64 protein-coding genes and 1 pseudogene (2 of these 65 cut by a window edge) are annotated in these 57,671 nt (G+C 37.8%); 52 read left to right on the forward strand and 13 right to left on the reverse strand.

All coding sequences use genetic code 11. The annotated features are described in order from the left end of the window. Positions 1 to 122: the start of a LysR family transcriptional regulator gene (locus FG383_RS03460; protein WP_142605457.1), read on the reverse strand. 745 nt of this gene lie to the left of the window's left edge; the window shows 122 of its 867 coding nt (coding positions 1–122); it begins with the start codon at positions 120 to 122; its stop codon lies beyond the left edge, outside the window. Between the two features lie 250 nt (positions 123 to 372). Between FG383_RS03460 and FG383_RS03465 the strand changes: the two genes are divergently transcribed. From FG383_RS03465 to FG383_RS03520, 12 genes are all read left to right on the forward strand, one after another. Continuing rightward, positions 373 to 1,890 carry an aldehyde dehydrogenase family protein gene (locus FG383_RS03465; RefSeq protein ID WP_142605458.1) on the forward strand — a complete coding sequence of 506 codons (1,518 nt, stop codon included), beginning with the start codon at positions 373 to 375 and terminating at the stop codon, positions 1,888 to 1,890. Between the two features lie 28 nt (positions 1,891 to 1,918). Continuing rightward, the gene (locus FG383_RS03470) at positions 1,919 to 3,103 is read left to right on the forward strand and encodes an NAD(P)/FAD-dependent oxidoreductase (RefSeq protein ID WP_142605459.1); all 1,185 of its coding nucleotides are present in this window, start codon (positions 1,919 to 1,921) and stop codon (positions 3,101 to 3,103) included. A gap of 36 nt (positions 3,104 to 3,139) precedes the next feature. Further along, entirely contained in the window at positions 3,140 to 4,039 is a 900-nt protein-coding gene (gene dapA, locus FG383_RS03475) for a 4-hydroxy-tetrahydrodipicolinate synthase (RefSeq protein ID WP_142605460.1), read from the forward strand. A gap of 71 nt (positions 4,040 to 4,110) precedes the next feature. Beyond that, complete coding sequence (locus FG383_RS03480) at positions 4,111 to 4,899, forward strand: aspartate/glutamate racemase family protein (protein WP_142605461.1); 789 nt, start codon at positions 4,111 to 4,113, stop codon at positions 4,897 to 4,899. Between the two features lie 12 nt (positions 4,900 to 4,911). Continuing rightward, positions 4,912 to 5,199, forward strand: coding sequence for a (2Fe-2S)-binding protein (locus FG383_RS03485; RefSeq protein ID WP_142605462.1), 288 nt, complete (start codon positions 4,912 to 4,914; stop codon positions 5,197 to 5,199). Then, a complete protein-coding gene (locus tag FG383_RS03490) occupies positions 5,180 to 5,506 on the forward strand; it encodes a (2Fe-2S)-binding protein (RefSeq protein WP_142605463.1) in 327 nt (108 codons plus the stop codon). The genes FG383_RS03485 and FG383_RS03490 overlap by 20 nt, the downstream gene beginning before the upstream one ends. Next, the gene (locus FG383_RS03495; RefSeq protein WP_142605464.1) at positions 5,500 to 6,732 is read left to right on the forward strand and encodes an NAD(P)/FAD-dependent oxidoreductase; all 1,233 of its coding nucleotides are present in this window, start codon (positions 5,500 to 5,502) and stop codon (positions 6,730 to 6,732) included. The genes FG383_RS03490 and FG383_RS03495 overlap by 7 nt, the downstream gene beginning before the upstream one ends. Positions 6,733 to 6,756: 24 nt before the next feature. Next, positions 6,757 to 7,356 carry a short chain dehydrogenase gene (locus FG383_RS03500; RefSeq protein WP_142605465.1) on the forward strand — a complete coding sequence of 200 codons (600 nt, stop codon included), beginning with the start codon at positions 6,757 to 6,759 and terminating at the stop codon, positions 7,354 to 7,356. A 43-nt stretch (positions 7,357 to 7,399) separates the two neighbouring features. Then, the gene (locus tag FG383_RS03505; protein WP_142605466.1) at positions 7,400 to 8,092 is read left to right on the forward strand and encodes an SDR family oxidoreductase; all 693 of its coding nucleotides are present in this window, start codon (positions 7,400 to 7,402) and stop codon (positions 8,090 to 8,092) included. A gap of 64 nt (positions 8,093 to 8,156) precedes the next feature. Next, positions 8,157 to 9,701 carry an alanine/glycine:cation symporter family protein gene (locus tag FG383_RS03510; protein WP_142605467.1) on the forward strand — a complete coding sequence of 515 codons (1,545 nt, stop codon included), beginning with the start codon at positions 8,157 to 8,159 and terminating at the stop codon, positions 9,699 to 9,701. Positions 9,702 to 9,713: 12 nt separating this feature from the next. After that, positions 9,714 to 10,466 carry an SDR family NAD(P)-dependent oxidoreductase gene (locus tag FG383_RS03515; protein WP_142605468.1) on the forward strand — a complete coding sequence of 251 codons (753 nt, stop codon included), beginning with the start codon at positions 9,714 to 9,716 and terminating at the stop codon, positions 10,464 to 10,466. Between the two features lie 262 nt (positions 10,467 to 10,728). Continuing rightward, positions 10,729 to 11,313 carry a C45 family autoproteolytic acyltransferase/hydrolase gene (locus tag FG383_RS03520; RefSeq protein WP_281285269.1) on the forward strand — a complete coding sequence of 195 codons (585 nt, stop codon included), beginning with the start codon at positions 10,729 to 10,731 and terminating at the stop codon, positions 11,311 to 11,313. A 32-nt stretch (positions 11,314 to 11,345) separates the two neighbouring features. On the opposite strand, the gene FG383_RS03525 is transcribed toward FG383_RS03520, so the two are convergent. After that, positions 11,346 to 13,001, reverse strand: coding sequence for a PucR family transcriptional regulator (locus tag FG383_RS03525; RefSeq protein ID WP_142605470.1), 1,656 nt, complete (start codon positions 12,999 to 13,001; stop codon positions 11,346 to 11,348). 150 nt (positions 13,002 to 13,151) lie between these two features. Here FG383_RS03525 and FG383_RS03530 point away from each other — a divergent pair, with 150 nt between their 5' ends. The 6 genes from FG383_RS03530 to FG383_RS03560 all read left to right on the forward strand — a co-directional run bounded on the left by FG383_RS03530 (position 13,152) and on the right by FG383_RS03560 (position 19,792). Next, a complete protein-coding gene (locus FG383_RS03530) occupies positions 13,152 to 14,615 on the forward strand; it encodes a CoA-acylating methylmalonate-semialdehyde dehydrogenase (RefSeq protein ID WP_142605471.1) in 1,464 nt (487 codons plus the stop codon). A gap of 81 nt (positions 14,616 to 14,696) precedes the next feature. Continuing rightward, positions 14,697 to 16,067, forward strand: a complete 1,371-nt coding sequence (locus FG383_RS03535; RefSeq protein WP_142605472.1) for an aspartate aminotransferase family protein — start codon at positions 14,697 to 14,699, stop codon at positions 16,065 to 16,067. Positions 16,068 to 16,121: 54 nt separating this feature from the next. Next, positions 16,122 to 17,255, forward strand: coding sequence for an alanine dehydrogenase (ald, locus tag FG383_RS03540; protein ID WP_142605473.1), 1,134 nt, complete (start codon positions 16,122 to 16,124; stop codon positions 17,253 to 17,255). 171 nt (positions 17,256 to 17,426) lie between these two features. Then, on the forward strand, positions 17,427 to 18,137 hold the full coding sequence (locus FG383_RS03545) for a class I SAM-dependent methyltransferase (RefSeq protein ID WP_142605527.1): 711 nt from the start codon (positions 17,427 to 17,429) through the stop codon (positions 18,135 to 18,137). 328 nt (positions 18,138 to 18,465) lie between these two features. Beyond that, positions 18,466 to 18,900: a hypothetical protein gene (locus FG383_RS03555; RefSeq protein ID WP_142605475.1), complete on the forward strand. Its 435-nt coding sequence runs from the start codon at positions 18,466 to 18,468 to the stop codon at positions 18,898 to 18,900. 31 nt (positions 18,901 to 18,931) lie between these two features. Continuing rightward, a complete protein-coding gene (locus tag FG383_RS03560; RefSeq protein WP_142605476.1) occupies positions 18,932 to 19,792 on the forward strand; it encodes an aminoglycoside 6-adenylyltransferase in 861 nt (286 codons plus the stop codon). A 277-nt stretch (positions 19,793 to 20,069) separates the two neighbouring features. On the opposite strand, the gene FG383_RS03565 is transcribed toward FG383_RS03560, so the two are convergent. Continuing rightward, positions 20,070 to 20,543, reverse strand: coding sequence for a ribosomal maturation YjgA family protein (locus FG383_RS03565; protein ID WP_246096835.1), 474 nt, complete (start codon positions 20,541 to 20,543; stop codon positions 20,070 to 20,072). Positions 20,544 to 20,831: 288 nt separating this feature from the next. Here FG383_RS03565 and FG383_RS03570 point away from each other — a divergent pair, with 288 nt between their 5' ends. The 3 genes from FG383_RS03570 to FG383_RS03580 all read left to right on the forward strand — a co-directional run bounded on the left by FG383_RS03570 (position 20,832) and on the right by FG383_RS03580 (position 22,767). Next, positions 20,832 to 21,641: a TrmB family transcriptional regulator gene (locus FG383_RS03570; protein ID WP_142605477.1), complete on the forward strand. Its 810-nt coding sequence runs from the start codon at positions 20,832 to 20,834 to the stop codon at positions 21,639 to 21,641. Between the two features lie 74 nt (positions 21,642 to 21,715). Then, positions 21,716 to 22,450 carry an AzlC family ABC transporter permease gene (locus FG383_RS03575; protein ID WP_142605478.1) on the forward strand — a complete coding sequence of 245 codons (735 nt, stop codon included), beginning with the start codon at positions 21,716 to 21,718 and terminating at the stop codon, positions 22,448 to 22,450. Beyond that, on the forward strand, positions 22,441 to 22,767 hold the full coding sequence (locus tag FG383_RS03580) for an AzlD domain-containing protein (protein WP_142605479.1): 327 nt from the start codon (positions 22,441 to 22,443) through the stop codon (positions 22,765 to 22,767). The genes FG383_RS03575 and FG383_RS03580 overlap by 10 nt, the downstream gene beginning before the upstream one ends. Positions 22,768 to 22,886: 119 nt before the next feature. Here the strand turns inward: FG383_RS03580 and FG383_RS03585 are convergent. Next, positions 22,887 to 23,726, reverse strand: a pseudogene (locus FG383_RS03585) (cupin domain-containing protein); the annotation flags it as partial. Between the two features lie 227 nt (positions 23,727 to 23,953). Here FG383_RS03585 and FG383_RS03590 point away from each other — a divergent pair. The 11 genes from FG383_RS03590 (at position 23,954) to FG383_RS21090 (ending at position 30,065) form a co-directional block, all read left to right on the forward strand. Beyond that, positions 23,954 to 24,505, forward strand: coding sequence for a GNAT family N-acetyltransferase (locus FG383_RS03590; protein WP_142605480.1), 552 nt, complete (start codon positions 23,954 to 23,956; stop codon positions 24,503 to 24,505). Between the two features lie 258 nt (positions 24,506 to 24,763). Then, complete coding sequence (locus FG383_RS03595) at positions 24,764 to 25,489, forward strand: DUF1835 domain-containing protein (RefSeq protein ID WP_142605481.1); 726 nt, start codon at positions 24,764 to 24,766, stop codon at positions 25,487 to 25,489. A gap of 20 nt (positions 25,490 to 25,509) precedes the next feature. After that, positions 25,510 to 25,638 carry a hypothetical protein gene (locus tag FG383_RS21600; protein ID WP_425467619.1) on the forward strand — a complete coding sequence of 43 codons (129 nt, stop codon included), beginning with the start codon at positions 25,510 to 25,512 and terminating at the stop codon, positions 25,636 to 25,638. 169 nt (positions 25,639 to 25,807) lie between these two features. Beyond that, the gene (locus FG383_RS03605) at positions 25,808 to 26,032 is read left to right on the forward strand and encodes a helix-turn-helix transcriptional regulator (RefSeq protein ID WP_142605482.1); all 225 of its coding nucleotides are present in this window, start codon (positions 25,808 to 25,810) and stop codon (positions 26,030 to 26,032) included. Continuing rightward, positions 26,029 to 26,511: a hypothetical protein gene (locus FG383_RS03610; RefSeq protein ID WP_142605483.1), complete on the forward strand. Its 483-nt coding sequence runs from the start codon at positions 26,029 to 26,031 to the stop codon at positions 26,509 to 26,511. Before FG383_RS03605 ends, FG383_RS03610 begins: the two co-directional genes overlap by 4 nt. Positions 26,512 to 26,526: 15 nt before the next feature. Then, positions 26,527 to 27,024, forward strand: a complete 498-nt coding sequence (locus tag FG383_RS03615) for a hypothetical protein (RefSeq protein ID WP_142605484.1) — start codon at positions 26,527 to 26,529, stop codon at positions 27,022 to 27,024. Between the two features lie 17 nt (positions 27,025 to 27,041). Next, positions 27,042 to 27,458 (forward strand): GNAT family N-acetyltransferase, encoded by a 417-nt coding sequence (locus tag FG383_RS03620; protein ID WP_246096837.1) that lies wholly within the window; start codon positions 27,042 to 27,044, stop codon positions 27,456 to 27,458. A gap of 30 nt (positions 27,459 to 27,488) precedes the next feature. After that, positions 27,489 to 27,854 (forward strand): YybH family protein, encoded by a 366-nt coding sequence (locus FG383_RS03625; protein ID WP_142605485.1) that lies wholly within the window; start codon positions 27,489 to 27,491, stop codon positions 27,852 to 27,854. 73 nt (positions 27,855 to 27,927) lie between these two features. Then, positions 27,928 to 29,223 (forward strand): arsenic transporter, encoded by a 1,296-nt coding sequence (locus FG383_RS03630; RefSeq protein WP_142605486.1) that lies wholly within the window; start codon positions 27,928 to 27,930, stop codon positions 29,221 to 29,223. A 14-nt stretch (positions 29,224 to 29,237) separates the two neighbouring features. Next, entirely contained in the window at positions 29,238 to 29,654 is a 417-nt protein-coding gene (arsC, locus tag FG383_RS03635) for an arsenate reductase (thioredoxin) (RefSeq protein ID WP_142605487.1), read from the forward strand. Between the two features lie 312 nt (positions 29,655 to 29,966). Further along, the gene (locus tag FG383_RS21090; protein WP_221887501.1) at positions 29,967 to 30,065 is read left to right on the forward strand and encodes a putative holin-like toxin; all 99 of its coding nucleotides are present in this window, start codon (positions 29,967 to 29,969) and stop codon (positions 30,063 to 30,065) included. A gap of 312 nt (positions 30,066 to 30,377) precedes the next feature. Here the strand turns inward: FG383_RS21090 and FG383_RS21450 are convergent, their stop codons facing one another. Then, positions 30,378 to 30,503, reverse strand: a complete 126-nt coding sequence (locus FG383_RS21450) for a hypothetical protein (protein WP_281285267.1) — start codon at positions 30,501 to 30,503, stop codon at positions 30,378 to 30,380. A 212-nt stretch (positions 30,504 to 30,715) separates the two neighbouring features. Between FG383_RS21450 and FG383_RS03640 the strand changes: the two genes are divergently transcribed. After that, entirely contained in the window at positions 30,716 to 30,919 is a 204-nt protein-coding gene (locus FG383_RS03640) for a hypothetical protein (RefSeq protein WP_142605488.1), read from the forward strand. Positions 30,920 to 31,002: 83 nt separating this feature from the next. Continuing rightward, positions 31,003 to 32,706 carry a methyl-accepting chemotaxis protein gene (locus FG383_RS03645; RefSeq protein WP_142605489.1) on the forward strand — a complete coding sequence of 568 codons (1,704 nt, stop codon included), beginning with the start codon at positions 31,003 to 31,005 and terminating at the stop codon, positions 32,704 to 32,706. A gap of 178 nt (positions 32,707 to 32,884) precedes the next feature. Here FG383_RS03645 and FG383_RS03650 read toward each other — a convergent pair whose 3' ends face one another. After that, entirely contained in the window at positions 32,885 to 33,769 is an 885-nt protein-coding gene (locus FG383_RS03650; protein ID WP_142605490.1) for a LysR family transcriptional regulator, read from the reverse strand. Between the two features lie 103 nt (positions 33,770 to 33,872). On the opposite strand from FG383_RS03650, the gene FG383_RS03655 reads away from it, so the two are divergent. After that, positions 33,873 to 34,949 carry a citrate/2-methylcitrate synthase gene (locus tag FG383_RS03655; RefSeq protein WP_142605491.1) on the forward strand — a complete coding sequence of 359 codons (1,077 nt, stop codon included), beginning with the start codon at positions 33,873 to 33,875 and terminating at the stop codon, positions 34,947 to 34,949. Between the two features lie 88 nt (positions 34,950 to 35,037). Here FG383_RS03655 and serC read toward each other — a convergent pair whose 3' ends face one another. Then, on the reverse strand, positions 35,038 to 36,126 hold the full coding sequence (gene serC, locus FG383_RS03660) for a 3-phosphoserine/phosphohydroxythreonine transaminase (protein ID WP_142605492.1): 1,089 nt from the start codon (positions 36,124 to 36,126) through the stop codon (positions 35,038 to 35,040). 469 nt (positions 36,127 to 36,595) lie between these two features. On the opposite strand from serC, the gene FG383_RS03665 reads away from it, so the two are divergent. The 5 genes from FG383_RS03665 (at position 36,596) to FG383_RS03685 (ending at position 41,853) form a co-directional block, all read left to right on the forward strand. Next, a complete protein-coding gene (locus tag FG383_RS03665) occupies positions 36,596 to 38,350 on the forward strand; it encodes an ABC transporter transmembrane domain-containing protein (protein WP_142605493.1) in 1,755 nt (584 codons plus the stop codon). Further along, positions 38,350 to 40,134: an ABC transporter ATP-binding protein gene (locus FG383_RS03670; RefSeq protein WP_142605494.1), complete on the forward strand. Its 1,785-nt coding sequence runs from the start codon at positions 38,350 to 38,352 to the stop codon at positions 40,132 to 40,134. The genes FG383_RS03665 and FG383_RS03670 overlap by 1 nt, the downstream gene beginning before the upstream one ends. A 90-nt stretch (positions 40,135 to 40,224) precedes the next feature. Next, positions 40,225 to 40,935, forward strand: a complete 711-nt coding sequence (locus FG383_RS03675; protein ID WP_142605495.1) for a cytochrome c biogenesis CcdA family protein — start codon at positions 40,225 to 40,227, stop codon at positions 40,933 to 40,935. Positions 40,936 to 40,963: 28 nt separating this feature from the next. Further along, positions 40,964 to 41,326: a response regulator gene (locus FG383_RS03680; protein WP_142605496.1), complete on the forward strand. Its 363-nt coding sequence runs from the start codon at positions 40,964 to 40,966 to the stop codon at positions 41,324 to 41,326. 35 nt (positions 41,327 to 41,361) lie between these two features. Continuing rightward, positions 41,362 to 41,853, forward strand: coding sequence for a CcdC family protein (locus FG383_RS03685; RefSeq protein ID WP_246096841.1), 492 nt, complete (start codon positions 41,362 to 41,364; stop codon positions 41,851 to 41,853). A gap of 42 nt (positions 41,854 to 41,895) precedes the next feature. Here the strand turns inward: FG383_RS03685 and FG383_RS03690 are convergent, their stop codons facing one another. Continuing rightward, positions 41,896 to 42,351, reverse strand: a complete 456-nt coding sequence (locus FG383_RS03690) for a DUF2621 domain-containing protein (protein ID WP_142605532.1) — start codon at positions 42,349 to 42,351, stop codon at positions 41,896 to 41,898. A 116-nt stretch (positions 42,352 to 42,467) separates the two neighbouring features. Between FG383_RS03690 and FG383_RS03695 the strand changes: the two genes are divergently transcribed. The 4 genes from FG383_RS03695 to FG383_RS03710 all read left to right on the forward strand — a co-directional run bounded on the left by FG383_RS03695 (position 42,468) and on the right by FG383_RS03710 (position 43,793). Continuing rightward, positions 42,468 to 42,683: a DUF1659 domain-containing protein gene (locus FG383_RS03695; RefSeq protein ID WP_142605497.1), complete on the forward strand. Its 216-nt coding sequence runs from the start codon at positions 42,468 to 42,470 to the stop codon at positions 42,681 to 42,683. A 21-nt stretch (positions 42,684 to 42,704) separates the two neighbouring features. Beyond that, positions 42,705 to 42,917 carry a DUF2922 domain-containing protein gene (locus tag FG383_RS03700; protein WP_142605498.1) on the forward strand — a complete coding sequence of 71 codons (213 nt, stop codon included), beginning with the start codon at positions 42,705 to 42,707 and terminating at the stop codon, positions 42,915 to 42,917. A gap of 57 nt (positions 42,918 to 42,974) precedes the next feature. After that, the gene (locus FG383_RS03705; protein WP_142605499.1) at positions 42,975 to 43,097 is read left to right on the forward strand and encodes a YvrJ family protein; all 123 of its coding nucleotides are present in this window, start codon (positions 42,975 to 42,977) and stop codon (positions 43,095 to 43,097) included. 105 nt (positions 43,098 to 43,202) lie between these two features. After that, positions 43,203 to 43,793 carry an SCO family protein gene (locus tag FG383_RS03710; protein WP_142605500.1) on the forward strand — a complete coding sequence of 197 codons (591 nt, stop codon included), beginning with the start codon at positions 43,203 to 43,205 and terminating at the stop codon, positions 43,791 to 43,793. A 25-nt stretch (positions 43,794 to 43,818) separates the two neighbouring features. Here FG383_RS03710 and mscL read toward each other — a convergent pair whose 3' ends face one another. Beyond that, positions 43,819 to 44,208, reverse strand: a complete 390-nt coding sequence (gene mscL / locus FG383_RS03715) for a large conductance mechanosensitive channel protein MscL (RefSeq protein ID WP_142605501.1) — start codon at positions 44,206 to 44,208, stop codon at positions 43,819 to 43,821. A 175-nt stretch (positions 44,209 to 44,383) separates the two neighbouring features. Here mscL and FG383_RS03720 point away from each other — a divergent pair, with 175 nt between their 5' ends. Further along, on the forward strand, positions 44,384 to 45,073 hold the full coding sequence (locus FG383_RS03720; RefSeq protein WP_142605502.1) for a lytic transglycosylase domain-containing protein: 690 nt from the start codon (positions 44,384 to 44,386) through the stop codon (positions 45,071 to 45,073). 21 nt (positions 45,074 to 45,094) lie between these two features. Here the strand turns inward: FG383_RS03720 and FG383_RS03725 are convergent, their stop codons facing one another. From FG383_RS03725 to yfkAB, 3 genes are all read right to left on the reverse strand, one after another. Further along, a complete protein-coding gene (locus FG383_RS03725) occupies positions 45,095 to 45,343 on the reverse strand; it encodes a GlsB/YeaQ/YmgE family stress response membrane protein (RefSeq protein ID WP_142605503.1) in 249 nt (82 codons plus the stop codon). Positions 45,344 to 45,429: 86 nt separating this feature from the next. Next, positions 45,430 to 45,975, reverse strand: a complete 546-nt coding sequence (locus FG383_RS03730) for a cysteine hydrolase family protein (RefSeq protein WP_142605504.1) — start codon at positions 45,973 to 45,975, stop codon at positions 45,430 to 45,432. Between the two features lie 306 nt (positions 45,976 to 46,281). Continuing rightward, positions 46,282 to 47,391: a radical SAM/CxCxxxxC motif protein YfkAB gene (yfkAB, locus tag FG383_RS03735; protein ID WP_142605505.1), complete on the reverse strand. Its 1,110-nt coding sequence runs from the start codon at positions 47,389 to 47,391 to the stop codon at positions 46,282 to 46,284. Positions 47,392 to 47,520: 129 nt separating this feature from the next. Between yfkAB and FG383_RS03740 the strand changes: the two genes are divergently transcribed. The 3 genes from FG383_RS03740 to FG383_RS03750 all read left to right on the forward strand — a co-directional run bounded on the left by FG383_RS03740 (position 47,521) and on the right by FG383_RS03750 (position 51,366). Next, entirely contained in the window at positions 47,521 to 48,021 is a 501-nt protein-coding gene (locus FG383_RS03740; RefSeq protein WP_142605506.1) for a DinB family protein, read from the forward strand. A gap of 119 nt (positions 48,022 to 48,140) precedes the next feature. Further along, a complete protein-coding gene (acnA, locus tag FG383_RS03745) occupies positions 48,141 to 50,849 on the forward strand; it encodes an aconitate hydratase AcnA (protein WP_142605507.1) in 2,709 nt (902 codons plus the stop codon). Positions 50,850 to 50,949: 100 nt separating this feature from the next. Next, positions 50,950 to 51,366, forward strand: a complete 417-nt coding sequence (locus FG383_RS03750; RefSeq protein WP_142605508.1) for a hypothetical protein — start codon at positions 50,950 to 50,952, stop codon at positions 51,364 to 51,366. A gap of 31 nt (positions 51,367 to 51,397) precedes the next feature. On the opposite strand, the gene FG383_RS03755 is transcribed toward FG383_RS03750, so the two are convergent. Next, positions 51,398 to 51,946 (reverse strand): GNAT family N-acetyltransferase, encoded by a 549-nt coding sequence (locus FG383_RS03755; RefSeq protein ID WP_142605509.1) that lies wholly within the window; start codon positions 51,944 to 51,946, stop codon positions 51,398 to 51,400. 133 nt (positions 51,947 to 52,079) lie between these two features. Between FG383_RS03755 and FG383_RS03760 the strand changes: the two genes are divergently transcribed. From FG383_RS03760 to FG383_RS03775, 4 genes are all read left to right on the forward strand, one after another. After that, positions 52,080 to 55,289 (forward strand): AfsR/SARP family transcriptional regulator, encoded by a 3,210-nt coding sequence (locus tag FG383_RS03760; protein WP_185907837.1) that lies wholly within the window; start codon positions 52,080 to 52,082, stop codon positions 55,287 to 55,289. A gap of 156 nt (positions 55,290 to 55,445) precedes the next feature. Then, a complete protein-coding gene (locus tag FG383_RS03765) occupies positions 55,446 to 56,702 on the forward strand; it encodes a substrate-binding domain-containing protein (protein WP_142605511.1) in 1,257 nt (418 codons plus the stop codon). A 98-nt stretch (positions 56,703 to 56,800) separates the two neighbouring features. Next, positions 56,801 to 57,568 carry an ABC transporter ATP-binding protein gene (locus FG383_RS03770; protein WP_142605512.1) on the forward strand — a complete coding sequence of 256 codons (768 nt, stop codon included), beginning with the start codon at positions 56,801 to 56,803 and terminating at the stop codon, positions 57,566 to 57,568. Further along, a protein-coding gene (locus tag FG383_RS03775) for an ABC transporter ATP-binding protein (protein ID WP_142605513.1) crosses the window boundary here: on the forward strand, positions 57,552 to 57,671 show its start. 588 nt of this gene lie beyond the right edge of the window; only the first 120 of its 708 coding nucleotides appear in the window; it begins with the start codon at positions 57,552 to 57,554; its stop codon lies beyond the right edge, outside the window. Before FG383_RS03770 ends, FG383_RS03775 begins: the two co-directional genes overlap by 17 nt.

Consider the following 57,671-nt stretch of genomic DNA (forward strand, 5'->3'; position numbering starts at 1 on the left):
TCTTCTAGACTTTTAATCGCATGACTCACCGCAGATTGCGTGAGGTTTAATTCGATACCTGCCTTAGTGATGCTCTGTAATTGAACAACTTTATTAAAAACTTCATACCTTTGAATGGTCACTACACCCAGCCTCCTTGAACATGAATAAAATTAATATAAAGTATTACAAACATTCGTTTCACTAATTACAATAATCAGACTATACTGAAAACAAGTCAAGGAAAACTAGTAACCTTGAATGGAAAATTGTTATATTCGCTACCTAGTAGGAGGCTGATATATGGCAATATTACTTAGACTGAAAAATATGAAAGCGTTATCTGATTGAAAACCAAGTAGAACATTCTAGTTAGAAGGGAGAAAAGTGAGTATGACAATAACGATTGAGAAATTTGAAACGGTCCTTAGGGAAAAAACAGCAATTCAAAGAATGTATTTGAATGGAAGCTGGACTACAAGTGTTTCAAATAAGACGAGGGAAATCATAAACCCTGCAAATAATGAAGTCATAGCGATAGTAACAGAAGGAGTAGCTGAAGAAGTAGATATAGCTGTAAAAGCTGCCAAAGACGCTTTTTATAAAAATGGTTGGAAAACAGTTTATGCCCGAACACGAGCAGACCTACTCTTGAAAGTTGCAAGTAAATTAGAAGAACGCAAAGAAGAGTTTGCCATGCTAGAGACATTAAACAATGGGAAAGTATATGAGGATTCTCTAGGAGATGTTGAAGACGCCATCAATCAGTTTAAATATTATGCAGGTCTTGCTACAAAACCACATGGTCAAACCTATGAGGTACCAGATGAGATGCAAGCGATGGTTGTTCGTGAACCGATAGGCGTTGTTGCACAAATCGTTCCTTGGAATTATCCGCTCGTCATGGCTGCCCAGAAAATGTCGGCAGCGTTAGCAGCAGGCTGTACAGTTGTCATAAAGCCTGCTTCGCAAACACCACTAACGCTTATTCGATTGTTTGAGATTCTAGATGAAGTCGGCTTTCCAGACGGTGTTGTAAATTTACTGCTCGGTTCGGGGGCGGATATTGGAGACATACTTGTCAATCATCCGGATGTGGATAAAATCTCCTTCACTGGAGGTACGTCGACAGGCAAACAAATAATGAAAGATGCAGCCGATACGATTAAAAAGGTAAGTCTGGAACTTGGCGGAAAATCACCGAATATTGTTTTTGCGGATGCCGATTTCGACACGGCAGTCGACTATGCCCTACTTGCGATATTTGCAGGTCAAGGACAAGTTTGTTCCGCAGGTTCACGTCTACTTCTCGAGAAATCTATTTACGACAAGTTTGTACCCGAGCTTGTTGCACGAGCTAAAAAAATTAAAATCGGACCAGGTTGGCATAAAGACACGGAAATGGGTCCTCTTATTTCAGAAGCTCATATGCAGAGCGTGTTAGACTACGTGAAAATTGGTATGGAAGAGGGGGCGGAGCTGTTATGCGGAGGAAATCAAATAACGGATGGTGAACTTGCGACAGGCAACTTTATCGAGCCGACGATTTTTACAAACACAAAACCGAATATGCGTATTGTTCAGGAGGAGATCTTCGGTCCAGTACTAGTGATCCAAGTATTTGAAACAGAACAAGAAGCGTTAGAGTTGGCTAATGGTACTGACTTTGGATTAGCCGCTGCCGTATTTACCAATGATGGAGCGAAAGCACAACGTGTTATCCGTGGTCTGCAAGCCGGCATTACATGGATCAATGCCTATCATCCCACATTTAACGAGGCACCTTGGAGTGGCTACAAACAAAGTGGAATCGGCGCAGATCTAGGAACTTACGGTTTTGAAGAGTATTTACTGACAAAACAGATTAACATCGCTCTCCATGTACAACCGTCTGGATGGTATAAGGGGTGATTAGTAATGTGGAGTAAGGAGGTCCTTCATGACCAGTTTTGATATTGTCGTCATAGGTGCTGGTATTATCGGCTCCAGTGTTGCCTATCATTTGTCCAAAGCAGGCTACAGCGTGGCACTTGTAGAAAAAGGCGACATTGCACACGGAACATCCAGTCGCTGTGATGCGGTAGCACTCATTTGTGATAAAAAACCCGGCATTGATACGGAGATGGGATTTAAAAGTATCCAGCTTTATAAAGAGTTAGCAAAAGAGTTCTCATTTGATTTTGAATTCTCATCGAGAGGGAGCTTGTATGTTTGTGAAACGGAACAAGAACTTGAAATTGCGGGAGATTATGTTGCCCAACAAAGAGCTGATGGGTATGACATGAAAATGGTCGATAACAAGGAACTGCTGGAGATTGAACCTTATTTGGCAAAAGACTTACGAGGTGGAATCTGGACAGAAGTCGATTCCACGATGAATCCTTACTTGGTGTGCTTTGCTTTTATAGAAGAAGCAAAAAAATATGGACTTAAGCTGTTCACAAACCATGAAGTAAGAGAAATTACACAAAGTCCTGATGGACGTGTGGAATCCGTTATAACGGATAGAACAACGATTCATACAAATCGTATTGTGAACTGTGCAGGTGTTTGGGCAGCAAAGATTGGGCAAATGGTAGGAATTGATATACCTATACGTCCACGAAAAGGTATGGTTCTAATCTCGGAAAAAACAAAGCCAATTGTCAATCAAAAAGTGCATGAATTTGGTTACATGCTTTCCAAATTTGAAGACATTACCTATAAACGCGCAGTTAGTAAACTAGTAGAAGATAATAATATTGCTTTTACGATTGAACCAACAGAAGCCGATAACTTTTTGTTAGGTGGTCATCGTGCATTTAAAGGGTATGATATTAGCTCGGAAAATGATGTCATGCGTGGAATTGCTGAGCGAGCTATTCGTTTTCTACCAATCCTTAAAGATATCAATTGTATTCGTGCTTATGCGGGCATTCGTCCGTGGGTGGCCGACCATCTGCCAATCGTCTCTGAAGTCGAAGAGGTGCCGGGCTTTTTTATAGCAAGTGGTCATGAAGGTGATGGCATTAGTATGGCACCTATTACCGGAAGAATGGTTACGCAGCTAATTACCGGACAAGAAACAGACTTTAACATAGACAGGTTAAACTTTTCACGTTACAAACTATTGGAAAAGGTTTGAAACTATTAATAGATAAAAAAATTGGAGGAATTAATTATGTATAAACCATTTGGAATGATCCCAGCAATGCCAACCCCTTTTGACCAACAAGGAAAGGTAGATTTTGAGGCGTTTAACGAATTGATCGAGCACCTAATTGATGGCGGAGTCCACTGTCTTCTTGCAGGTGGTAGTACAGGTGAATATTCACTGATGTCACTTGAGGAGCGTAAATCTGTTTTAAAAGCAGCAGTCGATGCTTCGAATGGTCGTGTTCCGATTATGGCTGGAACGAGTGCCCATAGAACGGAAGAAACGCTTGAACTAACGAAATATGCAGCAGAAATTGGCGCAGATTGCGCGCTTGTCATTACGCCTTATTATATGAAGACGAGTGAAGCAGGCATCATCGACTACTACAAAACAATTGCAGAGCAATCCGGCATCGGGATTGTCATCTACCATTATCCATCTGCAACAGGGGTGGAGCTTTCTCCAGAGTTGATCGCTGAGTTAAGCAAAATTGAAGGGATTGTAGGTGTCAAAAATACAACAGACCAAGAACATACATGTAAAGTGATCGGTCTAACAAAAGATCAGAAAGATTTCTCTGTACTGACAGGATACGAACATCTAATTTTACCGACATTAGCTGTTGGAGGTCATGGTGCAACAGGCATCATTCCGAATCTTATTCCAAAAGAAATCGTTGCGCTTTATGACTTATTCACAAAAGAACGAGATATTGAAGGAGCGATTGCACTCAACCAAAAGCTTCTCCCACTCTATGACTATGTGGAAGCAGAGCCTAGCCCAGGTCCTGTAAAAGCTGGTCTTGACATGATTGGGCTGAGAGGTGGAACGGTTCGTTCACCACTCGTACCTGCCTCTGAAGAATTAAAACAAAAAATGCAAATTACACTTTCTGAACTTGGCTATGAAGTGAGCCCAGTCTAATAGTTTTGGAGAATAGCTAAAAAGCTATTCTCTCTCCTTTTATTCATAAATCTAAAGGTGGGATTGACAGCATGGCTATGCAAACTGTAAACAAAAGAGAATATGGTTTTATTGAAAAAGGAAGACAGTCGAAAGTGCATATGAAGAAAGGACAGTATATCTCAGGTTTTTCTGTTGGTATTTTGTATTTAGATGATTGTTGGTATCCCATTTTACCAGGTAATGTCGCCAATCTCGCAACCTATGACTTTCCTGTTGTATTAAAAGTTGTACCAAATTGCACTCAAGAAAGAATTCACGTAGGAGATCCAATGCTTGTCGAAGATGTCATTCGTTCAGCCAAGCAATTTGAGGCTGAAGGAGCTCGGGTTATATGTGGAGCTTGTGGTTTTTTCGGCAATTTTCAAGAACAAGTAGCAAATGCCGTTGATATACCTGTGTTTCTATCAAGTGTCGTGCAATTGCCATGGATTAAAACGGGACTAAAATCGACTCAACGTATTGGTATGTTAACAGCAGATAGTCATGGTATTACACCATCTTTATATAAAAGTTGTGGCATAGACAATCCAGATTATGTCGTTGTGAAGGATTTAGGTAGATTACCAGAGTTCTCCGCAATCATTGAAAGTAGAGGTAGTTTTGATAATGATGTGGTGCGTGAAGAAGTTGTAAGTGCGGCTTTGGAGCTTGTTCGTGATAACCCGGATATCGGGGCAATCCTATTGGAGTGCAGCGATCTCCCGCCATACGCAGCAGATATTCAACGGGCAGTCGGACTACCGGTTTATGATTTTATAACGATGATTCGCTGGGCCCATATGGCGACTGCACAAAGACCATATGACGGGTTCATCTAGGGGGTTCTCAAAATGAGCGATGAGAAGACGATAATATGCAGATGTGAAGAAGTATCATTAAAGACAATCAATGACACTGTTTATCAATATAGTTGCTCCTCCCGTGAGGTAAAACTTCGAACGCGAGCAGGAATGGGGTATTGCGGAGGAAGAACTTGTCGACATGTCATCGATACAATTGTGGCTGATTTAAACCAAAAGGTGATTACGGATGATATTCAGCTGAGTTACCGCCCTCCAGTTCGTCCTATAACCTTTGGAGCGTTAGGAGGGGTATACCATGAGAATGAGAGTTGTTAATCATCCGGTTCTTGGAAACCTTCCAGAGCGAAATCGGGTTACAATCTACTTCAACAACCAACCTTTTCAAGCGTATGAAGGGGACACCATTGCATCCGCAATGATGGCTGAAGGCATAAAAACATTACGGAATCACGAAGAGAGTGGAAATGGCCGAGGGATCTACTGCAATATTGGTCACTGCTTTGAATGTAGAGTTCAAGTAGGCGAACGAAAAGTTGTTAGAGCCTGCTTAACACCCGTTTCAGAAGGTATGGACATTTATTCGCTTTCTGTTTTTAAGAAGGGGAGTGAATCACATTGTTGAACTTACTAATTATTGGGGCGGGACCAGCGGGTTTGAAAGCGGCGATTGCAGCGGCTGAGCAAGGTCTTAACGTCAAAGTGATTGATGAGTTTCCGAAAGTAGGTGGTCGTCTACTCGGTCAACTTCATCAAGAGCCAAACGGCGAATGGTGGAACGGAATGGAAATGGGCGAGAAACTTCATCAAAAAGCAATAAGAGCCGGAGTTGATATACAGTGTGAAGTTTCCGTCGTCGACATTAGCCAATCAGTTTCAGGTTGGACGGTTTATACTTCTCAAGGAATGATAGAAGCAAGAAAACTGCTGTTAGCGACAGGAGCAACAGAAACACCTATTCCAATACCTGGATGGACACTACCGGGAGTAATGTCTATTGGGGCAGCACAAGTGATGGGAAATGTCCATCGAGTGAAGCCGGGAAATACATGTGTCATAATCGGAGCAAACGTATTGTCTATGGCGATTGCAAATGAATTGAGATTATGTGGAATAAAGGTGAAAGAAATTGTTCTGCCAGCAGTGGGTCCAATATCAAAAGACGCAGGTATACCGGAAAAAGTACTAGCATCGTTAATGAAGTTAACGCACTTAGCACCAACCGTTATTTTGCGTCAGGCCGGTAAGCTTGGAAAGTTCATAAACCCAAGTTTCGCCATCAAGTACTTTCCTAGAAGGGGGATCAAGCTGTTTGGAATTCCTATTCGGCTGAAGACAGCAGCTGTCGAAATAATGGGTGAAGACCATGTAACAGGTGTGCAGACGGTTACTATTTCATCGGACGGAAAAGTGATTCCAGGAAGTGAAAAAGTAACGGAAGCTGATTTTGTCTGTATAGCTGGAGGGTTAGCGCCGATGTCAGAGCTTGCGTCGATTGTAGGATGTTCCTTCAAATACGTACAGGAACTTGGTGGTCATGTGCCTGTACATAATGAACGAATGCAAACAAACGTGCCGAATCTCTTTGTTGCAGGAAATATAACGGGAGTAGAAAGTGCAAAAGTTGCAATGGCTCAAGGGAAAGTAGCGGGTCTAGCAATCGCTTCCGAATGGAAGGGCAAGCGTCAAGAAATAGAATTAGCACTAACGACAGCGATGGAGGAAGTCCGAAAAACTAGGGCTGAGGCGCTCATCCAGTTTCAACCAGGCATTTCGGAAGCGCGTGACACTGTATACCATCAATTTACACTAGACGAACTGAGAATGAAGCAAGAAGTCTCTGTTTCATAAGAAAATGGGATTGGAGGAGCAGATTTGAAATTATTAGTAGTAGGTGCCAATGGGACACTTGGGACTGCAGTAGTACACGAAATGAAGGATACAGCAGAAATTATTCAAGCAAGTAGAAAAAATTCTCCTATTAAAGTAGATATCACATCAACCGACAGCATTCGAAGCATGTTCGAGGAGGTTGGGAAAATAGATGCACTCGTTTGCACGGCGGGTGCGGCACATTTTGGGGCTATTGAAGAACTAACCCCAGAACTAAATAGCATTGCTGTTAATAGTAAACTTCTTGGTCAAGTGCACTTAGTACTACTCGGTTTACCGTACATCCTGGATAAAGGTAGCATTACGTTAACTACGGGAATATTAATGGATGACCCTATTCTAAAAGGAACTTCGTCTTCCATGGCAAACGGCGGTGTTCGAGCTTTCGTTAAATCAGCAGCTATTGAATTTCCAAGAGGAATTCGCATTAACAGTGTAAGTCCAAATATGTTGGAAGAATCGAAGGAAAAGTATGGTTCGTCTTTTGAAGGCTACGAGCCCGTTCCGGCAAAGCGAGCTGCCCTTGCTTTTAGAAAGAGCATTTTAGGAGCTCAAACAGGACAAAGTTATACCGTTTATTGAAAACTGGCTCATATTAATGAGCTTTACCATAAAGGAGGAACTCATGATAGAAAAGACAGTTGTTATTACGGGGGCAGGAAGTGGTCTAGGCGCATCTTTAGCGAGGAAGTATTCAGCATCTGGGAATCATGTATGTTTACTTGGCAGAAAGAAAGATAAACTTGTCAGGATCGCTTCGAAACTGGAGGGCAATCATTCTATCTATGAAGTAGATGTGACTTCTACCACAAGTATTAAAAATGTTATGGCGAAAATACGAGAAGAACGTGGCTCAATTGACTGCTTAATAAACAATGCTGGTGTAGGGGTTTTTAAGCATTTAGAAGAACTACATGAAGAAGAAATCAATCAAATGATTGATACGAACTTAAAAGGAACAATCTATTGCACACGGGAAGTATTACCTGGAATGAGGGAGCGAAATAAAGGGAGCATCGTAAATATTGTTTCCGCTTCCGGAAAAGAAGCAAAAGCGACGGAAAGTGTCTATAGCGCAAGTAAATTTGGTGTGCGCGGCTTTTCAGATGCGATCGCATTGGAACTAAAAAATTCCAATATACAGATTTTCTCCGTCTTTATGGGGAATATGAAAACGGATTTATGGGGAGATGATCATCCCGAAGCTCAACTGAATAATTATATGGATCCTGAAGATGTTGCTGAAATCATTATTGAAAATCTAAAGCCACGAAGACATCTATGTGTAACAGATATAACCATTTTGAATCACATTTAATGAAAAGCATAGAAAGTAACTCTGTTAAAGTATCTGATTATTCAAACTTAAAAGGGGGATGTTTATGACTGATTTTTTCAATTGGCTCAGTGGGATGGTATGGAATGAATATTTTATTTACTGCTTTCTAGCGGTTGGTTTGTTTTTTACGATCGCGACTAAATTTGTTCAGGTGACTCATTTAAAAGATATGTTCAAGTTGATGTTTCAAAGGAAAAGTTCTAAAAGTGGGGTCTCTTCTTTTCAAGCAATCTCTATGTCTTTAGGGAGTCGTGTCGGGACAGGTAATATTGCAGGGGTAGCCACTGCGATTGCATTAGGTGGACCCGGTGCCATTTTTTGGATGTGGTTAATGGCATTTCTAGGCTCAGCCACCTCCTTTATTGAAATTACACTCGGTCAGGTTTATAAAAGCAAACTAAATGGGGAATATCGTGGGGGGCCATCCTATTATATTGAGAAGGGCTTAGGGCTCAAGAAGTTTGCTTTTGCTTACGCAGTTTTAACGATTGTTGCAAACGGTTTTTTGCTCATGAACATTCAGTCAAATACAGTTGCTGCATCCATGAAAGGTGCATTTGGCATTCCACCGATTATTACAGGCTTAGCAATGGTGATCCTCTTAGCTCTGATCATTTTAGGAGGAGTAAAGCGAATTGCAAAGGTTTCGGAATGGTTAGTACCAATCATGGCAATTGGGTATTTAGTAGTTTGTATAATTATACTAGGTGCTAACCTAACTGCTATTCCAGCAGTTTTTAAATTAATTATTTCTAGTGCCTTTGGTGCTGAAGCGACATTCGGTGGAATCGTCGGCTCTGCTATTGCGTGGGGCGTTCAGCGTGGATTTTTCTCAAATGCAGCTGGATCGGGTGGCGAGACATTCGAAGGATCTGCTGCCGAAGTATCACATCCAGCTAAGCAAGGGCTCGTACAGGCTATGGCTGTTTATATCGATACATGGGTTATTTGTTCGGCGACAGCGTTTATAATCTTAATCACGGGCATGTATAATGTAAAACCATCTGGTTCCGAAGCACTAGCAACCAATGTACCTGGAGTCGAAGCTGGATCGATGAATGTTCAGCTCGCAGTGGATTCTGTACTAACAGGATTTGGATATTCTTTTATAGCGATTGCTTTATTTTTCTTCTGCTTTACGACAATGATTGCCTATTACTACAAATCGGAAACGAGCTTGGCATTTATTAATCGAAATAAGAAAAACGGTAGAGCGTGGTTAGGATATCTACTGAAGTTTGGTATTCTATTTTTTGCACTAACTGGTAGTATCGTTTCTGCAAGTACAGCTTGGACACTTGGGGATATTGGTTTAGGAAGTATGGCTTATTTGAATATAATTGCTATACTACTTCTTACTAAACCAGCATTGAAAGTGCTGAAAGATTATAGGGAACAGAAAAAAGCTGGGAAAGATCCCGTATTTGATCCAGTGAAACTTGGGATAAAGAACGCGGATTTCTGGGAAAATGAGTTTAAAACGGATACGTTGGATAATGGAATGGAACTTAAGAAAAGTAGAACTGACCAGTCTCCTAGCGGTAAATTACAGCCACTAGTGAAAGCAAGTCAACCAGAAAAAGTATAAGAATGGAGCGGTATGATGAGATTAAAAGATAAAGTCGCAATCGTAACAGGTGCAGGTTCAGGAAATGGGGCTGCCATTGCCAGGGGATTTCTTGCGGAAGGGGCAAAGGTTGTATTCGCGGACATTAATATCAACGCTGCATTGGAAGTGGCTAGCCAATCCGGTGCTGGCAAAGATGATTGGATGGCCGTAGAAGTAGATGTTGCAAACCCAGCTTCCGTTAAAGAATTAATCTACAAATCAATGAAAGCGTTTTCTAGGTTAGATATTATGGTAGCTAATGCTGGGATTACGATTAGAAAACCTTTTCTTGAATTGACAGAATCAGATTATGATAAAGTAATGGATGTGAACGCAAAAGGTGTTTTCTTTTGCAGTCAAGAAGCTGCTCGAATTATGGATGAACAGGGTGGCGGTAGCATTATTCATATGTCTTCCACGACTTCTGTTTTGGCAGAAGCAAATGCAGTACAGTATGGTGCTTCGAAAGGGGCAGTCGCTGCTATGACACGACATATGGCGTTAGATCTAGGGCACCGCAATATTCGAGTGAATGCAATAGCTCCAGGAACCATTCAAACGAACTTAACCGGATCACGTTTGCAAGACGAAGAAGTTGTCGCTAAGGAGGCAGATCTTACGATGTTAAAACGCATTGGGCAACCAAGCGATATTGTTGGGGCAACAATATTCTTAGCGTCTGATGAGTCTTCGTTCATAACTGGGACGCAGATTTTTGTAGATGGTGGCTATTCGGTTAAGTAAATGAGTAATAACAAAAGGAATTGAGTTGTCATTAGGACAACTCAATTCCTTTTGTTATTATAGTATTAAAATTTTAATATTTTTGAAGGTGTCTAAAACTGTGAAGTTCTTTACTTAGTGTATTATCTTTCTTGGTAAACAGTGCAGCTTTATAGGTTCGTAGTGAAAGGTAGTTCAAACGGGATAAGTGTAGTTTCCTCTACACCTAGGCAATCTGTATAAATTATTAGATGAAGCATTTACACTTTGTCTAGTTAAATAGATTGGTTGTAATGATGCTGGGCTAGGAGTATGTTTAAATGCATTAATGACGCGTACTTGTGAGCCAAAAGTTCCGATCCATGTTGGATTACGGGCAATTTTAGATTCTTTTACGTTCGAGGAAGCATTATCTGCGGTTAGTCACAACCAGATGGCTTCGCCTGCGCATTTTTTAATCGCTTCCAGAGAGAAGAAAATAATAAGTGTAGAGGTTTCACCAATTTATACCGCACAAATTAAACCAGAAAATGGGGTGCTTATCCATACGAATCATATTTGCGCACCAGCTATGCAAAAGGTAGTTGTTGATAAGCCTCATGATGATTCCTACCATCGCCTAAAAGCCATTGATAAACTTGTAGGTTCGCTAAGTAGTGATATAGAAGCTAGTGATATCTTTTCTTTATTAGCTGATCACGATAACTATCCTGATTCTATTTGCAGACATGAAAATCTAACCAAGTTATCACATGAAAACATGGAAACTGTTTTTAGTATTGTGATGGATTTAACCAACAACAAGGTTTCTGTCATATTAGGAAATCCTTGTTTAAGGAAAGAGGTTTATTCAACAATAACTTGTTGAATTTGTATACAAGAAAAAAAAGTCGCCTTGCTTTAATGAGCAGTGGCGACTTTCTTCTTTGGGTAAGCTTTTCCTTTTAATAGACCGTACGCTTTAATGGCAGTTTCGAGAGCTAGACGATTTGCAGGTTTCATAAAGTCTTCTCCAAGAAGTTGTTCCAGCTTTTCGATGCGGTGATATAACGTCTGTCTGACGATAAAAAGGCGTTCCGCAGCCTCCTTTTTGGAACCCATATATTCTAGGTAAACAGAAAGTGTTTCTAAAAGGTCGCTTTCCATTTTCTCGTCATAATCAATAAGCGGTCCCAAATAATTTTGAACATAATTTTCAAGACATCCGCTCTTTTTTAACGGGAGCAAAATTTGATATACGCCAAGGTCTTCATAAAAGTTTGAGTCCAAAATTGTCGCTTGGAGTAGTTGCAGTACTTCATTTGCCTCTTCATAACCACTTGTTACATCTGAAATTTCTTTATACACCATACTGACACCAAACGAACATTCTTTCCGGTCTATAAAGTGATTCTCTTTCATGGCCATAATACTATGAATGATTTGAGAAAACCGGTCCTTGTCCAGTTTTAAATGATCCGCGGCGATAAAAGAAGCGATGACAGATATTTCACTTTTACTCGAAGAAACAGCTGGGAAAAAACCATGACGTTTAAAGAGTGTACGGATCATCATCGACCGTTGCAGTTTAATTTCTTCCCAATCTTCTTCATCGAATCTTGACTCAGGAAAATTCATTCGAATGATAAAAACTCTATAATACATATTGCGACTAGTAGCAGGCAAATAAGTTTGTAGATCGTCCTGATCAACATCTCGACCGTTTAAAAGGTTTTGGACAAACTCATCCTCGCTATGCTGTTTACGTTCTTCAATCGTTCGGTTACGCAACAAAATTTGTGCAATAGCAAGCGCTGCACGATCCAAAATAAGGAAGGTAAAATCGTCTGACATGGATTGCTTCACTTGGAGGCACAGATACCCCCAGGTTTGTCCAAGTCCTTCAACTGGCATAAGCGCGAATGCTTGCTCATCAAGTGTAAAAATTTTCGGTTCTGTATGGACAGATGAAGAAATTTCAAGATAAGTTCGGATGTTTGTTTCTAATTCTTTACATTCGGATGGGTAATAATAGGACCTTCCATTATCGGAAATGAATATAACAGCTTGTTGAAAAAACTGGTGTAGCTCCAGTAAGATTTTTAAAATACCGTTAGGTGTAAGAGACGAAGCATTGAATTTCCTAGACAGCGTGTCGAGCTGTGAAAGCATTTGATGGTGTTGATTGATGATAAATGTATGAAGGTCTTGCGTAATATCAACAAATTTCACGGTATTCTCAAATGTGATAATCGGAAAAGAATGCTTGTTTGCAAGTTCAATGAGTTCAGATGGAATTTCCTTGAAGTAAATTCCCAACTCTATACAAATACATGCGACATCTTTTTCTATCAACTTCATCACATATTCTAATTGTTTAAGAAGATCGGGTTGTAGACCTCCTCCTGTAGTAAGAATCATTTCGCCTCCGTTTATTAATGATTCAAAGTCATTAACTTCTAACACATGTGACCATTTCACTTGCCGATCCAAGCCAGTTTCTCCCGCAATAACTTTCGCACATTTGAACGAATCACGAGAAAGAACATCTCGAACAGTCAAATTCAATTCATTCATTAAAAAGATGCCTCCCATAACGTAAAAATAATAAGCTCATCATTTTACATAGTGTAAAGTGACAATAGTCAAAATACTTTGTAAAGTATATTATGAAGTGTAACGAAAATAGTATTAACTAGCAAGAGAAATAGAATAGGAGGAATAAATATGACAACGACAGTAGTAGAAAAGAAAACGCTCACAAATTTCATCAATGGACAATGGGTAAAATCAACGACAGATAAATATGAAGAAGTACCGAATCCAGCGACGGGGGAAATTCTTGCAGAAGTTCCGATTTCTACACAAGAAGATTTGGATAACGCAGTAAAGGCTGCAAAAAAAGCTTTTGCTAAATGGAAAAAAACAGCTGTACCACAACGATCCCGAATTTTATTCAAATATCAACAATTATTAACTGAAAACTGGGATGAGTTAGCGAAGCTTATTACGATTGAAAACGGAAAAAATTACAACGAAGCGTATGGTGAAGTATTGCGTGGGATTGAATGTGTAGAGTTTGCAGCTGGTGCGCCGACACTCATGATGGGAACACAACTTCCAGATATTGCAACGAATGTCGAGTCTGGCATGTACCGTTATCCAATTGGAGTGATCGGAGGAATTACACCTTTCAATTTCCCAATGATGGTGCCGTGTTGGATGTTCCCACTTGCGATTGCGAGTGGAAATACATTCATTCTAAAACCATCAGAACGCACACCACTTTTGGCAAACCGTCTTGCGGAATTACTACAAGAAGCGGGGCTACCAGAAGGGGTCTTTAATATCGTACATGGGGCACATGATATCGTAAACGGGATCCTTAACCACCCGGATATTCCAGCAGTATCGTTTGTTGGGTCTCAGCCAGTGGCGGAATATGTGTATAAAACAGGAACTTCAAATGGTAAGCGCGTTCAAGCATTAGCGGGTGCAAAAAACCATACGATTGTTATGCCAGATGCAGATATGGACTTAACAGTAACAAATATTATAAATGCTGCATTTGGATCTGCTGGGGAAAGATGCATGGCTTGTGCGGTTGTCGTTGCAGTTGGCGATGTAGCGGATGGATTAGTTGAAAGATTAGTGGATGAGTCAAATAAGCTAACAATAGGTAACGGTTTAGAAGAAGGGGTATTCCTTGGTCCGGTCATTAGAGATTCACATAAAGACAAAACGCTAAATTATATCCAATCAGGCATTGAAGAAGGGGCAAAACTGTTACGCGATGGTCGTAGCGATAAGTCTACTTCGGAAGGCGGTTATTTTGTTGGACCGACCATTTTCGATCATGTGACGCAGGAAATGAAGATTTGGAAAGAAGAAATTTTTGCTCCAGTATTGTCCATTGTAAGGGTTGATACATTGGAGGAAGCAATCGAGTTTGCAAATAAATCGGAGTTTGCAAATGGGGCATGCTTATTTACGGATAGCGCAAAAGCAATCCGTCAGTTCAGAGAAGAGATCGATGCAGGAATGCTTGGTGTCAACCTTGGAGTACCTGCACCAATGGCATTCTTCCCGTTCTCAGGTTACAAGAAATCTTTCTACGGCGATCTTCATGCGAATGGCCGTGATGGGGTAGAGTTTTACACGCGCAAGAAAATGTTAACTGCGCGTCACTGATTATAAAGTATTCGTTCAAACTAAGCTAAATAGGCTGGAGCTTGCCTATGCAGGCTTCAGTAAAAAAAGGGAGTGGAGAAATTGACAACAGCAAAAGAAACGACAAAATCATTAGTGCAAAAAGACCGTGAAAATGTATGGCATCACATTTCTGCCTACAACGAAAAGAATCCTCCGATGGTCGTAGAAAGTGGAGAAGGAGCATGGATTACAGATCATGACGGCAACCGTTTTCTTGACGGGATGTCTGGACTGTGGGCAGTGAATGTTGGCTATGGGCGTGAAGAACTTGCGCAAGCAGCATACGAGCAAATGAAAAAGCTAGCGTATGTACCAATGACTCAAAGCCACGGACCTGCAATTGAGTTGGCAGAAAAATTAAACAAAATGCTTGGTGATGACTATAAGATTTTTTATTCAAATAGTGGCTCTGATGCAAACGAAGTAGCATTTAAACTAGCACGTCAATACCATCAGCAAAATGGGGAACCATCCCGTTACAAATTCATATCACGCTATCGTGCCTATCATGGAAGTTCAATGGGGGCATTGGCAGCGACTGGGCAGGCATTACGGAAATACAAATATGAGCCGCTTGCACCTGGATTCTTACATGTAGCACCGCCAGATAATTACCGCAAACCTGCAGGACAATCTATCGAAGAATACAATATTCAACGTGCTCAGGAATTTGAAGAGAAGATCATTTGGGAGCAAAAAGAGACGATTGCAGGAATTATTATGGAACCGCTTATTACAGGAGGGGGTATCCTAATTCCACATCCTGTTTATTTGGAAAAAGTGCAAGAGATCTGTAACCGTCATGGTGTTTTACTTATTGTCGATGAAGTAATTTGTGGTTTTGGGCGGACTGGGAAAGCGTTTGGCCATCAACATTTCAATCTGAAGCCAGATATTATTACAATGGCAAAAGGATTGACAAGTGCTTACTTGCCGCTATCTGTAACTGCAATTCGAAAAGATATTTACGAAAAATTCGATACAGGAGAAGAAAACAGCCACTTCCGTCATGTGAATACTTTTGGTGGAAATCCAGCTGCTTGTGCGGTTGCATTAAAGAACTTGGAAATTATGGAAAGAGAAAATCTTTTCGAACGATCCGCTGAACTTGGGGAGCGTCTCCTAAAAGAGCTAGCAAGCTTAAAAGACCACCCATTTGTTGGTGATATTCGTGGTCTTGGTTTCCTTCTTGGTATTGAACTTGTAGAAAATAAAGAAACAAAGGAACCTGCCTCTAATGCGCGTGTTGCGAAAATTATTGGGGATTGTAAGGCAAATGGGCTTATCATTGGAAGAAATGGCGATACGGTTGCCGGCTTTAACAATATTCTAGCAGTTAGCCCGCCACTATCTTGTACAGATGAAGATTTCGATTTTATCGTCGCAGTTCTAAAGAAAGTGTTTAAAGAAAACGAATCTTTTAAAGGCTAACCTGCATAAAGGGGAAACAACATATCTATTCGAAAAGATTGGGGAGAAATATACATGAAAATCGGCGTTCCAAAAGAGATAAAAAATAATGAAAATCGTGTGGCAATGACACCTAGTGGGGTCGTAACATTGAAGACTGCTGGTCATGAAGTCTTCATCGAAACAGGGGCTGGTTTGAAATCCGGTTTTACCGATGAAGATTACAGCCGCGAAGGAGCCGTTGTTGTAAAGACAGCAAAAGAGGCATGGCTAGCTGATATGGTGATGAAAGTAAAGGAACCATTAGAAGAAGAGTACGGCTATTTTCGAGAAGGGCTTATCCTCTTCACCTATTTACATTTAGCAGCAGAGCCGTCACTTACGAAAGCCTTAATTGACAATAAAGTCGTTGCAATTGCCTATGAAACAGTACAATTGCCGAATAATACGCTGCCACTGTTATCGCCAATGAGTGAAGTGGCTGGTCGAATGGCTACTCAAATTGGTGCACAGTTCCTGGAACAAATCCATGGCGGGAAAGGTGTTCTATTAGGAGGCGTTCCTGGTGTATCACGCGGAAAAGTGACAATTATCGGCGGCGGGATTGCAGGAACGAATGCTGCACGTGTTGCAGTTGGTATGGGTGCTCAGGTTACCGTTATCGATTTAAGTGTGGATCGACTTCGTCAGCTAGAAGATCTGTTTGGAAATGATGTTCAGACACTGGCGTCTAACCCATTTAATATAGCAGAATCTGTGAAAAATTCTGATCTAGTTGTTGGGGCGGTTCTTATACCGGGTGCAAGAGCTCCTAAACTCGTTTCGGAAGAGATGATTAAGTCAATGAGTCCAGGTTCAGTACTTGTAGATATTGCCATTGATCAAGGCGGCATTTTTGAAACATCGGACCGTATTACAACGCATGATAACCCGACGTACAAAAAGCATGGCGTCGTCCACTATGCCGTTGCTAATATGCCAGGTGCAGTTCCGTACACATCGACGATGGCTTTGACGAATATGACAGTCCCATACGCTTTACAAATTGCTAACAAAGGGTACGAAAAAGCATGTCTTGATAATGAGCCACTTTCTAAAGGGGTTAACATATTAAACGGTCATGTTACGTACAAGGCGGTTGCAGAAGACCTTGGTTATGAATACAAATCAGTTCATGAACTACTTAAGCAGGAATATGTACTTCAATAGATTGGTATAAATCCAAATAGTAATAAATACATGATACGCAAAATGAGGCATTACTTTTAAAAAGAGTAATGTCTTTTTCTTATTCAAACGACAAAAGAAGGTTTTTGGAAAAATTTATTGAATACATATAATTATTATTGCGGCACAAAATATTATTTATTGAGGTGTATGATGAATTATAGTGTGAAAGAAACCTATAACAAGTTAGCTAATGACTATGAACATAATGTAGATACAAAAAGTTTATTTAACACGGAATATGAACGACCTGCAATGATGAGGTTACTTCCAGCTGACTTGAAAGATAAGCGTATTTTAGATGCTGGCTGTGCAGCGGGGTGGTATACATCTCAGTTAGTTAACTTAGGTGCTAATGTCACTGCAACTGATATTAGTCCTAAAATGGTAGAAGCCACAAAGAGACGAATCGACGAAAATGCGGATGTTTTATGTTTAGATTTAGAGAAGGAACTACCTTTTGAAGATGAATCTTTTGATCTCATTGTGAGTTCGCTAGTTATGCATTACCTAAAGGATTGGAGCAAGCCTTTTAGCGAGTTTCGTCGAATATTGAAACCAAATGGGACGTTACTATTTTCCATCCATCATCCATTTATGGATATAAAGTTATCTGAGAATGGCAACTACTTTTCCACTGAATTTCTTGTCGATCAATGGAAAAGAGAAGGAAAGCTGATTGATGTTCCATTTTATCGAAGACCGCTTCAAGAAATACTGAACGAAACATTGGCGTATTTTTCTTTGGTGAAAGTAGTAGAGCCTCAACCGACGAAAGCATTTCAACTGATGGAACCAGATAAATATGAAAGGTTAATGAAAAATCCGCATTTTTTCATTGGGAAAGCAGTGAGAAATAAATGAAAAAGCGAAAAGAAACTACACCTAGAAAAATAATAATCATATGTAGCATTTGGAGCGTACTTATTATAATCCAGTGTATCCAAATCATTTATAGCCCACATACATTTGTGAGGGCTATAAATCTAATAAGTACAATCTTACTATCAACTATTATAGGAGCTTTTATTAGGGAACTTTTTATTTTGAAAAAAACAAGAGATTGATATAGCGAAGCAAAAGTTTGTACATACATAAACATATAGAAGAAAATCTTAAAGGCGTAGATTATCAAATATGAAATTAAGATCTGACTAGTGTTTTACATCAATTTTTTTGGAGGGCAGATACGATGCATCCAGTAGAAATTATGGAGCTAATGTTTGTAGGAGGTACCATTGCTGTAATCATAATCGTATCCCTATTTTTAAAAGGGAAGTGGCGAAAATTTTGCTTATTATTAGCTTTAGCCGCTTCCATTGCATTTGGTTTATTTTATATTTTACGACCTTATTGGATTGACACACAAATTAACAAAAAAGTTGAAATGTTAAATGTGTATTTAACAGAACATTACCCAACAGAAGAATGGGAGATTTCAACAGTGCCTCATCGGGAAGATGGCAACAAACATCTAAATCCATACTATATTTCGGTAACTTTTAACAATGAACCAGATGTTTTATATGAATATTGGGTAGAGAACGAAAGCAGTATTTTTCAAAGAGGATATTCGACAAACAAAAACTTAGATATGTTAGAACATATGGAAAATGAGCTTGAATAATGTAGGAAGGATTCATACAGGAGGTGAATAGATGCGAACAGAACAGCAAATTATGAATTTAGTTTTAAAAGTAGCAGAACGAGACAAACGAATTCGCGCTGTCGGAATGAATGGGTCAAGAACAAATCCGAACGCCCAGAAAGATATTTTTCAGGACTTTGATATTGTCTACCTTGTGACGGAAATCAATTCTTTTATAGATGATTCAAACTGGATAGATATTTTTGGTGAGCGAATTATGATGCAAACACCGGAAAATATGTCTATGTTTCCTTCTTCATTAGGCGGAAGATTTTCCTATCTAATGTTATTTATAGATGGAAATCGAATCGATTTAACATTAATACCAATAGAGGAAAAGGACGAATATTGCAAAGAAGATAAGTTAACGCTTATTTTAATGGACAAGGATAGCTGTCTACCGGAAATCCCGGCCCCGACGGATATCGATTATTGGGTAAAACGACCATCCGCTGATTTTTTTGCAGATTGCTGCAATGAATTTTGGTGGGTATCTACTTATGTGGCAAAAGGGTTGTGGAGAAAAGAAATTCTTTATGCTGTAGATCATCTAAATAATTTTGTTAGACCCATGCTATTTAAAATGCTTGAGTGGAAGGTTGGGATTGAAACAGATTACTCCGTTAGCATAGGTAAAAGTGGTAAATACTTGGAGAATTATCTTTCCAAACAAAATTGGCAAAAACTTCTTTCCACATATCCTGATGGAAGTTACGAGAGTATTTGGAATTCGTTGTTTGTCATGTGCGATCTGTTTCGTAGTACTGCAATGTTTGTTGCTGATAATTTAGACTTCAACTATCCGTATGAAGAGGATAAAAAAGTGAATGCATATCTAAAACATGTAGAAGGTTTATCCCAAGAAGATTAATATTTTCTACTAAGGGATGCGAACCGTAGATAGGTAGTCGGTTCTTTACACTGATTGTTGCTATCTTAGCGTTGTCGTATACTTTTTCAAACAAGCCCCTGAGCTCTCAAGCAGAAAACTGTTTACTACGTAATGTGCTGATCACCTTTGACGCGATCTATTTTGTTACTAAGACTGGTTGTTATAGAAGCACTAGCCAGTCTTTTTTAATATGATCATTTTCTATATCAAGTAGAACCTTGAAAAAAGGATTTTCAATAAGAATTATCTAGACAAGTTAGCGGAACTTACTTCTTGTTTCGTTTTCATTCGATTGATTTTTGAAATGTGTATGCTGAATGAATCTAAGCGATACTTTGTCCAAGAAAGTCGCTAACATAATGCCGATTACATATCGTATCAGATCTACCATAAGAAATCCTTTGCCTAAGATAAGTGCCCCTAACCAATTACCACGAATCTCTTTAACCCAATTCCCTTGATACAGTTGGCTAAATTCAATAGCAGAGCTAAAGAAGAGACTGAGGAAAATCGCTATGATTATGCTTTTACGTATGAAAAGGAAACGGAACCCTAAATAGACCATCATAGCCCAGATCATATCTCCTGCGTTTTGCACTATAAAAGAAGGAAGAAAATGACTGAACTTTCTGGAGGCTAAACCTAAGAAAATGGTAGTAATAACTGCAATAAAATAAGCTATCCGCATGTTCCGGTAACGTAACTTGCTATATTCATTTTTAGTAGTCAATTAGATCACTCTTTGGAATGTATTGGTATTCATTCATTTTCAATATACAAGTTTTATATGACGGAAGCAAGGCTTGATTAGGAAGTTTATACATGGGGCACTTAAATTTTTTTTTTGGAAAAAGAAATCCGATTTTTCGTACCATATTAATTGTCAAACTTTTCTAATGTGTTGAAAATTATTAGAAGCTCTTGATTATTTTTTTAGTAAGTATTATACTAACTACTAATTAAAAATGCGAAGAAATGATTCGTTTATTTCGAGGGATAAGCAACTAGGAGGGTGTTTGTGGACGTAATTTACAAAGAACTGCAGAAGTTAGGTTTTTCACAATATGAATGTAAAGCATACATTGGTCTATTAAAAAACTCTCCTATAACTGGATATGAGATAAGCAAAAGAACTGGTGTACCAAGGTCCATGATTTACGAAGTGTTGGGGAAATTATTAGATAAAGGTGCTATTTATACAGTACCTTCTGAACCTATTACTTATGCACCGTTACCGGCAAAAGAATTAATCAATCGATTGCGTAACAACTTCGAACAATCATTCGATTTTCTAGAAAAAAACTTAGCTGCATTAGAGAGTGAACAGGAACTAGATGTAATACATCGTATTAGCAGCGATGAACATGTTGTTGCCGAAATGATTGATATTATTGGTAGAGCAAAAGAAGAAATATGGCTGTCGATTTGGGAGCCTCAAGTAGGATTAATAAAAGATTCTGTAAATAAACGGGTAAAAGACGGATTACATGTCTTTTCCATGCTATTTGGGACACCTAATACGAAATTAGGTGTAACTACACATCATGATTACACTGCTCCTGAAGTAGCAGAGGAAAGAATGAATGGTCGATTAACGATTGTTGCAAGGGATAATGAAGAAGTGTTAATTGCTAACTTTTCTCCTATTGCGACTGGATGGGCAGTAGTAACTCAGGACCCGGCACTTGTTTTAATAGCGATGGAATACATAAGACATGACATTATTTTTGCGGAATTAACGAAAGAATTGGGTCCTCAGAAAGTAGAAACTCTCTGGAAAAACAACAAGGATTTGTATCATGTTGTTACAGGAAAACGGTTCAAGTAATTTGAACCGTCTTTTCTTACCCTATTTCATAGTAGTTATTTAACTAACTACTAAATAATTTTAAGGAGAGTTATATGCGTATAGAGAACGTCCAATTGGATACATTTGTATCTCAAAAAAATGAAGATAGTTTTATTAATGGAGTAAAAGCTTGTGTTCCCACATTGCTCGCTTATTTAAGTATAGGATTTGCTTGCGGTGTTGTTCAAAAAACTGCGGGACTTAGCGTTTTTGAGATTGCACTTTTAAGTTTAATTCTTTATGCTGGATCCGCTCAGTTCATTGTTGCTGCAATGCTAGTAACACAAAGTACTTCAATGGCTATTATTATGACCATTTTCTTTATTAATCTTCGCCATTTACTACTTAGCGCAGCACTATCTCCTTATTTCCGACAGCTGTCCCCATTTAAGAACATGTTAGTCGGAGCTTTACTGACGGATGAGACATTTGGTGTTGCGATGAACGAAGCTGCGAAAAAGAAAAATATTAACGAAAAATGGATGCACGGTCTAAATATTACGGCTTACTTAAATTGGGTTGTAGCCAATATAGCAGGGGCCCTTCTCGCACAGTGGATCTCAAACCCTGAAAAATTTGGTTTAGAATTTGCCTTGCCAGCGGTATTTATTGGACTTCTTATCATCTCCATACTAGAAAGAAGTAAGATCAAATTGGATGTTATTGTCACGATAATCGCTATTGTCATTGCCGTAGGAAGTACATTAATGTTGTCGAGCAGTCTAAGTATTATTGTTGGTACAATAATAGCGGCAACGATTGGGATGGTGGTAGAGAAATGGAAGTAAGATGGGAAGTTTTTTTAATTATTATAGGAGCCGCATTTGTAACCTTTGTACCAAGAGTTGTTCCACTTATGATACTTAGTCGTTTTGAATTACCGGAAGGGATAATGCGGTGGTTGAGTTTTGTCCCTGTTGCTATTATGGCTGCTTTGGTAGGTCAAGAAATTTTACTACATGATGGTAAGATTTCTTCTATTAGAAGTAACGTGGAACTTTTAGCAGCACTACCTACTTTTCTTATCGCGATCAAAACACGTAGTTTACTTGCGACAGTACTTGCGGGAGTTATTTCATTTATGATTTTACGCTTATTTATGTAAAAGGATATTTTTTGCAGAAAGTTTTATAGTTACCAAATAGGAAAGGTCCTGCGTATGTATGCAGGACCTTTCCTATTTATCGCATGATTGTTAGAGAAAAATAAACATCTGTTCGATCGTTATTTAGGATAGTAAGTAAACCCAGGATATTTGACGACTGGATACTTCACTTTACGTAATGCATCCAACAATTCTGGACCAACATGCAAATTTCCTTTCACTAGGTTTGGAGGAGTAAGTGCCATCCATTGGTTTAATGACACATCAACAAATCGATCACTCTTGAACATTTCCAAAAACCATAATGTTTGGTCACCGGTATTTTGAATATAATGCCCATTAGCAAATGGAACATAGCCGACGTCCCCAGCGAATACCGTCATTCGTCCCTGCCCTGAAAGGTAATACTGCCACTCATCATTATTCGGATGCCAATGTAGTTCTCGCATGGCTCCCGGTTCCACCTCAACAAGCGCAGCTGCTATGTTTTGAGATATAGGAAAATTAGTAGAGTCTACGATTCGTACGCTTCCTCCCGGAGTTTTAATCGGTTGTTGTGCTAGTAGCTGGTGCTTGAAGCTTTGGGGAATAGTTCCGTAAGGGGACTCAACTTCTTCACTTCCGAGCGGACCTGGGACCTTGTCTTGCTAGATGTAAACCTGCCCCGAAGGAATGTGATCAAAGGCACTAATTGGGACTCCAAAGTTGACCGATAACACATCTTTTGGTGTGTGTGCAAACCAATCTGAAATTGATAAAGTGTTAAGGTTAGAAAAGGTACCATCATCGAAAACTAGCAGAAATTCTCAGTGCTCCAACCCTTGTATCGAATGTGGAAGTCCAGCAGGAAAGTACCAAAGATCTCCCGGTCCTATGTCCGCGATAAAATTCCGTCCTTCTGCGTCGATTGCTGTAATTCGTGCCCGACCTAATATCATATAAGCCCATTCAGCTTGTTTCATGCTTGTGTAATCAGTAAATTTCTAACATCATTACTCGATTTAAAATTAACCGAACTAGAAATACTCGACTTAGTTGAAGACGTAAATAAAACTTATATCATGAGAAATTGCTGAAAATGATTTTACTCTATATAAAGAAATGAGCAATATGTGAATGAATTCACGGAAATATTTGCAAATGATTGAATAGATTAATAAAATCGAATAGAGAGGAGACAAGTTCAATGAAAACAGAATTTCCTGTAATTGAAACAAAGAGATTAATATTAAGAGAAGTAACAACCGACGATGCGAATGATATGCTTACATATCTATCTGATGAAAATGTGGTGAAACCTATGGGGTTAGAACCTTTTCAAACAGTTGAAGATGTATGGGATGAAATTAGTTGGTACAAATCGATATACGAAGAAGGCACCGGAATTAGATGGGGAATCACTCTAAAAGATTCTGGAAAGGTCATTGGCAGTTGTGGTTTCCTTAATAAACTTACGAAACATTATCGAACTGAAATCGGGTACGAATTAAGCAAAGATTACTGGGGGATAGGGGTAGCTAGTGAAGCGTTGGAAGCGGTTGTTAAATATGGCTATCATCATTTGCAGTTAGAAAGAATTGAAGCTTTAATCGAACCTACTAATATTCCTTCACAAAGGCTAGTGGAGAAACAAGGATTTATAAGAGAAGGATTACTACGACATTACGAATATACTCGTGGGAAATTCGATGATTTGTATATGTATTCTATCTTAAAAGGCGACGTTAATTTTAATTAAACTGAATACATAGGAGGTAGGACTCATCAAAACTAAAGTCAATCTTCCATTTATATACTTTTTAATGAAACCAAATGTAATTTTCGTATATAAAATTGAAACACTAGATTATATAACTGTTTCAGATTTGCTGTCTGGAAGTGATAGATGGGAAACGTTCGTATTGGAGCAGGAGGATGAATTTGATAGTTTTGACCATCGAGAAAGTCATTCTATGCAGGGCAGAAGTTTTTTTTTGCCCCTCAAGATGATTTGGATATGATGGCAGAGGTCATTAATGGACAGATTCAAAAAAATCGTCACATACGTCCAGTGGGCGCGGTGCATATCGCTTCCTTTGAATCGTCAGCAGGTTCCTTAAGAGCTAGTATAGAAAGGCCAAGGATTGGAATTGGCTTCCCGGACTTCCTTTCCATAGGGCCACTGTGGAAACTGGATGAAAAAATAGGGCAAAGCCGTCGTTATGAATGGGTAACGGAGAATATTAACTTGGAGCAAGAAATAGAAATTCCATTAAAATTCACTAATACACTGCGTGAGCTTGAAGATATCCCAAGCCAAGTTCCTATCCATATTTGGTATGGAAATAATGCGAGTGAACAAACATGCATGCGCTTTTTACTGTATTTACTAAGGGATAAAACGAATGATATATTTCTTATTAACTCCACTGATCTCTATTACAAATATATAACTTCCAGAGATGAACAGCAACGGATTTTCGATACTAGTCAGATCGGGTCAAAGAATTTAAAAAAACTGTTTGAAATAAACCAAACAAACGATCCATTATGTGATAAGGAAAGAATTCAAATGCAGCTAGAGTGGGAAGCATTAGCGCAAACGAGTGAAGTCCTGCTTATTTGGAGTAATGGAGAAATAAAAAGCGTGCCTGCATATCATTTTGACTTGCAAATTTTACAAGCAATTGAAATTTACACGAACAGCAAGAAATTAAAGATTTTATCAAAACCGGGAGGGTAATCGAAGAATTATTTATACAATTGGATGAATTTGTTGGTATTTTCTTTTTAGAATATAGGATTAGGTATTTAATATATACTGGTTTCCTTGAGTTAAAAGGAATACCCAAATCCGAGTGGCATTATAGTGTAAAAAAGCGAGATAGTTGATAAGAACAATAGTGCATTTATTACGCTTAACAAAATAAAACGAAGTAAGGACGAATCAGTTATTCTACTGAATTTAGTCCTTTTATTTTTATTAAAGATGTAAAGTTTGTTATTCAAAAAGTAAAGTTAACTATACAAAAAGACAAATCAACTATACAATAGAAAGAAGATGTTTGGAGGGAGCAGTTTGCTAAAAAATCGAGTGAAGGAACTAAGGGCGAGATTTAATTTGACGCAAGGGGATCTGGCCGAAAAGACCGGTGTCACAAGACAGACAATCGTTTCATTAGAAAAAGGAAGTTATACGCCTTCGTTGCTACTTGCTATGAACATTGCGGAAGTGTTTGGAGAACCGATTGAACAAATTTTTTATAAAGAGGAGGAAACGAAATGAGGATGTATATTACAGTTCTTTTGAGATGCTTGCTTTATGTTTCTCTTGCCTTGATGGTTTATGATTATGTGAGAATTGATATGTACTTCGAAATGATGGGAAGAGGATACATCGATGAATTTTCCGTATATGTATCAACTTGGAGAGGTACTTTTTGTCTTATAGTAGCTATTCTTCTAGTTGTTATAAATATTATTGATTTTATTGTAGTTAAGAAAAATAAACATGCCCACATGAAAGAGTATATTCTAACAGAGTATGATGTCGCTGATGAACGCGCAGTTGTGGTTACTGGAAAAGCAGTTCGTTTCGCATTTGTTTTTATTCTATTTTATACTTTCCTACTAATAGGATCGTATATGTTTATACCAAATTATTTTCTCGACTATCCTTGGTATCCGATATTTACAACTGCTTCGATACCGGTTTTTGGTTTAATTATTTACTTAGTAACGTTTAAATACTTTCATGCTAAATAAAAATAGGGGGATTCCATGAGGACTTTACTAATAACTATTATTTTACGCATTCTACTAATTATTTCATTTGCTGTGCACGTGTTCCCTTCTATGAAATCATCTCAACTTTCAAAAATGCTTATGAATAAACAGATAAGCTACGATTTTTATGTGGAAAATGGTATTTATTCTAATTATTACTCCATACCATTTTTCATCCTCGTCTTGCTGAACGTTTGGTTCACATACTTTAATTCTAAAAAACGCAATAATGGTAGAATACTAATGAAAGAAATAGTCATTCCAGAAGTAAACCTGGATGACGATGAACGAGAATCTGAAATTACAGGTAAGTCGGCGAAAGTGGCGTTTTCCGTTATTATTGTTTTCTCTTTTCTCCTATTGTCACTTTTCCCAATGGCTACAACATTTTTCGATGAACTAATAGCGTATTCGGTGTTCGCCGTTGCTGCTCTACCCATAATTGGTCTGTTAACCTACTTAATCACGTACAAAGTGCTATATTCTAGGTGAAGAAGGAGATATGAATCGTGGAAGAAATAAATATGGAAATCCTTCCAACACCAATAAGAGAACTATTAGCGTACGCTACGTCTGCAAGCAAAATTGACGAGGAGTATAAGCTTTATCAAGGGAAGGAAAATAGAAAATTATTTGGATACAAGCAAGCAGAGCAATTCGTTGGCTGTATTGGAGTTGAGTGGACAACGGACAATACTTGTATTATCAAACAGATTGCCGTATCTCCATCAGAAAGAGGGCGTGGAATAGGGGAGGGGATGATAGATTTTATTATTGACAATCATTCTCTCTCCAGGATTTCTGCAGAAACAGATCAAGATGCGGTGGATTTTTATAAAAAAATGGGATTTACTATTACAAACCTAGGAGAAAAATATCCAGGAGTGGTACGTTTTTGTTGTGAATTCAGAAGAATCGAAAAATAAAACAAATTTTATAAACTAGGGGGCTTTACAATGGGCTACGAAAAAGCATTGGAACAATATATAAGCGCGACAAATACACATGATTTCAACAATGTGAGTAAAATCCTTCACGAAGACGCAATTTACTGGTTTTCGGATAAAAATTGTACAACTAATAGTGAGATTCAACGTTATTTTGAAAACGCATGGAACCTTATAAAAGAAGAGGTCTATTCAGCGGAAGATATTAAGTGGATGACGAAGGACGAGAAATCCGCTACATGTATTTATGCGTATCGATATGAAGGGTATTACAAAGGGGAATTTGTGAAAGGCAGTGGAAGAGCCACGAACATCTTCACAAAAGAAGATAATGGCGAATGGAAGCTAATCCATGAACATTTAAGCAACTTATAAGAATTACAAGATAAGAAAACATCAAATGTTACAAATATATTACAGGTGCCTGGCACCAATGGGAGGCTTGAGAATGACGGATGCGATTTTAGCATCTTTAATTTTTCTTCTAACACTAACATTAGTTATATGGCAACCTAAGAACTTATCCATTGGATGGTCAGCATGTGGTGGTGCTTTAATTGCTTTATTGGTAGGGGTAGTAGGATTTCAAGATGTGCAAGAAGTAATTGGAATTACGTGGAATGCAACATTAACTTTCGTTGCGATAATCATTATTTCATTGATTTTAGATGAAATTGGATTGTTTGAGTGGGCAGCACTTCATATGGTGAAGGCAGCAAAAGGCAGTGGCGTGAAGATGTTTGTGTACGTGAGTATATTAGGTGCAATTGTGGCAGCGTTTTTTGCCAATGATGGCGCTGCACTTATATTAACACCTATTGTACTTGCGATGGTTCGACATTTAAATTTTAAAGAACAGATGATTTTTCCGTTTATTATGGCGAGTGGGTTTATCGCTGATACAACGTCTTTGCCGTTTGTCGTGAGTAACTTAGTGAATATTGTATCGGTGGATTTCTTTGGCATAGGATTTGCAGAATATGCTTATCGAATGTTTATTCCCAATTTGTTCTCCCTAATTGCAACCATTACGGTGCTGTACATTTATTTTAGAAAAAGTATCCCGAAATCATATGATTTATCGAAATTGCGAACGCCGTCAGAAGCGTTAAAAGATGTAAGAATGTTTCACCTGTCCTGGGGTGTTTTAGCGATATTACTTGTTGGTTATTTTGTCAGTGAATTCATCCAAATGTCCATATCAATTATTGCTGGGGTAATTGCTATTTTGTTTTTATTAATGGCGAGAAGAAGTCATGCAGTGAATACGAAAGCTGTTGTAAAAGGAGCACCATGGAGTATCGTATTTTTCTCTATAGGTATGTACGTAGTTGTATATGGAATGGGAAATGCTTGGTTGACGGGTTCTTTAGCAAGTGTCGTTCAATTTGTTGCGGACCAAGGTTTGTTCGTAGCGACGATGGGGATGGGTTTTATTGCAGCTTTTTTATCCTCTGTTATGAATAATTTACCAACCGTAATGATTGATTCATTAGCTATCGCGGAAACGAATACTTCTGGACAAATTCGCGACGCACTTATTTATGCGAATGTGATCGGATCAGATTTAGGTCCTAAAATTACACCGATTGGTTCGCTTGCAACATTAGTGTGGCTACATGTTTTATCCCAAAAAGACATTAAAATTTCATGGGGTACTTATTTTAAAACAGGGATTATTTTAACGATTCCTATTTTGTTTATTACGTTAGTTGGACTGTATATCACATTTATGATTTTCTAAAGGAGAAGTAAAATATGACTAATAAAACAATCTACTTTTTATGTACGGGAAACTCGTGTAGAAGCCAAATGGCAGAAGGTTGGGCAAAGAAATATTTAGGAGACCAATGGAATGTGTACAGTGCTGGTATCGAAGCACACGGATTAAATCCGAACGCAGTGAAGGCAATGAATGAAGCTGGAATAGATATTTCCGTACAAACGTCGGATATAATTGATCCTGCTATCTTAAACAATGCAGATTTAGTCGTTACATTATGTGGAGACGCTGCCGATAAATGCCCAATGACTCCGCCACATGTAAAAAAAGAACACTGGGGCTTTGATGATCCAGCAAAAGCAGAAGGAACGGAAGAAGAAAAATGGGCTTTCTTTCTACGTGTCAGAGATGAAATTGGAGGAAAAATCGCACAATTTGCCAATGCGAAGTGAGATTGATTTATTCATTTTCGGTGAGAATTTAATGCATTACTAGGAAAGTTGGAGAAATAGTAGAGCATATTATAAGAAAACTAGTAATGGTTGGAAGTATCTGCGTTTCCAGTATGAAACGTATTTTTTAGTACGAACAAACCAAAAAAGCATGGGGATAAATAGTTGAAATGAATCATAGCTTGTACAACTAGAACAGAACGTACGTGTGGCATAATAGAAGAGTAATAAAATAGCTTGGTCAAGGGTGGTCGGCATTTCCAATTTACTAATTTTGAATTTATTCAAGGATGGGAAAGGAGATGTTGCTATATGACAACTTTCGAAACTTTGATGTTCGCACTAGCGTTCGCTGGTTTGATCGTTTCCATACTTACTTTTTCTAAAGAAAAAAAAGTAAACCACCCCTGAGCTTGCCGGCAATAGGGTGGTTTACTCATCTTAACTGCTGATCGCCTTTGAATCGATACTATTTTATGACAGGAACGTTTGGTGTTGTCGCACCAAGCGTTCTTTTTATTGTATCCGGTTTCTACTACGATTATAACATCATTTAAGAGTTAGAGTAAATAAAAGCAATTGATACGTAAACAGTAAATGGGAGATGAGACCATGCATAAATATCTGCTGTTCATTACTAGTTTTGCATTACTATTTTTTGTTTTGCAAATAGGCTTCAAACATTTGTCTGCTTTTTCTTGTCCATCTTGTAGGGATTGGATTTCATATTGCATGCACAATTGAACTTGCAATATGAAATCCAATTCCTCTTCTTAGCAACAAGACTCCCATTGAGGAATAAATTTCTTCAGTTAATTCTAAAGCTGCTTGAATCTTTGTTGCATCCAATGGTACTCACCTCGTCTGTTTAATTCTTGTTTATCTTTGTAAAAGAAAATAATTAAAATACCCCGTATTTAGAGAAACCCCCTTAATTTAACTTTTATTTCAATATAAATTACCGATTTTTTAGGTATTAAATAATATTAATAAAAATAATAATAGGCAATTAGTTTGTTGTCTAGTAATATAGTATTATTATGGTGGATTCAGTAAAAAGGTTGATACATGGACAAGTTTTGCCTGTATTAGATACACAACAAATATTTTTCATGGAACAATCAATTGTTCACAGTAAGAAGGCAGTCATTCTTATTTTAAATATTGAAGGGGTAGTTTCCAGTCAAGGAAAGCTGGTCACGCTCATTAATATTATAGAAGCATTACATTCACTCGATAATTTAGAACAGGTAAGGGAGGTATAATCCAGACGGCTTAGATTTGAAAGCACGCAAAGTTAAAAAGGGGAGTATTTGAAAGGACTAAGTTACATACGGGGGAGATTGTCATGAAGAGTATTAAAGGGAAAATTTTAATAAGTTTTGCTGTTGTTTTACTAATTTTAATAGTAATGGCTACCTATAGTTATATTACAATTAATACGACATCTAATGATGTAGAAGACATAACCTCTAACGAAATGGCTTTTTTAGAATCTTCTAATTCGATGACATTTAGTGTAGCAAATCGATCGAAAATTGTACGAGATTATGTTCTCTTTGATAAGGAAGAGTTCAAAGAACAATTTTTAGCAGAAACAGAAAAGGCTATCGAGAAAGAAAAGGTTCTACATGATGCCATCTCTAGCGGTCGTATTTCAAAAAAGGTTGAATCTGCTTTAAAAGATGCAGATGCAAAGACAATTAGATGGAGAACATTAGTTAACGATGAAATTATCCCCCTTTACGATAGTGGAGATAAAGAAGGAGCCATAAGGTTGATGGAGGAAAAATGTCTTCCTTATAGTCAAGAGGCTATTGAAGCTTGGGTTAATGTGGTAGACATTCAAAATAGTATCACGAAAGCCCAAACAGAAGAAATGAATGCATCCGCTGCGCAATCAAAACTTTTAATAATAATTACATCTGCATTAGCCATTGTAATTGCTATCACTGTAGCTTTATATAATGCTAATAGCATTTCCCAGGCAATTACTTTAGTTGTTAAGCGTTTAGAAACAATCGCAATGGGCGATCTTCGTGGCGAATTGTTAGAAACAAGGTCTAAGGACGAAATTGGACGTTTAATAAACTCTTCAAATACTATGGTTACAAATTTGAAAGCATTGATGGCAAGGGTTTCTGAGACTTCCAGTCAAGTAGCAGCATCTTCTGTACAATTTACTGCTTCAGCTGAACAGTCCTCTGCTTCAGCCGAACAAGTTACTACATCTATTCAAGATATTGCATCGGGGGCTGAAACGTCTTCTCAAAGTGCAAGTGAGTCTCTACATGCGATAAGTGTAGTATCTACTGGTGTAAAGAGAATTGCTGTATCTTCTGCTGGCGTAGCTGGGGAGTCTCTAAACACAACGATACAAGCGAACGAAGGTAATACTCGCATTCAGCAAGCCGTATCTCAGATGCAAGCTATCCAAACATCTGTTGGTACAACGTCAAAGCTCGTAACGAATCTTGGAGAACGTTCGAAAGAAATCGGACAAATCGTTGAAGTAATCACAGGGATCGCAGACCAAACCAATCTCTTAGCTTTGAACGCAGCTATCGAAGCTGCTCGTGCCGGAGAACATGGCCGTGGGTTTGCAGTAGTTGCCGATGAAGTTCGAAAGCTGGCTGAGCAATCTAAGCATTCTGCTGATCAAATTGCTCAGTTGGTTAATCAAATTCAAAGGGATACGAATATAGCTGTCGAGTCAATGGCTACTGGTACGAAAGAAGTGGAAACGGGAACGTATGTGATCACTGAAGTAGGAGAAGCATTTGGAAGAATTCTTGAATCCATTCAATTAGTATCTGAAAAAATCGAAGAAGTATCCATTTCTGCTGAACAAATGGCTGGATCTACTCAACAAGTACATGCTTCGGTCGATTCCTTAGCTGAAATTGCACAAAACGCTGCCGCAAACTCTCAAAATGTGGTGGCAGCTTCTGAAGAGCAACTTGCAACAATGCAAGAAGTAACTACTTCTGCGACTTCATTGAATTTCCTAGCAGGAGAACTGCAAGAAGAACTTAATAAGTTTAAGTTTTAGATAAATAAGAGCAGGTTTATCCTATCAAGGGCTGTGTCAGGAACCCGTCTTTACAACGTTAAGGAACTTTCAAGCATTTCAAAAATGAAGGAAGTGCACTAAAAGAAGGTACAACATTAATGTGAAATTAGCAATCGATTATGAAGGGAGGCACAAGCGATTAATAGTGCCTTCCTTTTTATCGTCCAAAATAATATGCAGAAATTCGGTCGATGAATTCTTTTTCCAAATCCCCTGTCTTTTTAACTATGAGGTACGTGGAGACGGAAGGTAATTCAAACAGGTCAAAATGGGCTTGCATCATTTTGCCTTCTATTAATTCGCGTCTGATAATTGATTGCGGAAGAAAGGAAACACCAAGTCCATCCTGAATGAACCTTTTAGCTATATACGCTTGCGTTACTTTCATCGTGCGAAGACCAACGATATGTTTATTCAATTGCAATAAAAGATCGTCCCAAAAAACAGGGTGGTGATGAGTAAATAGATAACTTTTATGCAGAACGTCTTGTACATCTATTGGCGGGCCACTTTCCTCATCATACTCATCAAAAGGCATAACAAATAAAATCGGATCCTCATAGATCGGAACGGACTGTATATTTCTTCGCTGCGCTTCCAGTGCTGAAACGCCTATATTCACTTCCCCTTGTTCCACTAGTTTCTCAATATTATGCGATTCCTCTATACGAATACTTATCTCAACATCGGGATGAAGTTTCATAAAAGAACGTAAAACATTTGGTAAGATCGTTTCCGCCATGAGTGGGGAAATGGCAATACTCCAGTTTCGTCTATAACCTTGGGCAAATGCTTGTACTTTGCCCACACTATTTTCAATACTATTAACTATTTGTTGCGCTTCTGGTAAAAAGAATTTTCCCGCACCTGATAATGACACTCGATTATTTCGTCTCTCAAAAAGAGGAATACCTAAATGCTCTTCCAGCAACCGGATATGTACGGTTACGCTTGGTTGAGACACTGTTAGCTTTTCGGATGCTTTTCGAAAATTAAGTGTTTCTGCTGCGACGCAAAATGTTTTAAGCCATTGATACTCCATAGTTCCACCTACTTGATTACTTATATTAATTAACTTAATTATATATATTTAATTTTCATTATCAACTACTACTCATATACTAGATGAAAGGAGATGGTTAAATATGTATCAACGAGGATTAAAGGATATTGTAGCAGTGCATACAAATATCGCGTCTGTAGAAGGAGACATAGGAGAGTTAAGGTATAGAGGGGTTAAAGTGAATGAATTAGTACCGAACCTTTCGTTTGAAGAGCTAGCCAGTTTTCTATGGACAGGGGATCAGACAAGAATTTCCTTGAAGCAAGATAGTGAACTTCCAAATCATATAAAAAATATCATTGATTCACTTCCAAAAGAAATTACATTAATGGATGCGATGAGAACTGCAATTTCGGCATATGCTCATCGTGAATTTAACGATAAAACAATACAGGAGCAAGCTGTAATTCTCACAACAGCCCTTCCAATCATCATTGCTAGACATTATCGAAATCAGCATGATCTTCCAATAGTTGAAGCAAATCCAGATTTATCACACACAGCCAATTATTTGTGGATGCTAAACGGAGAGGTACCGAGTGAAGTACAAGTGGAAGCATTGGAGACGTATTTAAAGCTTACGATGGAGCATGGGTTAAATGCATCCACCTTTGCAGCAAGAGTGACTATCTCTACGGAATCTGATTTAGCAGCAGCTATAACTTCAGCACTTGGGACGATGAAAGGTCCACTTCACGGAGGAGCTCCGTCAGGGGTTATTGATTTATTAAACGAGTTTACAGATCGTTCTTCTATTCGAACTATTGTGGAGAATAAAATCAATAATGGAGAAAAAATAATGGGGTTCGGTCATCGTGTATACAAAACCGCGGATCCACGTTCTGTTTTATTACGTGAAAAATGTTTACAGCTACAAGGAAGAGACGCTTGGTTAGACTTAGCAACGGTAGCAGAAAAGGAGATTATCGATTTGCTGGCTGAACACAAGCCAGGACGTAAATTGTATACAAATGTCGAATATTATGCCGCTGCCATTATGCGCTCTATTGATATGCCAGCAGAACTGTTTACTCCGACATTTAGTGTGGCGAGAATGATAGGGTGGACTGCCCATGCAATTGAACAGCTAGAAGATAATACGATTTTCCGCCCGCAATCTGTGTATATTGGTGAAATAAAAGAGGAAATAAACAGGTAAAATAAAACACCCGAAGAAAAATATTACTTTTTTCTTTGGGTGTTTTTCACATAGTTAAAATGATTGGACCGAGTAAATAGTTATTACATTAGCTATGTTTACGTTGAAATTCAATCATGAAATCGCTAAGTGCTTTACATGCTTCAAATGGTACTGCATTATACGTGGAAGCTCGGCAACCACCTACAGAACGATGGCCATTCAAACCGACAAAGCCTGCTTCTTTTACTTCTGTTAAAAACTGCTTTTCTAATTCTTCGTCAGTAACACGGAAAGTGATGTTCATAAGTGAACGGCTCTCAGTTGTTGCATGCCCTACATAAAATCCGTTGCTGTTGTCAATAGTGTCATAAATGACTTTTGCTTTTTCCTCATTGTGTTTAGCAATTGCCTCTAGTCCACCTTTTTCTTCTATCCAATTTAGTACCTCTCCTAGCATATAAATACCGAATGTTGGAGGTGTGTTATATAAGGAGTTATTCTCAGCATGCGTGCTGTATTTTAACATAGTCGGAATTTCTGTGTTTGCTTTTTCGAGTAAATCCTTGCGCACGATGACAACAGTTACACCAGAAGGACCGAGGTTTTTCTGTGCTCCTGCATAGATCATCCCAAATTTACTGACATCGATTGGTTTAGACATAATATCACTAGACATATCCACAATTAATGGAATTTCACCTGTGTCAGGAAATGAGTGCCACTGAGTTCCGTAGATTGTATTATTCGATGTTAAATGAATATAAGCATCTTCCGAATTAAATTGGATATCTTCAAAAGTAGGGATGTTACGGTACTTGTTTTCTTTTGTAGTTGCTATTTGATAAGGCTCTCCAAAGAGTTTTGCTTCTTTGAATGCTTTTTCTGACCAAGAACCTGTCATAATATAGCCCGCTTGTTGACCCTCTTTTAACAAGTTCATCGGAATCATTGAAAATTGAAGGCTTGCACCACCTTGAAGAAAAAGCACTTCATATTGATCTGGAATAGAAAAGAGCTTTCTCATACGAGAGATTGCCTCGTTATGTATATTTTCGAAAGTTGCACCACGGTGACTCATTTCCATGATGGACATGCCTGTACCACGGAAATTCACTAGTTCTTTTTGCGCTTTTTCTAGTACTTCAAGGGGAAGAGCAGAAGGGCCTGCACTAAAATTATAAGCTCGTTTGATCATATTGATCACTCCTATTAAATTTGATAGATTTTATTTATCTATTATATACAGAATTGCATGTCAGGGATTGAAATTAACGAAATATTTTTAAAAAAGTGAACGATTTGTTAACATTATGGGTTTTATTTTCACAAGATGAAGTAGATGAATCCTAATATTGAGTCAAAATACGAGGGAAAAAGAAAAATTTAAACGATTAGGTAATATATATGTACAGGAAATAGACTGAGAGAAAACGCATATATGGTGAGATGGAAGAGGGAAAAAATAGCATGTTCATAGGAGCAGCATTTTCCGTGTTTGAATAAATAAAAGCAAGTGAAAATGTTATTTTAATATTCTTCCCTCCGTACATGTAGCTTATATATTAAATTTCAAAAACCGAAATATTTCCCCTTTCTATCTTCCGAAATGTACGAACATTTGCTAAACTAGTTAAGTCTTAATATAGGAATATGGGGGAAATAACGTGAAAGTATTTTTGGATTTAGGATGGTTTTTTAAAGAAAGGAAAAAGCAATATTTACTTGGCATTCTGATGCTTATGATCGTCGCATTTTTACAGTTGTTACCTCCTAAAATTATTGGGTATGTCGTAGATGAAATTAGTGAAGGTACGCTAACGGTACGCATTTTAACGACTTGGCTTGCAATTTTAGCAGCCGCCGCTGTTGGGATGTACATTTTACGCTACTACTGGCGGATTATGATATTTGGATCAGCTATTTTTCTAGCCAGACAGCTGAGGGAAAGATTGTTTCGCCATTTTACAAAAATGGCTCCATCGTTTTATCAAAAGAAACGCGTCGGAGATTTGATGGCCCATGCGACAAATGATTTGTCCGCTGTGCAACAAACGGCAGGTGCTGGTGTATTAACACTAGTCGATTCAATCACTACAGGCGGTTTTGTAATTGCTGCCATGGCCATTACGATTAACTGGAAGCTGACTTTAATCGCACTTATTCCACTACCTTTGATGGCAATTTTAACAAGCTACTATGGAACGCTTTTGCACAAACGATTTGGTTCTGCACAGGAAGCGTTTTCAAGTTTGAACGATAAAGCCCAAGAAAGTATTTCTGGAGTGAAAGTAATTAAAACTTTCGGGCAAGAAAAAGAAGATACAGAAGACTTTGTGCAACTATCTAAAGAAGTAGTAGATAAAAATATTCGTGTTGCCAAAGTAGACGCTTTGTTTGATCCAACGATTTCACTTATTGTTGGGATGTGCTTCTTCTTATCGATTGTGTTTGGAACTCGTTTTATCTTAGCTGGAGACATGTCAATAGGTGATTTGTTTGCATTTACTTCCTATTTAGGGCTACTTGTTTGGCCAATGCTTGCTTTTGGCTGGTTATTTAATATTGTGGAACGTGGTCGTGCTTCTTACGATCGTATTATGAATTTATTGGATGAAAAGATTGAAATTGACGATAAAGAGGATGCGCTCGAAGAAAAGCCAGATGGCGATATCCAATTTCATGTAGAGGAATTCAAATTTCCTGAGGACGCTCGTACTGCAATTCATGATGTGCATTTCACCCTTAAGCGTGGAGAGACATTAGGAATTATCGGTAAAACAGGAGCTGGAAAAACAACTATACTCAAACTACTCATGAGAGAGTTTGAAGGATATACAGGTCAAATTGTATACGGAAATCATGCCATTGATGCATACAAAAAGCGCAATTTACGTGAAGCGATTGGGTATGTACCGCAAGATCATTTCCTTTTTTCTACAACCGTTGCTGGGAATATTGCGTTCGCAAATGCAAGTGCTTCCATGGAACAAGTGTATGAAGCGGCAAAACTTGCGTATATACACGAAGACATTTTGCAGTTTACAGATGGATACAGCACAGTAGTCGGAGAACGAGGCGTATCGCTTTCAGGTGGTCAGAAACAACGTATTTCTATCGCTCGTGCGCTTATGATGGAGCCAGAGCTACTTATTCTCGACGATTCGTTGTCGGCAGTAGACGCACAAACAGAAGAAGCAATATTAGAAGCATTAAAAGAAAAACGAAACGATAAAACGACGATTATCACGTCACACCGATTGAGTGCGATTCAGCATGCGCATCAAATTATCGTTATGAGTGAAGGAACGATTGTAGAAAAAGGGACCCATGAACAATTGATGGAGTTAGAAGGGATATATTTCGAGATGTATCAATTACAGCAACTCGAAACATTAGTGGAAAAGGGTGGTGAAGCATAATGGATGAAAAACAATTACAGTTAAGCGGGAAAGATCAGTGGAGAGTTTTCAAACGATTGCTCACCTATTTAAAGCCACATAAGAAAGTTATTGCTTTAGCTTTATTCTTACTTATTTTGACTGTGTTAGGGGATATTTTAGGACCTTTTCTGATCAAAGTATTCATGGATGATTATTTAACTCCAAGAAATTTTCCGACAGGTCCCATTGTCGGTCTAGCACTTGGCTACGTTTTTATACAAGTTGGAAATGTCATTGTCAGCTATTTTCAATTGCTCAGGTTCCAAGAAATTGCATTGAAAATTATTCAACAAATGCGAATTGATGTATTTTCGAAAGTGCATACGCTAGGCATGAGATATTTTGATAAAACACCTGCAGGAAGCATCGTATCTCGCGTAACAAATGATACGGAAGCGATTAAAGATATGTTCGTTAGTGTATTAGTTGCATTTGTACAAAGCGGATTTTTAGTAATTGGTGTGTATATCGCCATGTTTATCCTGAATGTAAAATTAGCACTAGTTACGATTATTTTATTGCCAATATTATTTTTCATCATTACAACGTATCGAAAACATAGTTCGATTGTGTACCAAGATTTGCGCGAACGACTGAGCCAACTAAATGCAAAGCTTGCGGAATCTTTGCAAGGGATGACGATGATTCAAGCATTTAGACAAGAAGAACGACTGCAAGATGAGTTTAATGACATTAATGATAAACACTGGAATGCCGGAAAACGAAATATTAAACTAGATAGTTTACTCCTTCGCCCAGCAATCGATTTAGTGTATGCACTAGCAATTATTATGGTACTTAGTTATTTTGGAATTACGTCTATGAACAATGTGGTAGAGGTCGGAGTCATCTATGCGTTCGTCACGTATATTGATCGTTTTTTTGAGCCGATTAATCAAGTAATGCAGCGTTTGTCGATTTTCCAACAAGCAATTGTTGCCGCTTCACGTGTATTTAAATTATTAGACGAAAATGATTTAGCACCTTCCCAAAAGAATATAGCTAGTGCTAAGATTGAACAAGGAAAAATCGAATTTCAAAATGTTACTTTTTCATATGATGGTAAGACGAATGTGTTAAAAAATATTTCATTTACTGCGGAACCTGGTCAAACGGTAGCTTTAGTAGGGCATACTGGAAGTGGGAAAAGTTCTATTATAAACTTGCTTATGCGTTTTTATGAGTTTGAACAAGGGGATATTAAAGTAGATGGACATTCAGTAAAAGATTTTCAAACGCAAGAAATTCGGGAGAAAGTAGGACTTGTACTCCAAGATCCATTTTTGTTCTACGGCGATATTGAAAATAATATTCGCTTACATGATCAAACCATGACCGAAGAAGAAGTAAAAGCTGCTGCTGAATTTGTTCAAGCAAATACGTTTATCGAAAAATTACCAGATTCTTACAAACATAAAGTGACGGAGAGAGGGTCTACATTCTCAAGCGGTCAAAGACAACTAGTGGCATTTGCACGAACAATCGCGACGAACCCAAAAGTGCTCGTTTTAGATGAAGCAACTGCTAATATTGATACGGAAACGGAAGTTGCTATCCAAAATAGTTTGGAGAATATGCGTAAAGGTCGCACTACTATCGCAATCGCACATCGATTAAGTACAATTGCCGATGCGGAACTTATTTTAGTTTTACATCATGGAGAAATCGTAGAACGAGGTACGCATCAGCAACTTTTGAACGAAAAAGGCTTGTATCATAAAATGTATTTACTTCAAAACGGCGTAGTGGAGGATCCTGCATAAATTAGACAAAAAGCTGTCACAAGCAATTGTAGAGTCAAAGTGCTATAAATTTGGTACGATAGGGACAGTAAACCGGAAAGGAAGTCAGCCGTGAGTACCGATATTAATCTATTATTGGCATTTGGAGCAGGATTTTTAAGTTTCATTTCGCCATGTACATTACCTTTGTATCCTGCATTTTTATCTTATATTACAGGAATGTCATTAGAAGAAATCAAAACGGATAAGAAATTGATGCAAAAAAGAGGAATGCTACATACATTATTCTTTTTATTAGGGTTCTCCATTATATTTGTTGCGATAGGATTCGCAACATCATTAGTAGGAACGTTCTTTATCCAATATGGAGATCTACTCCGCCAAGTTGGGGCAATTTTTATTGTCATATTTGGATTAATCATTGTTGGGATATTTAATCCAGCATTTCTAATGAAAGAAAAACGCCTCCAGTTTAAAAATCGCCCTTCCGGCTTTTTTGGAACCACTTTGATAGGAATGGCGTTCGCTGCTGGTTGGACTCCTTGTACTGGGCCTATTTTAGCTGCAGTTATTGTAATGGCAGGGTCAAACCCAGATGTTGGAATATGGTATATGCTTGCATATGTACTAGGTTTTGCGATTCCATTTTTCGTTCTATCATTCTTTGTTACAAGACTTAACTGGATCCGTAAAAATAGTAATTTAATCGTAAAAGTTGGCGGTTATATTATGATTGCCCTTGGAATTTTATTGTTTTTCGACGGTTTAGAGTATATTATCCGAATTTTAAGCCCGTTTTTTGGTAATTTCACAGGATTTTAAATGGATTTCATATGAGGGGGGCATGAATGTGACGACAGTATTAGTAGTGGATGATGCAATCTTCATGCGGACCACGATTAAAAGAATGCTTGAGGAACATCAATTTGATATAATTGGTGAAGCAGCAAATGGGCTAGAAGCAGTTGAAATGTATAAAAAATTGTTGCCGGATGTAGTGACGATGGATATTACAATGCCGGGAATGACAGGGATTGAAGCAGTGAAAGCAATTACCTCCGAGTATCCAGATGCAAAAATAGTGATGGTTACTGCACTTGGGCAACAAAAACTAATAGTAGATGCACTAGAGTCAGGCGCTAAAGATTTCATTACAAAACCATTTAACCCAGAACAAATGGTGCAAGTACTACACAATGTGACAGCTGACTGAGAGTAGATGTATTAGAATTGAAGGATATGATATATATGATATTTGATAAAATTTCACCGAACGTAATGATAATTGTCTCTACTGTGTTAGCTATTGGTATGGGAATTGTCGTAACGACCATCCGAGCAAAATCGGCTAAACGACCGGCAAGTGTTAAAAAAATATTATTGCCTCCGCTTTTTATGTCTACAGGAGCATTAATGTTTATCTTTCCTTTTTTTAGAGTTACAGGATTGGAATTTATGGAAGCGATAGCTGTCGGTATTTTGTTCTCCACTGTGCTTATATGGACTTCCAAATTTGAACGAAGAGATGGCGCTATTTACTTAAAACAGTCGAAAGCATTCATCTTTATCTTGTTTGGATTATTAATCGTTCGTATCGTTGGAAAATTAGTACTTAGTTCTACGATTGATATTGGGGCACTAAGTGGCATGTTCTGGATCTTGGCATTCGGCATGATCGTTCCGTGGAGAATTGCGATGTTTATGCAATTTAGGAGAATACAAAAAGAAGTAAGTTTATAAATGGAAAGCGAGCACTCCTGTAAAAGGAATGCTCGCTTTTTCTCATTTGCCTCTAGGCATATCCGCTGATAGCTCGAAAAACTGTTCATATGGTGTAACATCAATCTTTAGTTCAGCTAGTTTTTTGCGCAAAAATTTATGATCCCGCTTAGGTGTAGCAATAATATAACCTCGCACTAAGAGCTCCCGTGTAATAGCGGTCGCTTTTTCCTCTAATGCTAATTCTCCGATTTTTCCTGCGATTTTTTGCTTCGCAACCGGTCGAAAAAGTTCTGGCACTGGGCTGACTAATTCATTTAACAGCATTTTTTGATCTTCATTCCATAAATGTATCGTGTTGTTCACATAATATTCTTCCCAATCTAGCACGGACTTTCCGTCATCTTTTGGTAGCGCCTTTAAAAACTTTCGGAACATAAAGAAGCCGCCAATAGCCATTAATGATATAAGTACGACTACCCAAAAAAGTATAAACCATAAAAACCAACCATTTAACAATCTATTCACCTCAATCTTCTTACCATTAGTATAAGATGTTTGCGAAAAATTTTCACTAGGAATGTATCCTTATCTAAAAAAACTTTCTATCTACTAGTTGAAAGGAGGTGATACACATGGCGAACTTAGAACATAAACAAGCGGTATTCAAATTGATTTATGAAGCAGGTTTGACAGAAGACGGTAAGATGAAGACAAAATCAAAAACATATCGCAATATTAATGCTGAAGCAACAGCGGATCAATTGGAATTAGTAGCAACTACATTAAAAAGTTTTACTAGCAGTCCCTTCATTAATGCAGAAAAGATCGAAACAATGAACTTAAACTAATAACGAAAAGGAGGAAATAGTGTGTCTAAAACATTGCAGTTAGAATTTGAAGCAGTCAATGGAAAAAACATGACGATATCGGTTGATGATCCAAAAGAGTCCCTAACTTCAGAAGAAGTACAAACAGGGATGGATGCAATTATTAGTAGTAATGTTTTCCATGTGGAAGCGGCCCCCCTTGCCCTCGGAAAAAGTGCACAAGTAGTAGAACGAAATGTAACAACTATTATTTAATTTAGAATGACTCTCCGGGCAACGGAGAGTCATTTTTTAAAAGGGAGATGAATATGAATGGAACAATGGCTTGCAGTTATTCAAGATGTTGGTTTTCCAATTTTCGTGTCATTTTACTTGATGCACCGAGTGGAAAGTAAACTCGAAGAAATAAAAAATGCACTATTATCCTTAAAATAACTTCTTTATTCACAAAACTGTTGAATTAATGGGAGCTAATGTAGTTGAATGAACCAAGTTGTTTCGTTAAGATAAGTCTATAATAGAAAAGAGAGGTCTCATTCCATGAAAAGATTATTAGCAATGCTTTCGATCACCTTGCTTATACTTGCAGGTTGCGGAAGTGGAGGTAATTTTGAAGCACAAACGAATTGGAAAGTAGAAGATTTCAAATTCGAAAACCAACGCGGAGAAGCTGTTTCGCTAGACGATCTAAAAGGAAATGTTTGGCTAGCAAGTTTCATCTATACGAATTGTACAACGGAATGTCCACTAATGACATTTAATATGAGTGATATTCAAAAAACACTTAAAGATGAAGGAATAGAAGACTATAAGATTGTTTCATTTACTGCAGATCCTACTTTCGATACACCAAAAGTATTACAAGAATATATCGGAAACTTTGAAGTTGTGGACGAAAGCAAATGGAACCTTTTAACCGGATACTCCCAAGAAAAGATTAAAAAATTTGCAGCGGATAATTTTAAAACAGCTGCTATAAAAAATCCGAATAACAACGAAGTAATGCACGGCATATCCTTCTTTTTAGTCGATCAAGACGGTGTCGTTGTTAAAAACTATAATGGCTATACAGACGTACCAAAAGAAGAGATTGTAATGGATGTGGAAGCATTAATCGCAGATGGAAAATAAAAAAGAACCCTCCTCGGGTTCTTTTTTATGCATTATTTTGTTTTTTTAGTAAGTCTCTAATTTCTTCTAATAGCACTTCTTTTGCATCAACAGGGGGAGCTTCCTCCGTAATTTCCACAACGTCTTCTTTCCGTTTAAATTTAGATAACAAACGTATAAACAAGAAGATGGAAAAAGAGATAACGATAAAATCAAAAACGGACTGGATAAAATTTCCGTATAATATGATTGGATCCTTCGATGGGAAACCTAGCGAAGTAAATTTCACCCCACCTATAAGTAGCCCAACTATAGGCATAATAATGTTTTCTACTAATGAAGAAACAATCTTTCCAAAAGCAGCACCAATAACAACCGCTACTGCTAAATCTAGTACATTTCCTTTGAAGGCAAATTCTTTAAAGTCTTTCCACATATATTATCAACTCCATAGTGCCATACTACAAAAAAATACAATAATTGTATAGTGGCTTTCGACATTTTTAGACTACTTTTTTATATGAAAACATGCTATTGTTTTCTTTGAGTGAAAGACGGGTATGATAGACGATGACAAAAAAGTATTTCTTGAAATAGGTGAATAAAACCATATGAAGCAAAAGAAAGATACATCCTTTAAAGCATGGATAATTATATTACTCCTTCCCATTACGATTACAGTATATGTACTGTTGATTATTGGGTGGAATGAATTGCAAAAGATACCAGTTGTACTAGAATGGGCAGAATCTATTCATCTAAAATCCTTTTCCCAAGAAAAATTAGATATCCCCGAAGAATATATTGCCATTTACCAAGAGGCAGAAGCGATTTATGGTGTACCATGGACGTTGCTTGCAGCTCATCACCGTATGGAAACTATATTTTCAACCATGGATCCGCTCCTATCTCCTGTGGGAGCAGAAGGTCATATGCAGTTCATGCCATGTACGTTCGTAGGTTGGTCGCATCCTAGTTGTAGTGGATTAGGACAAGGCGATATCCCCGAGGAAGATAAAGTAAACCCGGATATAATTGCCGAGTACGGTGGGTATGGCGTGGATGCGAATAAGGATGGGATAGCCGACCCTTATAATATAGAGGATGCTATTTTCAGTGCAGCAAACTATTTAGCAGCAAGTGGCGCGGCAGATGGGGAATTAGAAAAGGCGATTTTTAATTATAACCGGAGTGATAAGTACGTAAAAGATGTGTTGTATTTTTACCAGTTATACGAAAGTCAATTGCAAGCGCTCCAATCTGCATCCGCTTTACAAACAGAAAAAAAGGATGGACCCTAATCGAAGTGTCCATCCTTTTTCTTATTTACGTGTAGATTTTAAGATGAGACTTAAAATGAAGACTAAAATAATAGCACCGATTAATGCCGGAATAATAGCCATATCCCAAATAACTGGACCAAAGTCTGAGAAGATTAGTCCACCAAGCCATGCACCAATAATACCGGCAATAATATTACCAATAATACCTCCTGGAATGTCCTTACCTACTATTAATCCTGCTAACCATCCAATAATACCACCGATTATTAAATATAAAATGAATCCCATTTTCATTCATCTCCTTGTAAGAATGTTGTATTGCTGTACATTCTTTATATAGCCAGACAGGAGAAAAACTAAACATGTAGACATTATTATATTATTACTTTAGCACCTAGCGAGTTCGTGAAATGTCCCAAAGCCCATTCATGTCCTTCTGGATTGAAGCTTGCAACCGCTGACTTATGAATAACAATTGAAAAGCCTAAATTATACGCATCTACTGCTGTGTGTAAAACACAAATATCTGTACATACACCAATTATATGCACTTCTTCAATATGACGTTCACGCAACAACTGATGCAAATTCGTTCCAGCAAAAGAACTGTAACGCGTTTTATCCATCCAAATAATTTTATCGCGATTCGCATCATATACATTTTTTAGGTCTCCATATAATGCACGACCTGGCGTGTTGCGAATATTATGTGGAGGAAATAGTTGCGTTTCCGGATGGAATGGATCGTTTGCTTCGTGTAAATCCACAGGGAAGATGACTAATTCATCGTTATTCAAAAAATCCTGCGTAATAGAAACAATCGATTCTTCTATTAATTGTCCTGGCTTTCCACATGTAAGTGCGCCATCATTTGCAACAAAGTCTACCGTATAGTCAACTACTAATAATGCTTTTTTCACTTTGCAACACTCCTTTACTAATTACTATTAGTATGAAGGAATAAAAATAAAAATCCATAATATATTGTAAAGTAACTATTCGATATTTTGCATTTCAAAAAAAAGCGAGTATAATAACAAAAAAAGGGAGTGGAGAATATGGACATTCAAGTAACAAAAAAGTTAAATAAACAAGGAATATGGTTCGCGATTCTCCATACTGTATTCATTTTAAACCTAGCGATAGACATATTTTCTATTCACTAGAAAAGTAGACAAAAAAACAAAACGACCGAATGTTTCTTACTCATTCGGTCGTTTTGTTTTTTACTTTACAGATCCGCTTTCAAACTCGGTTTCTTTATAATACATATTTTTCACTAAAATGTTAGGACCTAAGCATTTTACTGCCGGACAATGACAGTTCAGTGATTTAGAGAGTGGGGAAGCTAGCCATTTATTAAAAACAGACGGAAGTGTATCCGTTTGAATATTTCCTAGCTTTGGAGCGTCTCCAAAATCAGTTACAATTACTTCACCTGAAAAAATATTGACATTTAATCGTGATCTACCATCAGGATCGTTTCGCACCGATACATTTTTGGCTTTCTTTAATCTATTTAACAGTTCTAAACTTCTATCATTTTGGCTACAAGGATAAAATGGCAAAGTCCCGAACAACATCCATGTAGCTTCATCACGGAAATCTAATAATTGTTCAATCGCATCATGCGTTTCTTCTAATGTAAGCGTTGTTAGGGCGCTAGCAAAATCAGACGGGTACATTGGGTGAATTTCATGTCTAGCACATTTCATTTCTTCGACTACTTGTTTATGGATATGTTCTAAATAGGGAAGTGTTTTTTTGTTGAGCATCGTCTCCGCTGAAACCATGACACCTGCTTCCGACAACATTCGACTATTGTCGATCATTCGCTGGAACAATTTTGCGCGTTGCTCATATGTCGGTTTTCGATCCATCATTGCAAAGCCAGTTTCGACAAATTCATCAATTGTTCCCCAATTATGCGAAATATGTAGCACATCTAGAAACGGGGCAATAAGTAAGTATCTTTCTGGATCTAACGTAAGGTTGGAGTTTATTTGTGTCCGCACTCCACGGCTTTGAGCGTACTTTAAAAGTGGAAGTACATAATTCATGACAGATTTCTTCGAAAGCATCGGCTCTCCGCCGGTAATACTAATCGTTTTTAGATGAGGAATTTCCTCAAGTCTTGAAATGATTAAATCGATAGGAAGCGCATCATCATCTTTCGTTTGGAGTGTATACCCAACTGCACAATGTGCACAGCGCATATTACAAAGATTGGTTGTAGTGAATTCAATATTGGATAATGTAAGTTTTCCATGTGTTTCGATATCACGATAAGCTTCCCATGGATCATTTGTTATGGTCATTCTGTTTTTAGTAATCATGTAAATCTTCCTTTCCAATATAATATTGTCTCATATTCTAATGAAAATGAAAATATAACGTGTAGGAAAGATTGCATGGAAGAGCTATTGGGTATAAGATAAATAACCAGAAATGAGTGGAGGAATTACATGTTTATCGGAAAAAATAATGAAATTAGAGCTGCACTTTTTCAGCAAGTGGATACATTAACAGACCTACAATTCAACCAAAAACCAGATGCGAACGCTTGGTCACCGAAAGAAATCATCGAACACTTGGTGAAAATGGAACAAACGATTGCAAGAGGAATCCAAGCGCAATTAGCTAATCCGGAAAGCCCAAAAGCGAAGAAAAAACCAATACAACTTTCGACATTGAGGTTCATCAAAGTAAAAGCGCCAAGCCATACAATCCCAAGCCCTGATTTTGAAACAAAAGAAAAGATGAAAGCATTGCTTCATGAAACTAGAATGGAGTTACTATCCGTCTATACATCTAGTAATTTGAATGATTTAAGGTCTAAATCATTGAAGCATCCCATTTTTGGGAATGTCCCACTTATTCAATGGTTTCCTTTCGTAGGTCTGCATGAGAAAAGACATCTTAAACAATTAGAAAAAACAATTGAGAAATTAAAAGGTCATAAGTAATAATTATCACTTATTATAATTTTAATGTAATTTACTTATCGACTTTATTCGAGTATGATTGATTTTGGAGAGAAGTCAATAGTATAGAGTCTTTTCAATAGACATTAGGAGGAATAGTAATGGCAAAAAGTAACTTACACAACAGCCGTACTTCTTTTTCTGTGAATGGTAAAGAATATAACTATTATCGTTTAGCAGCATTAGAAGAAGCGGGAATCGCAAATGTATCACGCCTTCCTTATTCAATTAAAGTATTATTAGAATCCGTTTTACGTCAATATGACGGCTATGTTATTAAAGACGATCATGTAAACCAATTAGCAAAATGGGGTAAAGACGCAAATACAGAAGCGGAAGTACCATTTAAACCTTCACGTGTAGTACTGCAAGATTTCACGGGAGTTCCAGTAGTAGTGGATTTAGCTTCATTACGTTCGGCAATGAAAGAAATGGGTGGTAACCCAGACAAAATCAATCCTGCTATTCCAGTAGATCTTGTAATTGACCACTCAGTACAAGTCGACAAATACGGCACATCAACTGCATTAAAAGCAAATATGGATCTTGAGTTTGAACGTAATGCTGAGCGTTACAATTTCTTAAAATGGGCACAAACATCTTACAACAATTTCCGCGCTGTTCCACCAGCAACTGGTATTGTTCACCAAGTAAACTTAGAGTATTTAGCTCCAATCGTACATGTGAATGAAGATGCAGATGGCACATTAGAAACTTTCCCTGACTCAGTAGTAGGTACTGACTCTCATACGACAATGATTAACGGTCTTGGCGTATTAGGATGGGGTGTTGGTGGTATTGAGGCAGAAGCAGGAATGCTCGGACAACCTTCATACTTCCCAATTCCAGAAGTAATCGGAGTTAAATTAGTAGGAGACCTTCCAAATGGAACAACTGCTACTGACTTAGCACTTAAAGTGACTCAAGTATTACGTCAGCGCGGCGTAGTAGGTAAATTTGTTGAATTCTTCGGTCCTGGGGTATCTAAATTACCACTTGCTGACCGTGCAACAATTGCGAATATGGCTCCTGAATATGGTGCTACTTGTGGTTACTTTGCAATCGATGAAGAATCACTTAACTATTTACGTCTAACTGGTCGCGCCGAAGATCATATTGCTGTAGTAGAAGCTTACTTAAAAGCAAATGATATGTTCTTTGATCCAACATTAGAACCAGTTTATACAGATGTAATTGAAATCAACTTAACAGATATCGAAGCAAACCTTTCTGGACCAAAACGTCCGCAAGATTTGATTCCACTTTCTGACATGAAAGCTCGTTACCATGAAGCGGTTGTTGCTCCACAAGGTACACAAGGTTTCGGTTTATCAGAAAAAGAATTCGACAAAACGGCAACTGCTAAATTTGCAGATGGTGATGTAACAATTCCAACAGGTGCTGTAGCAATTGCTGCGATTACTTCTTGTACAAATACATCTAACCCATACGTAATGCTCGCTGCTGGTTTAGTTGCGAAAAAAGCAGTAGAAAAAGGTTTAACAGTTCCTGCTTACGTAAAAACATCTTTAGCACCAGGTTCAAAAGTTGTTACAGGTTATTTAGAAGATTCAGGATTAAACGTATATCTTGATAAAATTGGCTTCAATACTGTTGGTTACGGATGTACTACATGTATCGGTAACTCAGGTCCTTTACTTCCTGAAATTGAAAAAGCAATTGTTGACGAAGATCTATTCGTAACATCTGTTCTTTCTGGTAACCGTAACTTTGAAGGACGTGTACATCCACTAGTAAAAGCTAACTACTTGGCTTCACCACCATTAGTTGTTGCTTATGCACTTGCTGGAACTGTAGATATCGATTTACAAAAAGATTCATTAGGTAAAGACAAAGATGGCAATGACGTATTCTTTGCAGACATCTGGCCTGCAACTGATGAAGTAAATGCTGTGCTTAATAAAGTAGTTACTCGTGAATTATTCCAAAAAGAATATGCACGTGTATTTGACGAAAACGAAGCATGGAACGCAATTGAAACTTCAACAGAATCATTATATACATTTGATAACACATCAACGTATATTCAAAACCCACCATTCTTCCAAGGATTATCGAAGGAGCCTAGTGATATTCAAACACTTGCTGGACTTCGTGTTGTTGCGAAATTCGGTGATTCTATCACTACTGACCATATTTCACCAGCTGGTGCAATTGGTAAAGATACACCTGCAGGTAAATACTTGCGTGAAAATGGGGTAGAAATTCGTGATTTCAACTCTTATGGATCTCGTCGTGGTAACCACGAAGTCATGATGCGTGGTACATTCGCGAACATCCGTATTCGTAACCAAGTTGCTCCAGGTACAGAAGGTGGATACACTACTTACTGGCCAACTGGCGAAATCATGGCAATTTATGATGCTGCAATGAAATATCAAGAAGCGGGTACTGGTTTAGTAGTTCTTGGTGGAAAAGATTACGGAATGGGATCATCTCGTGACTGGGCAGCTAAAGGTACAAACCTTCTAGGTATTAAAGCTGTTATTACAGAAAGCTTTGAACGTATTCACCGTTCAAATCTAGTAATGATGGGTGTTCTACCACTTAATTTCTTACCAGGGGAAAATGCTGAAACTCTAGGCTTAACTGGTAAAGAAGAAATTAGTATTAATGTTGCAGAAGGTGTGAAACCTCGCGATATCCTTCAAGTTACTGCAAAAGCAGAAGACGGTACTGAAAAAGTCTTCAACGTACTTGCTCGCTTTGACTCCGAAGTAGAAGTAGATTACTACCGTCACGGTGGAATCCTTCAAATGGTACTACGTAACAAAGTATTAGAAGCTTAATAAGCTTATATGAAAAAGCCTAATTCCAAGTGAATTAGGCTTTTTTGACGTAGAATAGCTGATTCGCTTACGTCATATGATGTATATAAACAACGTAGGAGTGAATAAAACGAAAAAAAGAAAAATAGGTCTATTGTTTGGTACGTTTTTATTCCTTATTACTATAACTGTCCTACTATTTACTAGTGCGCCAAAAGCAGTTCTTGAAATTTGCTCGCCGTTTTTCCAACAAGGCACGATGGAAACCCAAATTTTACAACTAACCCTTATGGAAAAGGGGGCTTTGTATGATCAAGTTGGAGAGAGATTAAAAGAAAAAGGATATGAGCATCGCATTCTAGGAGGGATAAATGCAGAAGATAGAATTTTAGTTAAATTCGTGTTAGCAAATAAAGAAGCTAATAACATAAGGCAACAAGAAATAGCTGCTATTTTTAATGACTATATTATAAAGAACAATTTAGATCCGCTCTTATTCCAAGTGAAAGTTAGTAATGATACGAGTACAAATTGGTAATATTTTAATTTTAAAACACCAGGAAGGTGTTTTAAAATGATTGTTTCCACTCCGGTTTAATTAATGAGAACAGAAGTGTATCATTTGATTTGTCATTTTGATAAATATAGCCTCTTAAGAGTCCTTCCTGCTGAAAGCCTAGTTTCAATAAAAGCTTGTAAGAAGATTCATTTTCTGTAAAAGTCACTGCTCCAATACGGAATAGCTTTAATTCTTCGAAACAATAATGAATAATCGCTTCTACAGCTTCACTAACAATCCCTCTTCTCCAATATGCAGGAAGCAAGTCATACCCTATTTCTGTACGTTTTTGTGCGAGTGATAGATTGTTTAAGCCGAGTGTACCAACTAATTCATAGGTTTCTTTTAGGTAGATTCCCCACCGGATAGACCGCTTTTCCTGGAAATTCTTAGAGAAAGATTGAATCAAGTTAATAGCTTGTTCTTTCTGTTGAAAAGGTGCCATTCCGTAAAATCTTATGACTTCTTCATTTGAAAAAATGCTATAAATATGATCCACATGCGCTTCTTTAATTTCGATTAGTTTTAATCGATTTGTTTCTAAAACCGGAAAATCCAAATATATCCCCTCACTTTTAAAATATTCTATCATAATCCCATGTTATTACCAAATTATAATTATTCTATAATTATGAATATTTATATGATAGGATAAGTTTAGTAGATTATGTTATTTGATGGGAGTGTTCAAGATGGAACAACTTACGATTATAATGTCTAAACTAACCCCACCGATACCTTCTTCTTTTTATATGAGAAGATCTTCACTAATCAAAAAACTAAAAACAAGTAATCACCAAAAATTGACGCTTTTACATAGTGGAGCAGGTTTTGGGAAAAGCTCTGCGCTTGCCCAATACTATACTGACACAAAAGAAATGTTTTCTTGGTATACGATCACAGAAGAAGACGACGATATCTTCCCGTTCTTACGGCAATTGGTTCATAGCATCCAAAAAATAATTCCTTCCTTTGGAGAAAATTTAATGGAAAGAGATTTGCTTTCCATGTACCCAAAAGAAACGGAACTCATAAATTGGTATTCTCTATTTAGTAACGAGCTTTCTCAAATTGATGAAACGTTTTCCATTGTACTAGACGACTATCATCTCGTGGACCATGTTTTTTCTATCAATTATATAGTAGAGAAAATCATTGAGTTTCTTCCTCCTAAAATCCATTTAGTGGTTGCTTCTCGTATACGTCCTAAGTGGTCGATTTTATTAAAACTAAAACTAAAAGGCCAGTTAGCAGAAATAACAGAAGCAGATTTCGTCTTTTCGGAAGAGGAAATTCTAGTGTTTTTTGAAGATTATTTTGACAAAAAAATAACTACGGATGAAGCTGCTGAAATATTAAAGTTAACAGAAGGATGGGCGATTGCGATCCATTTAATGGCGATGCAGCTAGTCGAGAATAACAAGCAAATAACGAAATTAGACGATCCGCTACTAAAAGATTTGTTTACGTATTTGTCAGAAGAAGTGTTTTTGTTCATGTCAGAAGAGGATCAGCAATCCCTTTTGAACTTTAGTATTTTCCCTATGTTTACGACGAAAGAGATAAGTGATTTCTTTGGTGAGCTGGAAGCGAAAAATTTAGAAAGACTTGCAAATAGTCATGCATTTATCCAAACACTAGGTGAGCCAAATGCGTACCGTTTTCATGCATTATTCCAACAATTTTTAGAAACAAAATGGTTACAAAAAGCACCAAATAATTATTACGAGACCCATAGAAAGGCTGCCAATTACTTTAAAGAACAAAATAATGTTGTGCAAGTACTACATCATGCCGTTAAAACAAACGACGAAATCTTTTTAGGCGAAATGCTTATCTCTTATGCAAATTATATGGTGAAAGCTGGACAATTCGATTGGCTATTAGACCTACTAAAGGATAATTTATCGATAGAAACAAGAAAAAGATTTTACGTACTGTTTTTTTATGAAGGCGAATGCCATCGATATAGAGCTTTTTATGAAAAAGCAAGAATTGCCTATGAAACGTGTTTAGAAAGCGCAATGGACAAACAAGATATCCTGTTTATCAGCCGAGCAAATACAGGTTTAGCGCATATTTATTTGGATACGATTCAACCAGCATTAGCAAAGGGCTATTTGGAAGAGGCAGTTAGATGGGCAGAGGAAAGTGTAGAGATAAACAGTACCGAACGACTTTTTTTAAAGAGGTTACTTGCAGAAAATTTAGTGAATCTTGGCAAAGCGAATGAAGCGAAAGAGTGGGTGATGAATGAGCAGTTAGACGTCACTTTATTAAAAGAAGGCAATCTAGACGCTCGAATCTTACTACGTACAGGCTTATTAAACGAAGCGCAGCATCTTTTAGAACATCGCACCGGGGATGAAGCAAGTTTACCTGATTCGCACCGAGAGACGGAAGTTCTTCTTTCCTTTATTTATTCACTTACTGGTCAGTTGGATGCGGCGATGCATTCTGCAAACAAAGGGATCGCAATGGGTATTCGTGAACAGTCGGGCTTTGTGGAAGCAGTAGGTTGGATAAGGAAAGGACATGCCGAGTTTTTAGCAAGTTCCTTTGATTTGGAGACGCCTGAGAAATATTATAGGAAAGCGATTCAAAGAATGGATGAGTTGAATGTTGCAAGAGCAAAAGCGGAACCTTATATGGGGCTTGCCATCGTAAAGTCGCGACAAGGTCAATTTGAAGAAGCCATTTCGTATGGGGAAAAAGGTTTGCGTGAAACGGACAAGGGAAATGATTATTGGCTTTCTGCGTATATTTTACTTTGTTTGACGATTGTTTATTTTGAACATGAACAGTTTGAAACAGCGATTCAAGTTGGGAAGGAAGCGAATGCTCTTTTTACGAATAGTGGGGATGTATACGGTGAAATGATTGCTCATTACTGGTTAATATGTATATACGATCAATTGGAGCAGGATGATTTATTGATAGATCACGCACAATTGTTTGGAGAATTATGTGTAAAAAATAATTTTTTCTTTTTCCTTCAAAGTAAAACGGTGTTTGGTCCAGCAGATATACAAATAAATTATCCGCTTTTCCAGAAACTTTGCAAACTACAACTAAACAATGATGTACTACAAACGATTGCAACAAGGCTGTCTATCCAACCAACAATCGCTTATCCTGGATACCAATTAAGTCTTCAACTTCTAGGACCATTTTCGCTTTATATGGGGAATGAAGAAATAAGTGATCGAAAATGGCAAAGAGATAAATCGAAAGAATTGCTCGTCTATTTGTACTTACAGAAAAGTCGTTTTGTACCTAAAGAAGAACTAATGCAAGCACTATGGAGCAAAAGTGATGAAAAAACGATGGAACGTGATTTTAAAGTGACGCTAAATTCTTTATTGAAAGTAATTGAACCAAATCGGAAAGCAAGAGAAGATTCCTATTTTATCGACCGTAAACAGTCTATGTATCGTTTAAACCCAGATGCTGTTCTAAAGAGTGATTTAGAAATTTTTCAAAAACTCGCAGATCAAGGGATAGAGGAAAAGAATCCGTTTATATGTAAAGAGTTACTAGTGAAGGCGGTTAAATTATATAGAGGAGAACTAGTAGAAGATAAGCCAACATTAGAATGGATTTCCCATGAGCGAGAAAAAGTACAACAACAATATATACATGTATTAGAACGATTAGCGCAAACAAGCACGCGTTTAAAAGAATTTGATCAAACGATTTATTGGGCAGAAAAATTAATAAAAATAGACTCTACATGGGAAGAAGCATATCGATTATTAATGTTCGCTTTTTATCAGCTACAAAATAGAAGTCTAGCTGTCAAATGGTATGAACGCTGCGTAACTGTCCTTAAAACAGAACTAAATATAGAGCCGATGGATACAACGATTCAAATGTATGAAATGATTACGAGCTATGGATAAAAAGTTCTTGATTTTATTATGCTCCTGCGCAAGCTCGTCGCAAAAAAACGTTTGCTAAAGAGGCAAACGTTTTTTTGTAACTTTTTTGTAACTTCCATTCTATATGATGAAATAGAAGCATGAGAACGCTTACAAATTTGTAAAAGGGGGATTTATATGCCGAAAAAATGGGGATTACTAATGCTATTTGTATTCGTACTAGTTTTCAGTGTCGCTTGTAGTGATGAAACGAATACAGCAGAAGAAACAGAAAAAGAAGAAGGAACTACAACTCCTGTGTCAAGTGAAGTAACAGAAGAAGCAGGTACGATCAAAGTAGGAGTACTTGCATCCTTAACAGGTGCACTGGAATCTTACGGAAAGCAAACAAGAAATGGATTTGAATTAGGACTTGAATATGCGACGGATGGAACGATGGAAGTCGCAGGCAAAAAGATTGAAGTTATTTTCGAAGATACAGAAACGAAACCGGAAGTGGCTGTTCAAAAAGCTACGAAGTTATTAGAAGAAGATGAGGTTGACTTTCTCGTAGGATCTTCTAGTTCAGGAGATACATTAGCAGTTCTTCCACTAGCAGAAGAATACGAGAAAATTATGATTATCGAACCAGCTGTTGCAGATAGTATTACAGGTTCAGAGTTTAACCCGTATCTATTCCGCACAGGACGCAACTCTTCTCAAGATGCAGTAGCTGGAGCAGCTGCAATTGCAGGAGAAGGAGTGAAAATCGCAACATTCGCACCTGATTATTCTTTTGGATGGGATGGGATATCCGCATTTAAAGCAGCGGCTGAAAAGTTAGGGGCAGAAATTGTAGTAGAAGAATATGCAGATCCAGCTGCTACTGATTTCACATCTAATTTACAAAAGATTATCCAAGCAAAACCAGACTATTTATTCGTTGTTTGGGCAGGAGCGAATTCCCCTTGGAACCAAATTGCTGACTTAAAACTGCAAGAAAAAGGGATCAAAATTTCAACAGGGGCTCCTGATATCCCAGCCTTATCTGTTATGGAACCTTTAGTTGGGATGGAAGGATTCTCCGTTTACTATCATACTTTACCAAATAATCCTATAAATGATTGGTTAGTAGATGAGCATAAAAAACGCTTTAACGGAGAAGTGCCGGATTTGTTCACCCCTGGTGGAATGACTGCCGCAATCGCTATTGTGGAAGCATTGACAAAATCGGAAGGGAATGCAGATGGCACAGCGCTAATCGATATTATGGAAGGAATGTCGTTTGAAACGCCAAAAGGAACGATGACTTTCCGTCCAGAAGATCATCAAGCATTACAATCGCTGTACTCGATTAAACTGGAAAAACAAGAAGGGGTAGATTACCCAGTACCAGTACTTATCAGAGAATTGTCACCGGAAGAAACAGAGCCACCGATTTTAAACAATAAATAAAATAGAGATGTGATAGCCTAGATCATTAGGTCTGTCACTCTCCATAGGATAGAACATTTCCATCCTATGGAGAGCGATAGAAGAAGGGGGTATGTCTTATGGAACCAATATTAAGAACCGAAAATTTAACGATTAAATTTGGCGGACAGACCGCGGTGGATCATGTGGACTTTGTTATGCCGGAAAAACATTTTAAATCAATCATCGGACCAAATGGTGCGGGTAAAACCACTTTCTTTAATTTAATTAGTGGCGAGTTAAAACCAACAGAAGGTGATGTCTTCTTTAGAGGAGAATCGATGGCTAACTATTCTTCTGTCATACGAACGAGAAAAGGACTAGGTCGATCCTTTCAAATTACAAATGTATTCCCTAATCTCACCGTAATCGAAAATGTGCGACTAGCAGTACAGTCAAAAGAACAAATTCGCTATCGACTTTTCCGTCACTTTACTGCCTATAAAGACTTGCATATCCAAGCGGAACGTTTACTGGAAATAGTATTGCTATCCGGCAAAGCAAACGCTTTTGCCAATCAGTTATCGCACGGGGAAAAACGAAAGTTGGAAATAGCGATGTTACTTGCCCTTGATACGGAAGTATTACTACTAGATGAACCTACTGCAGGAATGTCACTAGAAGAAGTACCGGCTATTTTAGATGTGATTAAACAAATAAAACAAACAGGCAACAAAACGATTTTGTTAATCGAGCATAAGATGGATATGATTATGGACTTATCAGATTCTATTATGGTGCTTTTTAATGGTAGATTACTAGCGGACGGAACTCCAACAGAAATTATGGACAATGAAACGGTTCAAAGTGCTTACCTAGGAGGATTATATGATGAGCATCTTGCTTAAAGTAGAAAACGTTCAGACGCATATTGGTCAGTACCACATATTACAAGGTGTTTCATTTGAAGCAAAAGAAGGCCAAGTAAGTGTGCTGCTAGGTAGGAATGGT

The sequence above is a fragment of the Psychrobacillus soli genome (assembly GCF_006861775.1).
Lineage (GTDB): Bacteria > Bacillota > Bacilli > Bacillales_A > Planococcaceae > Psychrobacillus > Psychrobacillus soli.

Bases quoted from the DNA above. Each gene is read 5' to 3' on its own strand.
- FG383_RS03580 (WP_142605479.1), top strand. From the start codon at position 22,441: ATGGAAGTAAGATGGGAAGTTTTTTTAATTATTATAGGAGCCGCATTT.
- FG383_RS03545 (WP_142605527.1), top strand. From the start codon at position 17,427: ATGAATTATAGTGTGAAAGAAACCTATAACAAGTTAGCTAATGACTAT.
- FG383_RS03705 (WP_142605499.1), top strand. From the start codon at position 42,975: ATGGAACAATGGCTTGCAGTTATTCAAGATGTTGGTTTTCCAATTTTC.
- FG383_RS03505 (WP_142605466.1), top strand. From the start codon at position 7,400: ATGATAGAAAAGACAGTTGTTATTACGGGGGCAGGAAGTGGTCTAGGC.
- FG383_RS03685 (WP_246096841.1), top strand. From the start codon at position 41,362: ATGATATTTGATAAAATTTCACCGAACGTAATGATAATTGTCTCTACT.
- dapA (WP_142605460.1), top strand. From the start codon at position 3,140: ATGTATAAACCATTTGGAATGATCCCAGCAATGCCAACCCCTTTTGAC.
- FG383_RS03605 (WP_142605482.1), top strand. From the start codon at position 25,808: ATGTTTGGAGGGAGCAGTTTGCTAAAAAATCGAGTGAAGGAACTAAGG.
- FG383_RS03465 (WP_142605458.1), top strand. From the start codon at position 373: ATGACAATAACGATTGAGAAATTTGAAACGGTCCTTAGGGAAAAAACA.
- yfkAB (WP_142605505.1), bottom strand. From the start codon at position 47,391: ATGATTACTAAAAACAGAATGACCATAACAAATGATCCATGGGAAGCT.
- FG383_RS03530 (WP_142605471.1), top strand. From the start codon at position 13,152: ATGACAACGACAGTAGTAGAAAAGAAAACGCTCACAAATTTCATCAAT.
- FG383_RS03555 (WP_142605475.1), top strand. From the start codon at position 18,466: ATGCATCCAGTAGAAATTATGGAGCTAATGTTTGTAGGAGGTACCATT.
- FG383_RS03720 (WP_142605502.1), top strand. From the start codon at position 44,384: ATGAAGCAAAAGAAAGATACATCCTTTAAAGCATGGATAATTATATTA.
- FG383_RS03655 (WP_142605491.1), top strand. From the start codon at position 33,873: ATGTATCAACGAGGATTAAAGGATATTGTAGCAGTGCATACAAATATC.
- FG383_RS21090 (WP_221887501.1), top strand. From the start codon at position 29,967: ATGACAACTTTCGAAACTTTGATGTTCGCACTAGCGTTCGCTGGTTTG.
- acnA (WP_142605507.1), top strand. From the start codon at position 48,141: ATGGCAAAAAGTAACTTACACAACAGCCGTACTTCTTTTTCTGTGAAT.
- FG383_RS03525 (WP_142605470.1), bottom strand. From the start codon at position 13,001: ATGAATGAATTGAATTTGACTGTTCGAGATGTTCTTTCTCGTGATTCG.
- arsC (WP_142605487.1), top strand. From the start codon at position 29,238: ATGACTAATAAAACAATCTACTTTTTATGTACGGGAAACTCGTGTAGA.
- FG383_RS03710 (WP_142605500.1), top strand. From the start codon at position 43,203: ATGAAAAGATTATTAGCAATGCTTTCGATCACCTTGCTTATACTTGCA.
- FG383_RS03485 (WP_142605462.1), top strand. From the start codon at position 4,912: ATGAGCGATGAGAAGACGATAATATGCAGATGTGAAGAAGTATCATTA.
- FG383_RS03470 (WP_142605459.1), top strand. From the start codon at position 1,919: ATGACCAGTTTTGATATTGTCGTCATAGGTGCTGGTATTATCGGCTCC.
- FG383_RS03610 (WP_142605483.1), top strand. From the start codon at position 26,029: ATGAGGATGTATATTACAGTTCTTTTGAGATGCTTGCTTTATGTTTCT.
- FG383_RS03575 (WP_142605478.1), top strand. From the start codon at position 21,716: ATGCGTATAGAGAACGTCCAATTGGATACATTTGTATCTCAAAAAAAT.
- FG383_RS03510 (WP_142605467.1), top strand. From the start codon at position 8,157: ATGACTGATTTTTTCAATTGGCTCAGTGGGATGGTATGGAATGAATAT.
- FG383_RS03770 (WP_142605512.1), top strand. From the start codon at position 56,801: ATGGAACCAATATTAAGAACCGAAAATTTAACGATTAAATTTGGCGGA.
- FG383_RS03765 (WP_142605511.1), top strand. From the start codon at position 55,446: ATGCCGAAAAAATGGGGATTACTAATGCTATTTGTATTCGTACTAGTT.
- serC (WP_142605492.1), bottom strand. From the start codon at position 36,126: ATGATCAAACGAGCTTATAATTTTAGTGCAGGCCCTTCTGCTCTTCCC.
- FG383_RS03725 (WP_142605503.1), bottom strand. From the start codon at position 45,343: ATGGGATTCATTTTATATTTAATAATCGGTGGTATTATTGGATGGTTA.
- FG383_RS03560 (WP_142605476.1), top strand. From the start codon at position 18,932: ATGCGAACAGAACAGCAAATTATGAATTTAGTTTTAAAAGTAGCAGAA.
- FG383_RS03760 (WP_185907837.1), top strand. From the start codon at position 52,080: ATGGAACAACTTACGATTATAATGTCTAAACTAACCCCACCGATACCT.
- FG383_RS03645 (WP_142605489.1), top strand. From the start codon at position 31,003: ATGAAGAGTATTAAAGGGAAAATTTTAATAAGTTTTGCTGTTGTTTTA.
- FG383_RS03595 (WP_142605481.1), top strand. From the start codon at position 24,764: ATGATGGCAGAGGTCATTAATGGACAGATTCAAAAAAATCGTCACATA.
- FG383_RS03515 (WP_142605468.1), top strand. From the start codon at position 9,714: ATGATGAGATTAAAAGATAAAGTCGCAATCGTAACAGGTGCAGGTTCA.
- mscL (WP_142605501.1), bottom strand. From the start codon at position 44,208: ATGTGGAAAGACTTTAAAGAATTTGCCTTCAAAGGAAATGTACTAGAT.
- FG383_RS03480 (WP_142605461.1), top strand. From the start codon at position 4,111: ATGGCTATGCAAACTGTAAACAAAAGAGAATATGGTTTTATTGAAAAA.
- FG383_RS03615 (WP_142605484.1), top strand. From the start codon at position 26,527: ATGAGGACTTTACTAATAACTATTATTTTACGCATTCTACTAATTATT.
- FG383_RS03630 (WP_142605486.1), top strand. From the start codon at position 27,928: ATGACGGATGCGATTTTAGCATCTTTAATTTTTCTTCTAACACTAACA.
- FG383_RS03695 (WP_142605497.1), top strand. From the start codon at position 42,468: ATGGCGAACTTAGAACATAAACAAGCGGTATTCAAATTGATTTATGAA.
- FG383_RS03670 (WP_142605494.1), top strand. From the start codon at position 38,350: ATGGATGAAAAACAATTACAGTTAAGCGGGAAAGATCAGTGGAGAGTT.
- FG383_RS03625 (WP_142605485.1), top strand. From the start codon at position 27,489: ATGGGCTACGAAAAAGCATTGGAACAATATATAAGCGCGACAAATACA.
- FG383_RS03490 (WP_142605463.1), top strand. From the start codon at position 5,180: ATGAGAATGAGAGTTGTTAATCATCCGGTTCTTGGAAACCTTCCAGAG.
- ald (WP_142605473.1), top strand. From the start codon at position 16,122: ATGAAAATCGGCGTTCCAAAAGAGATAAAAAATAATGAAAATCGTGTG.
- FG383_RS03590 (WP_142605480.1), top strand. From the start codon at position 23,954: ATGAAAACAGAATTTCCTGTAATTGAAACAAAGAGATTAATATTAAGA.
- FG383_RS03650 (WP_142605490.1), bottom strand. From the start codon at position 33,769: ATGGAGTATCAATGGCTTAAAACATTTTGCGTCGCAGCAGAAACACTT.
- FG383_RS03740 (WP_142605506.1), top strand. From the start codon at position 47,521: ATGTTTATCGGAAAAAATAATGAAATTAGAGCTGCACTTTTTCAGCAA.